Annotated in this window: 73 protein-coding genes (2 of these 73 running past the window's edge); 14 read left to right on the forward strand and 59 right to left on the reverse strand. The window is 54.3% G+C overall.

What is annotated here, in order from left to right; all coding sequences use genetic code 11:
- On the forward strand, positions 1-225 hold the 3' portion of the coding sequence (mscL, locus tag ACQG2Q_RS23295; protein WP_003863335.1) for a large-conductance mechanosensitive channel protein MscL. Its footprint begins 189 nt before the window's first position; only the last 225 of its 414 coding nucleotides appear in the window; the start codon falls outside the window, past its left edge; the stop codon is at positions 223-225.
- Here the strand turns inward: mscL and ACQG2Q_RS23300 are convergent, their stop codons facing one another.
- From ACQG2Q_RS23300 to rpsJ, 31 genes are all read right to left on the reverse strand, one after another.
- A complete protein-coding gene (locus ACQG2Q_RS23300; RefSeq protein WP_426759270.1) occupies positions 226-441 on the reverse strand; it encodes an alternative ribosome-rescue factor A in 216 nt (71 codons plus the stop codon).
- A 57-nt stretch (positions 442-498) separates the two neighbouring features.
- Positions 499-924, reverse strand: coding sequence for a Zn(2+)-responsive transcriptional regulator (zntR, locus tag ACQG2Q_RS23305; protein WP_003863328.1), 426 nt, complete (start codon positions 922-924; stop codon positions 499-501).
- A gap of 2 nt (positions 925-926) precedes the next feature.
- A complete protein-coding gene (locus tag ACQG2Q_RS23310) occupies positions 927-1,295 on the reverse strand; it encodes a DUF1992 domain-containing protein (protein WP_022649586.1) in 369 nt (122 codons plus the stop codon).
- Positions 1,296-1,402: 107 nt separating this feature from the next.
- Complete coding sequence (rplQ, locus tag ACQG2Q_RS23315; RefSeq protein ID WP_001216368.1) at positions 1,403-1,786, reverse strand: 50S ribosomal protein L17; 384 nt, start codon at positions 1,784-1,786, stop codon at positions 1,403-1,405.
- A gap of 40 nt (positions 1,787-1,826) precedes the next feature.
- Positions 1,827-2,816 (reverse strand): DNA-directed RNA polymerase subunit alpha, encoded by a 990-nt coding sequence (locus ACQG2Q_RS23320; RefSeq protein ID WP_002919219.1) that lies wholly within the window; start codon positions 2,814-2,816, stop codon positions 1,827-1,829.
- Positions 2,817-2,841: 25 nt separating this feature from the next.
- Positions 2,842-3,462: a 30S ribosomal protein S4 gene (rpsD, locus tag ACQG2Q_RS23325; RefSeq protein ID WP_003863314.1), complete on the reverse strand. Its 621-nt coding sequence runs from the start codon at positions 3,460-3,462 to the stop codon at positions 2,842-2,844.
- A 32-nt stretch (positions 3,463-3,494) separates the two neighbouring features.
- Positions 3,495-3,884: a 30S ribosomal protein S11 gene (gene rpsK, locus ACQG2Q_RS23330; protein WP_003863312.1), complete on the reverse strand. Its 390-nt coding sequence runs from the start codon at positions 3,882-3,884 to the stop codon at positions 3,495-3,497.
- A 16-nt stretch (positions 3,885-3,900) separates the two neighbouring features.
- Complete coding sequence (rpsM, locus tag ACQG2Q_RS23335) at positions 3,901-4,257, reverse strand: 30S ribosomal protein S13 (RefSeq protein WP_003863308.1); 357 nt, start codon at positions 4,255-4,257, stop codon at positions 3,901-3,903.
- Between the two features lie 146 nt (positions 4,258-4,403).
- Entirely contained in the window at positions 4,404-4,520 is a 117-nt protein-coding gene (gene rpmJ / locus ACQG2Q_RS23340; protein ID WP_000868187.1) for a 50S ribosomal protein L36, read from the reverse strand.
- Positions 4,521-4,551: 31 nt separating this feature from the next.
- Entirely contained in the window at positions 4,552-5,883 is a 1,332-nt protein-coding gene (gene secY, locus ACQG2Q_RS23345) for a preprotein translocase subunit SecY (RefSeq protein WP_003863305.1), read from the reverse strand.
- Between the two features lie 7 nt (positions 5,884-5,890).
- Positions 5,891-6,325 (reverse strand): 50S ribosomal protein L15, encoded by a 435-nt coding sequence (gene rplO, locus ACQG2Q_RS23350; protein ID WP_014885468.1) that lies wholly within the window; start codon positions 6,323-6,325, stop codon positions 5,891-5,893.
- 3 nt (positions 6,326-6,328) lie between these two features.
- Positions 6,329-6,508: a 50S ribosomal protein L30 gene (rpmD, locus tag ACQG2Q_RS23355; protein ID WP_003863301.1), complete on the reverse strand. Its 180-nt coding sequence runs from the start codon at positions 6,506-6,508 to the stop codon at positions 6,329-6,331.
- A 6-nt stretch (positions 6,509-6,514) separates the two neighbouring features.
- Positions 6,515-7,015, reverse strand: coding sequence for a 30S ribosomal protein S5 (gene rpsE / locus ACQG2Q_RS23360; RefSeq protein WP_003863299.1), 501 nt, complete (start codon positions 7,013-7,015; stop codon positions 6,515-6,517).
- Positions 7,016-7,029: 14 nt separating this feature from the next.
- Complete coding sequence (rplR, locus tag ACQG2Q_RS23365; protein ID WP_003863297.1) at positions 7,030-7,383, reverse strand: 50S ribosomal protein L18; 354 nt, start codon at positions 7,381-7,383, stop codon at positions 7,030-7,032.
- Positions 7,384-7,392: 9 nt separating this feature from the next.
- Entirely contained in the window at positions 7,393-7,926 is a 534-nt protein-coding gene (gene rplF / locus ACQG2Q_RS23370) for a 50S ribosomal protein L6 (RefSeq protein WP_003863296.1), read from the reverse strand.
- 12 nt (positions 7,927-7,938) lie between these two features.
- Positions 7,939-8,331, reverse strand: a complete 393-nt coding sequence (gene rpsH, locus ACQG2Q_RS23375) for a 30S ribosomal protein S8 (protein WP_006178918.1) — start codon at positions 8,329-8,331, stop codon at positions 7,939-7,941.
- Positions 8,332-8,361: 30 nt separating this feature from the next.
- A complete protein-coding gene (gene rpsN / locus ACQG2Q_RS23380; protein ID WP_003863291.1) occupies positions 8,362-8,667 on the reverse strand; it encodes a 30S ribosomal protein S14 in 306 nt (101 codons plus the stop codon).
- Positions 8,668-8,681: 14 nt separating this feature from the next.
- Entirely contained in the window at positions 8,682-9,221 is a 540-nt protein-coding gene (gene rplE, locus ACQG2Q_RS23385) for a 50S ribosomal protein L5 (protein WP_022649589.1), read from the reverse strand.
- 14 nt (positions 9,222-9,235) lie between these two features.
- A complete protein-coding gene (rplX, locus tag ACQG2Q_RS23390; protein ID WP_263701729.1) occupies positions 9,236-9,550 on the reverse strand; it encodes a 50S ribosomal protein L24 in 315 nt (104 codons plus the stop codon).
- 10 nt (positions 9,551-9,560) lie between these two features.
- On the reverse strand, positions 9,561-9,932 hold the full coding sequence (gene rplN / locus ACQG2Q_RS23395) for a 50S ribosomal protein L14 (protein ID WP_002919748.1): 372 nt from the start codon (positions 9,930-9,932) through the stop codon (positions 9,561-9,563).
- 166 nt (positions 9,933-10,098) lie between these two features.
- Positions 10,099-10,353, reverse strand: a complete 255-nt coding sequence (rpsQ, locus tag ACQG2Q_RS23400; protein ID WP_002438707.1) for a 30S ribosomal protein S17 — start codon at positions 10,351-10,353, stop codon at positions 10,099-10,101.
- Complete coding sequence (gene rpmC / locus ACQG2Q_RS23405) at positions 10,353-10,544, reverse strand: 50S ribosomal protein L29 (protein ID WP_003863282.1); 192 nt, start codon at positions 10,542-10,544, stop codon at positions 10,353-10,355. Before rpmC ends, rpsQ begins: the two co-directional genes overlap by 1 nt.
- Entirely contained in the window at positions 10,544-10,954 is a 411-nt protein-coding gene (rplP, locus tag ACQG2Q_RS23410) for a 50S ribosomal protein L16 (RefSeq protein ID WP_002919759.1), read from the reverse strand. The genes rpmC and rplP overlap by 1 nt, the downstream gene beginning before the upstream one ends.
- Before the next feature lie 12 nt (positions 10,955-10,966).
- Positions 10,967-11,668 carry a 30S ribosomal protein S3 gene (rpsC, locus tag ACQG2Q_RS23415; protein ID WP_000529945.1) on the reverse strand — a complete coding sequence of 234 codons (702 nt, stop codon included), beginning with the start codon at positions 11,666-11,668 and terminating at the stop codon, positions 10,967-10,969.
- Positions 11,669-11,685: 17 nt separating this feature from the next.
- On the reverse strand, positions 11,686-12,018 hold the full coding sequence (gene rplV, locus ACQG2Q_RS23420; RefSeq protein ID WP_002919773.1) for a 50S ribosomal protein L22: 333 nt from the start codon (positions 12,016-12,018) through the stop codon (positions 11,686-11,688).
- A gap of 14 nt (positions 12,019-12,032) precedes the next feature.
- Entirely contained in the window at positions 12,033-12,311 is a 279-nt protein-coding gene (gene rpsS / locus ACQG2Q_RS23425) for a 30S ribosomal protein S19 (protein ID WP_001138117.1), read from the reverse strand.
- A 16-nt stretch (positions 12,312-12,327) separates the two neighbouring features.
- A complete protein-coding gene (gene rplB, locus ACQG2Q_RS23430) occupies positions 12,328-13,149 on the reverse strand; it encodes a 50S ribosomal protein L2 (RefSeq protein WP_000301859.1) in 822 nt (273 codons plus the stop codon).
- A gap of 17 nt (positions 13,150-13,166) precedes the next feature.
- Entirely contained in the window at positions 13,167-13,469 is a 303-nt protein-coding gene (rplW, locus tag ACQG2Q_RS23435) for a 50S ribosomal protein L23 (RefSeq protein ID WP_000617546.1), read from the reverse strand.
- Entirely contained in the window at positions 13,466-14,071 is a 606-nt protein-coding gene (rplD, locus tag ACQG2Q_RS23440; RefSeq protein ID WP_000424395.1) for a 50S ribosomal protein L4, read from the reverse strand. Before rplD ends, rplW begins: the two co-directional genes overlap by 4 nt.
- Before the next feature lie 10 nt (positions 14,072-14,081).
- The gene (gene rplC / locus ACQG2Q_RS23445; protein WP_006178923.1) at positions 14,082-14,711 is read right to left on the reverse strand and encodes a 50S ribosomal protein L3; all 630 of its coding nucleotides are present in this window, start codon (positions 14,709-14,711) and stop codon (positions 14,082-14,084) included.
- A 32-nt stretch (positions 14,712-14,743) separates the two neighbouring features.
- A complete protein-coding gene (gene rpsJ / locus ACQG2Q_RS23450; protein WP_001181005.1) occupies positions 14,744-15,055 on the reverse strand; it encodes a 30S ribosomal protein S10 in 312 nt (103 codons plus the stop codon).
- 380 nt (positions 15,056-15,435) lie between these two features.
- Here rpsJ and ACQG2Q_RS23455 point away from each other — a divergent pair, with 380 nt between their 5' ends.
- Positions 15,436-15,909 (forward strand): prepilin peptidase, encoded by a 474-nt coding sequence (locus tag ACQG2Q_RS23455; protein WP_048966381.1) that lies wholly within the window; start codon positions 15,436-15,438, stop codon positions 15,907-15,909.
- Here ACQG2Q_RS23455 and bfr read toward each other — a convergent pair.
- The 11 genes from bfr to fkpA form a co-directional block, all read right to left on the reverse strand.
- Positions 15,893-16,369 (reverse strand): bacterioferritin, encoded by a 477-nt coding sequence (bfr, locus tag ACQG2Q_RS23460; RefSeq protein WP_003863270.1) that lies wholly within the window; start codon positions 16,367-16,369, stop codon positions 15,893-15,895. The genes ACQG2Q_RS23455 and bfr overlap by 17 nt on opposite strands.
- 72 nt (positions 16,370-16,441) lie before the next feature.
- Positions 16,442-16,636, reverse strand: coding sequence for a bacterioferritin-associated ferredoxin (gene bfd / locus ACQG2Q_RS23465; protein WP_003863268.1), 195 nt, complete (start codon positions 16,634-16,636; stop codon positions 16,442-16,444).
- A 177-nt stretch (positions 16,637-16,813) separates the two neighbouring features.
- A complete protein-coding gene (gene tuf / locus ACQG2Q_RS23470) occupies positions 16,814-17,998 on the reverse strand; it encodes an elongation factor Tu (RefSeq protein ID WP_017693880.1) in 1,185 nt (394 codons plus the stop codon).
- A 69-nt stretch (positions 17,999-18,067) separates the two neighbouring features.
- On the reverse strand, positions 18,068-20,182 hold the full coding sequence (gene fusA / locus ACQG2Q_RS23475; RefSeq protein ID WP_022649591.1) for an elongation factor G: 2,115 nt from the start codon (positions 20,180-20,182) through the stop codon (positions 18,068-18,070).
- Between the two features lie 96 nt (positions 20,183-20,278).
- On the reverse strand, positions 20,279-20,749 hold the full coding sequence (gene rpsG / locus ACQG2Q_RS23480) for a 30S ribosomal protein S7 (protein WP_003861706.1): 471 nt from the start codon (positions 20,747-20,749) through the stop codon (positions 20,279-20,281).
- Between the two features lie 96 nt (positions 20,750-20,845).
- A complete protein-coding gene (rpsL, locus tag ACQG2Q_RS23485) occupies positions 20,846-21,220 on the reverse strand; it encodes a 30S ribosomal protein S12 (protein ID WP_000246815.1) in 375 nt (124 codons plus the stop codon).
- Between the two features lie 124 nt (positions 21,221-21,344).
- Positions 21,345-21,632, reverse strand: coding sequence for a sulfurtransferase complex subunit TusB (tusB, locus tag ACQG2Q_RS23490; RefSeq protein ID WP_022649592.1), 288 nt, complete (start codon positions 21,630-21,632; stop codon positions 21,345-21,347).
- Between the two features lie 7 nt (positions 21,633-21,639).
- Positions 21,640-21,999 carry a sulfurtransferase complex subunit TusC gene (gene tusC, locus ACQG2Q_RS23495; protein WP_023298759.1) on the reverse strand — a complete coding sequence of 120 codons (360 nt, stop codon included), beginning with the start codon at positions 21,997-21,999 and terminating at the stop codon, positions 21,640-21,642.
- Positions 21,999-22,385 carry a sulfurtransferase complex subunit TusD gene (gene tusD, locus ACQG2Q_RS23500; RefSeq protein WP_003861699.1) on the reverse strand — a complete coding sequence of 129 codons (387 nt, stop codon included), beginning with the start codon at positions 22,383-22,385 and terminating at the stop codon, positions 21,999-22,001. The genes tusC and tusD overlap by 1 nt, the downstream gene beginning before the upstream one ends.
- Positions 22,385-23,107: a helix-turn-helix transcriptional regulator gene (locus ACQG2Q_RS23505; RefSeq protein WP_003861697.1), complete on the reverse strand. Its 723-nt coding sequence runs from the start codon at positions 23,105-23,107 to the stop codon at positions 22,385-22,387. The genes tusD and ACQG2Q_RS23505 overlap by 1 nt, the downstream gene beginning before the upstream one ends.
- Before the next feature lie 167 nt (positions 23,108-23,274).
- On the reverse strand, positions 23,275-24,093 hold the full coding sequence (gene fkpA / locus ACQG2Q_RS23510) for an FKBP-type peptidyl-prolyl cis-trans isomerase (protein WP_003861695.1): 819 nt from the start codon (positions 24,091-24,093) through the stop codon (positions 23,275-23,277).
- Between the two features lie 238 nt (positions 24,094-24,331).
- Here fkpA and ACQG2Q_RS23515 point away from each other — a divergent pair, with 238 nt between their 5' ends.
- The gene (locus ACQG2Q_RS23515; RefSeq protein WP_023298761.1) at positions 24,332-24,550 is read left to right on the forward strand and encodes a protein SlyX; all 219 of its coding nucleotides are present in this window, start codon (positions 24,332-24,334) and stop codon (positions 24,548-24,550) included.
- Positions 24,551-24,601: 51 nt separating this feature from the next.
- Here ACQG2Q_RS23515 and slyD read toward each other — a convergent pair whose 3' ends face one another.
- The 4 genes from slyD to kefG form a co-directional block, all read right to left on the reverse strand.
- Entirely contained in the window at positions 24,602-25,192 is a 591-nt protein-coding gene (slyD, locus tag ACQG2Q_RS23520; RefSeq protein ID WP_003861691.1) for a peptidylprolyl isomerase, read from the reverse strand.
- A gap of 94 nt (positions 25,193-25,286) precedes the next feature.
- Positions 25,287-25,487, reverse strand: coding sequence for a YheV family putative zinc ribbon protein (locus ACQG2Q_RS23525; RefSeq protein ID WP_022649597.1), 201 nt, complete (start codon positions 25,485-25,487; stop codon positions 25,287-25,289).
- 13 nt (positions 25,488-25,500) lie between these two features.
- Entirely contained in the window at positions 25,501-27,306 is a 1,806-nt protein-coding gene (kefB, locus tag ACQG2Q_RS23530) for a glutathione-regulated potassium-efflux system protein KefB (protein ID WP_003861688.1), read from the reverse strand.
- The gene (gene kefG, locus ACQG2Q_RS23535) at positions 27,306-27,857 is read right to left on the reverse strand and encodes a glutathione-regulated potassium-efflux system ancillary protein KefG (protein ID WP_058645869.1); all 552 of its coding nucleotides are present in this window, start codon (positions 27,855-27,857) and stop codon (positions 27,306-27,308) included. The genes kefB and kefG overlap by 1 nt, the downstream gene beginning before the upstream one ends.
- A 132-nt stretch (positions 27,858-27,989) precedes the next feature.
- On the opposite strand from kefG, the gene ACQG2Q_RS23540 reads away from it, so the two are divergent.
- Entirely contained in the window at positions 27,990-29,894 is a 1,905-nt protein-coding gene (locus ACQG2Q_RS23540; RefSeq protein ID WP_023298762.1) for an ABC transporter ATP-binding protein, read from the forward strand.
- A gap of 15 nt (positions 29,895-29,909) precedes the next feature.
- Positions 29,910-30,842, forward strand: coding sequence for a LysR substrate-binding domain-containing protein (locus ACQG2Q_RS23545; RefSeq protein ID WP_063850304.1), 933 nt, complete (start codon positions 29,910-29,912; stop codon positions 30,840-30,842).
- A gap of 86 nt (positions 30,843-30,928) precedes the next feature.
- Here the strand turns inward: ACQG2Q_RS23545 and mdcH are convergent, their stop codons facing one another.
- From mdcH to mdcA, 8 genes are all read right to left on the reverse strand, one after another.
- Complete coding sequence (gene mdcH, locus ACQG2Q_RS23550) at positions 30,929-31,825, reverse strand: malonate decarboxylase subunit epsilon (RefSeq protein ID WP_063850306.1); 897 nt, start codon at positions 31,823-31,825, stop codon at positions 30,929-30,931.
- The gene (locus tag ACQG2Q_RS23555) at positions 31,825-32,442 is read right to left on the reverse strand and encodes a malonate decarboxylase holo-ACP synthase (protein WP_045308974.1); all 618 of its coding nucleotides are present in this window, start codon (positions 32,440-32,442) and stop codon (positions 31,825-31,827) included. Before ACQG2Q_RS23555 ends, mdcH begins: the two co-directional genes overlap by 1 nt.
- A 2-nt stretch (positions 32,443-32,444) precedes the next feature.
- Positions 32,445-33,404 (reverse strand): AEC family transporter, encoded by a 960-nt coding sequence (locus ACQG2Q_RS23560; RefSeq protein WP_023307100.1) that lies wholly within the window; start codon positions 33,402-33,404, stop codon positions 32,445-32,447.
- Between the two features lie 123 nt (positions 33,405-33,527).
- Positions 33,528-34,328 (reverse strand): biotin-independent malonate decarboxylase subunit gamma, encoded by an 801-nt coding sequence (gene mdcE, locus ACQG2Q_RS23565; RefSeq protein WP_003861675.1) that lies wholly within the window; start codon positions 34,326-34,328, stop codon positions 33,528-33,530.
- Complete coding sequence (locus tag ACQG2Q_RS23570; RefSeq protein WP_003861672.1) at positions 34,328-35,161, reverse strand: biotin-independent malonate decarboxylase subunit beta; 834 nt, start codon at positions 35,159-35,161, stop codon at positions 34,328-34,330. The genes mdcE and ACQG2Q_RS23570 overlap by 1 nt, the downstream gene beginning before the upstream one ends.
- Positions 35,154-35,453 carry a malonate decarboxylase acyl carrier protein gene (gene mdcC / locus ACQG2Q_RS23575; protein ID WP_022649604.1) on the reverse strand — a complete coding sequence of 100 codons (300 nt, stop codon included), beginning with the start codon at positions 35,451-35,453 and terminating at the stop codon, positions 35,154-35,156. Before mdcC ends, ACQG2Q_RS23570 begins: the two co-directional genes overlap by 8 nt.
- A 9-nt stretch (positions 35,454-35,462) precedes the next feature.
- On the reverse strand, positions 35,463-36,320 hold the full coding sequence (locus ACQG2Q_RS23580) for a triphosphoribosyl-dephospho-CoA synthase (RefSeq protein ID WP_022649605.1): 858 nt from the start codon (positions 36,318-36,320) through the stop codon (positions 35,463-35,465).
- On the reverse strand, positions 36,320-37,975 hold the full coding sequence (gene mdcA, locus ACQG2Q_RS23585; protein WP_023298766.1) for a malonate decarboxylase subunit alpha: 1,656 nt from the start codon (positions 37,973-37,975) through the stop codon (positions 36,320-36,322). The genes ACQG2Q_RS23580 and mdcA overlap by 1 nt, the downstream gene beginning before the upstream one ends.
- A 228-nt stretch (positions 37,976-38,203) precedes the next feature.
- Between mdcA and ACQG2Q_RS23590 the strand changes: the two genes are divergently transcribed.
- The 3 genes from ACQG2Q_RS23590 to ACQG2Q_RS23600 are packed head-to-tail and all read left to right on the forward strand — an operon-like array spanning position 38,204 to position 40,340.
- Positions 38,204-39,226 carry a hydrolase gene (locus ACQG2Q_RS23590; RefSeq protein WP_048966613.1) on the forward strand — a complete coding sequence of 341 codons (1,023 nt, stop codon included), beginning with the start codon at positions 38,204-38,206 and terminating at the stop codon, positions 39,224-39,226.
- Complete coding sequence (locus ACQG2Q_RS23595; protein WP_003861664.1) at positions 39,223-39,441, forward strand: YheU family protein; 219 nt, start codon at positions 39,223-39,225, stop codon at positions 39,439-39,441. The genes ACQG2Q_RS23590 and ACQG2Q_RS23595 overlap by 4 nt, the downstream gene beginning before the upstream one ends.
- A gap of 29 nt (positions 39,442-39,470) precedes the next feature.
- Positions 39,471-40,340 (forward strand): phosphoribulokinase, encoded by an 870-nt coding sequence (locus ACQG2Q_RS23600; protein WP_003861663.1) that lies wholly within the window; start codon positions 39,471-39,473, stop codon positions 40,338-40,340.
- An 85-nt stretch (positions 40,341-40,425) separates the two neighbouring features.
- On the opposite strand, the gene ACQG2Q_RS23605 is transcribed toward ACQG2Q_RS23600, so the two are convergent.
- Entirely contained in the window at positions 40,426-40,830 is a 405-nt protein-coding gene (locus ACQG2Q_RS23605) for an OsmC family protein (protein ID WP_022649609.1), read from the reverse strand.
- Positions 40,831-41,140: 310 nt separating this feature from the next.
- Between ACQG2Q_RS23605 and crp the strand changes: the two genes are divergently transcribed.
- Positions 41,141-41,773 carry a cAMP-activated global transcriptional regulator CRP gene (gene crp / locus ACQG2Q_RS23610; RefSeq protein WP_000242758.1) on the forward strand — a complete coding sequence of 211 codons (633 nt, stop codon included), beginning with the start codon at positions 41,141-41,143 and terminating at the stop codon, positions 41,771-41,773.
- A gap of 57 nt (positions 41,774-41,830) precedes the next feature.
- Entirely contained in the window at positions 41,831-43,918 is a 2,088-nt protein-coding gene (locus tag ACQG2Q_RS23615; protein WP_046620320.1) for a YccS/YhfK family putative transporter, read from the forward strand.
- Here ACQG2Q_RS23615 and argD read toward each other — a convergent pair.
- The 4 genes from argD to ppiA all read right to left on the reverse strand — a co-directional run bounded on the left by argD (position 43,915) and on the right by ppiA (position 47,079).
- On the reverse strand, positions 43,915-45,135 hold the full coding sequence (gene argD, locus ACQG2Q_RS23620) for a bifunctional acetylornithine/succinyldiaminopimelate transaminase (RefSeq protein ID WP_176486846.1): 1,221 nt from the start codon (positions 45,133-45,135) through the stop codon (positions 43,915-43,917). The genes ACQG2Q_RS23615 and argD overlap by 4 nt on opposite strands.
- A gap of 87 nt (positions 45,136-45,222) precedes the next feature.
- Positions 45,223-45,786: an aminodeoxychorismate synthase component 2 gene (gene pabA / locus ACQG2Q_RS23625; RefSeq protein WP_063850311.1), complete on the reverse strand. Its 564-nt coding sequence runs from the start codon at positions 45,784-45,786 to the stop codon at positions 45,223-45,225.
- A gap of 30 nt (positions 45,787-45,816) precedes the next feature.
- Positions 45,817-46,401: a putative adenosine monophosphate-protein transferase Fic gene (locus ACQG2Q_RS23630; protein WP_063850314.1), complete on the reverse strand. Its 585-nt coding sequence runs from the start codon at positions 46,399-46,401 to the stop codon at positions 45,817-45,819.
- Positions 46,402-46,506: 105 nt separating this feature from the next.
- Positions 46,507-47,079 carry a peptidylprolyl isomerase A gene (gene ppiA, locus ACQG2Q_RS23635; RefSeq protein ID WP_022649614.1) on the reverse strand — a complete coding sequence of 191 codons (573 nt, stop codon included), beginning with the start codon at positions 47,077-47,079 and terminating at the stop codon, positions 46,507-46,509.
- 278 nt (positions 47,080-47,357) lie between these two features.
- Between ppiA and tsgA the strand changes: the two genes are divergently transcribed.
- The 4 genes from tsgA to cysG all read left to right on the forward strand — a co-directional run.
- A complete protein-coding gene (gene tsgA, locus ACQG2Q_RS23640; RefSeq protein WP_022649615.1) occupies positions 47,358-48,542 on the forward strand; it encodes an MFS transporter TsgA in 1,185 nt (394 codons plus the stop codon).
- Positions 48,543-48,802: 260 nt separating this feature from the next.
- Positions 48,803-51,346 (forward strand): nitrite reductase large subunit NirB, encoded by a 2,544-nt coding sequence (gene nirB, locus ACQG2Q_RS23645; protein ID WP_045308977.1) that lies wholly within the window; start codon positions 48,803-48,805, stop codon positions 51,344-51,346.
- Positions 51,343-51,669 (forward strand): nitrite reductase small subunit NirD, encoded by a 327-nt coding sequence (gene nirD / locus ACQG2Q_RS23650; RefSeq protein ID WP_022649617.1) that lies wholly within the window; start codon positions 51,343-51,345, stop codon positions 51,667-51,669. The genes nirB and nirD overlap by 4 nt, the downstream gene beginning before the upstream one ends.
- Positions 51,670-51,803: 134 nt before the next feature.
- A protein-coding gene (gene cysG, locus ACQG2Q_RS23655) for a siroheme synthase CysG (RefSeq protein ID WP_022649618.1) crosses the window boundary here: on the forward strand, positions 51,804-52,654 show its 5' portion. It continues 523 nt past the right edge of the window; 851 of the gene's 1,374 nt are visible here — the first part of the coding sequence; it begins with the start codon at positions 51,804-51,806; its stop codon lies beyond the right edge, outside the window.

Genomic DNA, 52,654 nt, shown 5'->3' on the forward strand with positions numbered 1-52,654 from the left:
GCTCAGGGCGATATCCCTGCGGTTGTAATGCACTACGGCGTATTCATTCAGAACGTATTTGATTTCGTGATCGTGGCATTTGCCATTTTCATGGCGATCAAACTTATCAACAGACTTAACCGTAAAAAAGAAGAACCGGCTGCTGCCCCGCCAGCACCAACTAAAGAAGAAGTCTTACTGACTGAAATTCGCGATCTGTTAAAAGAGCAGAATAACCGCGTTTAATCAGGCGAGAGAAACAGAAAGGCCAGTGGTAAAAAAGCGATTAGCTTGCTTGCCACTGGCATCCCAGTTACCACGTTGTGCATGTTTACCTTTACGCAAATAACTCCCTTTTCCCTTCTTGTTCTTCTCAACACGCTGTCTAAAAAGCGGGTCGTGAAGCAATGCCTCAATGGTGTTATCCTTAATTTGTCCCTTAGTATGCTGATAGCGGCTCATCATTTCTCCTGAGCATAGTTAATGTCGGCGGGAGTCTAGTCCGTGGCTGATAAAAAATCAACAACCCTGAGTTTCACTACTGGCGCCCTGTTCAAGGGCTTCCAGTATTGAGCAATAAACACTGCTGTGAGCAGTACCGCAGCACGCGTCATTCAGCCTTTGTAGAGATCGTTGCATGGCCTGCAGCTCCTGAATTCGTCCTTCAACTTCATCCAGCCGGGCCTGAACGATGCTTTTAGATTCCTGACACGTATGATGTTCAGGATCGATACGGATCGACAGCAGTTCACGGATCGACTCCAGCGTGAAGCCGAGTTGCCGGGCATAGCGGATAAAACGAAGGCGTTGCAGGTCGTTATCCGTATAAAGGCGAAATCCACCTTCTGTTCTGACCTCATGATCGATCATCTGCTGCTTTTCGTAGTAGCGGATAGTATCCGGCGTTACGTTAGCAAGCTTCGCAAGTTCACCTATGCGGTACATGGCTACTCCTCGTTTATTTTTTGCATTAACCTTTCACTGTACTCACCATGCAAAAAGTCAGTATTCATTCCCGTCTGGCGCAGTTTTATTTCGATGAGCGCTAATCGACGGCTGATTTCGGAGTACCGCGGGTCATTCTTATGAATGCCTTTAAGCAGATCGGCAAGCTCGACGGCTTCATTGCGTTGCTGAAGTTCAGGGGGTAAACAACCTGCGTTTTTCAGTAAGCGATAACCGGCTCGTAATTCAGGGGGAATGTGTGAATCATCGTCCAGCACCAGTGGCTCACCGCTACCGGGGAGATTTTCAAACTCGCCTTTGTTTTGGGCATCGCTAATATGGCGTTCAGCCCACTGATCGAGCAACCACATAATGAACTCCAGGGGATGAGCAGAAAAGATACAGACATTGTAGATAAGTGGAGATTCTGCGGATATAAAAAAACCCGCCGAGGCGGGTTTTTTTACGTTACTACAGATTACTCTGCAGCAGCTTCTGCTTTCTCTGAACGATCAACCAGCTCGATGTATGCCATCGGCGCGTTGTCGCCTGCACGGAAGCCACACTTCAGAATGCGAGTGTAACCACCGGCACGGCTCGCGAAACGCGGGCCCAGTTCGTTAAACAGTTTTGCCACGATCTCGTTATCACGAGTACGGGCGAATGCCAGACGACGATTAGCAACGCTGTCAGTCTTGGCAAGAGTAATCAGCGGCTCAACTACGCGACGCAGCTCTTTCGCTTTAGGCAGGGTCGTCTTGATGATTTCATGACGAACCAGTGAACCTGCCATGTTGCGGAACATAGCCTGGCGATGGCTGCTGTTGCGGTTCAGTTGACGACCACTCTTACGATGGCGCATGACCTTATCCTTCTCAGTAAAACCTTAACCTGTGATCCGGTTACTCGTCAGCAATGCTTGCCGGTGGCCAGTTTTCCAGGCGCATGCCCAGAGACAGACCACGTGAAGCCAGCACGTCTTTAATCTCGGTAAGAGATTTTTTACCCAGGTTCGGCGTTTTCAGCAACTCAACCTCGGTACGCTGTACCAGATCACCGATATAGTGGATAGCTTCTGCCTTGAGGCAGTTAGCAGAGCGGACAGTCAATTCCAGATCGTCAACAGGGCGCAGCAGGATCGGATCGAATTCTGGTTTCTCTTCTTTCACTTCCGGCTGACGTACATCACGTAAGTCAACGAAAGCTTCCAGTTGTTCTGCCAGGATGGTTGCCGCACGACGAATCGCCTCTTCAGGATCGATTGTGCCATTGGTTTCCATTTCGATGACCAGCTTGTCCAGGTCGGTACGCTGTTCTACACGCGCTGCTTCAACATTGTAGGCAATACGCTCTACAGGGCTGTAGCATGCGTCGACCAGCAGACGGCCGATTGGGCGCTCATCTTCTTCCGAATGAATTCGGGCAGAAGCCGGCACATAACCACGACCGCGCTGAACTTTGATACGCATGCTAATAGCTGCGTTCTCATCGGTCAGGTGGCAGATCACGTGCTGCGGCTTGACGATTTCAACATCACCGTCGTGGGTGATGTCGGCTGCAGTCACAGGGCCAATGCCAGATTTATTCAGAGTAAGAATAACTTCATCTTTACCCTGAACTCTCACCGCCAGCCCTTTCAGGTTGAGCAGGATTTCAAGGATATCTTCCTGAACGCCTTCTTTGGTGCTGTACTCATGAAGTACACCATCAATCTCAACCTCGGTCACCGCGCAACCCGGCATCGATGAGAGCAGAATACGGCGCAGTGCGTTACCCAGAGTATGGCCAAAGCCACGCTCTAAAGGCTCAAGGGTCACCTTGGCGTGCGTCGAACTCACTTGCTCGATATCTACCAGGCGCGGTTTTAGAAACTCTGTCACAGAACCCTGCATTGTGTCCTCTCTTTGGTACTAAGCTTTACTTGGAGTAAAGCTCGACGATCAGGTGTTCGTTAATGTCCGCAGACAGATCAGAACGCTCAGGCTGACGCTTGAACGTACCTTCCATCTTGCCAGCATCAACTTCCAGCCAGGTTGGCTTTTCACGCTGCTCAGCCAGCTCCAGAGCGGCTTTCACGCGAGATTGCTTTTTCGCTTTCTCACGAATGCTAACAACGTCATTCGCTTTAACCTGATAAGAAGCGATGTTAACAACACGACCGTTTACCATGATTGCTTTATGGCTAACCAACTGGCGTGATTCAGCACGAGTCGCGCCGAAGCCCATACGGTATACAACGTTGTCCAGACGACCTTCCAGCAGAGCCAGCAGGTTTTCACCTGTGTTGCCTTTCAGACGTGCTGCTTCTTTATAGTAGTTACGGAACTGACGCTCCAGCACACCGTAGATACGGCGAACTTTTTGCTTTTCACGCAACTGCACACCATAGTCAGACAGACGCGGTTTACGCGCACCGTGCTGGCCAGGAGCTTGTTCAATTTTACACTTGGTATCGATCGCGCGAACGCCAGACTTAAGGAATAAGTCGGTGCCCTCACGACGGCTCAGCTTGAGCTTAGGACCCAAATATCTTGCCATTTTCTATCTCCAACTAACCTAAAAAACGAGCGTTATACGCGACGTTTTTTCGGCGGACGACAACCGTTATGAGGGATCGGAGTCACATCAGTAATATTCGTGATGCGGAAACCAGCGGCGTTCAGAGCGCGAACAGTAGATTCACGACCCGGACCCGGACCTTTAACCATAACTTCCAGATTCTTGATGCCGTATTCTTTTACGGCTTCAGCGCAACGCTCTGCTGCAACCTGAGCTGCGAACGGAGTGGATTTGCGAGAACCACGGAAACCGGAACCACCGGCTGTTGCCCAACCCAATGCGTTACCCTGACGATCAGTAATAGTAACGATGGTGTTGTTGAAAGAAGCATGGATATGAGCCACGCCGTCAGAGACTTGTTTTCTTACACGTTTACGTGCACGAACTGGTGCCTTTGCCATTATTCAATCACCCCGATTATTTCTTGATCGGTTTGCGCGGACCCTTACGGGTACGTGCGTTGGTCTTAGTACGCTGACCGCGCACTGGCAGACCACGACGATGACGCAAACCGCGATAGCAACCAAGATCCATCAGGCGCTTGATGCTCATGCTGATTTCACGGCGCAGATCACCTTCAACGACAAATTTGGCAACTTCGTCACGCAGCGTGTCGATTTGTTCTTCAGACAGCTCACTGATCTTAACATCTTCAGCGATACCCGCTGCAGCCAGAATGGCTTTGGAACGGGTCTTGCCGACGCCGTAGATCGAAGTTAATGCGATCACAGCATGTTTCTGATCAGGAATGTTAATGCCTGCTATACGGGCCACTATGCACTCCTACTATTTAATATGTACGCACCATGCTGAAAAGCCCGTTTTCAGGATACTCAAATGGAAACGTACAGACATACAAAAGATTGGCTGGCTAATCTAGCCAGCTCAACCCAACTTTGCAAGAAAAATATGCGAAATAATCAGCCTTGGCGCTGTTTATGCTTCGGCTCGGCACTGCAAATCACACGGATGACACCATCACGCTTAACGATTTTGCAGTTACGGCATAATTTCTTGACGGAAGCACGAACTTTCATTTTTACTCTCCGTAACTTCTCAGACGACCATTTAGCGGCCGTAGCCTTTCAGGTTCGCCTTCTTCAATGCAGACTCATACTGACTGGACATCATCAGAGTTTGCACTTGAGCCATAAAGTCCATAATCACGACAACAACGATAAGCAGTGAGGTCCCACCGAAGTAGAACGGTACTTTCATTGCATCACGCATGAACTCCGGGATCAGGCAGATAAAAGTAATATAAAGCGCACCAACCAAAGTCAGGCGAGTCATTACTTTATCGATATACTTCGCCGTTTGCTCTCCCGGACGAATTCCTGGTACAAATGCACCGGACTTCTTCAGGTTATCTGCTGTTTCACGCGGGTTGAAGACCAACGCCGTGTAGAAGAAACAGAAGAAGATGATCGCAGACGCATAGAGTAACACATAAAGTGGTTGCCCAGGCTGCAAATACAGCGAAATTGTTGTCAGCCAGTTCCAACCAGTACCGCCCCCGAACCATGATGCGATGGTTGCCGGGAACAGAATAATACTGGAAGCGAAGATAGCCGGGATAACCCCCGCCATATTCACTTTCAGCGGTAAATGTGTGCTCTGTGCAGCATAGACACGACGACCCTGCTGACGTTTAGCGTAGTTCACCACAATGCGGCGTTGACCACGTTCAACGAAGACAACAAAGAACGTCACTGCAAATACTAATACTGCAACCAACAGCAACAGGAGGAAGTGCAGGTCGCCTTGACGCGCTTGCTCGATAGTATGGGCGATGGCCGGCGGGAGACCCGCAACGATACCGGCGAAGATAATGATTGAGATACCGTTACCGATACCTCGTTCAGTAATCTGTTCGCCGAGCCACATCAGGAACATGGTCCCTGTGACCAGACTTACAACAGCGGTGAAATAGAATGCAAAGCCTGGGTTTAATACCAGGCCCTGCATACCAGGCATATTCGGAAGACCGGTAGCAATACCGATCGACTGGAATATTGCCAGCACCAGAGTGCCGTAACGGGTGTACTGGCTAATCTTACGACGTCCAGACTCCCCTTCTTTCTTCAACTCTGCCAGGGCCGGATGAACGACCGTCAGCAGTTGGATAATAATCGATGCCGAAATGTACGGCATAATACCCAGTGCGAAAATAGAAGCACGGCTGAGAGCACCACCAGAGAACATGTTGAACATTTCAATGATGGTGCCTCGCTGTTGCTCAAGCAGTTTGGCAAGTACAGCGGCATCAATACCAGGGATCGGAATAAAAGAGCCAATACGGAACACAATCAGCGCGCCGATTACAAACAGCAGTCTGCGTTTCAGCTCGCCAAATCCACCTTTGGCACTTTGAAAATCTAATCCCGGTTGCTTAGCCATCTGCTACTTATTCCTCAATTTTACCGCCAGCAGCTTCGATAGCAGCACGAGCACCTTTAGTAACACGCAGGCCACGAACAGTTACCGGAGTAGAAACTTCACCAGACAGGATCACTTTCGCGAACTCGATCTGGATGCCGATAATGTTAGCCGCTTTCAGCGTATTCAGGTCTACAACGCCGCCTTCAACTTTCGCCAGGTCAGACAGACGGATTTCCGCTGTAATCGCTGCTTTGCGAGAGGTGAAGCCGAACTTCGGCAGACGACGGTACAGTGGCATCTGGCCACCCTCGAAACCGCGACGTACGCCACCGCCAGAACGAGAGTTCTGACCTTTGTGACCACGACCACCGGTTTTGCCGAGGCCAGAACCGATACCACGACCCAGGCGTTTACCCGCCTTTTTAGAGCCTTCGGCCGGAGACAGAGTATTTAAACGCATCTCTTACTCCTCAACTTTAACCATGAAGTAAACCGCGTTGACCATACCACGAACAGCAGGAGTATCCTCGCGCTCAACGGTATGACCAATACGACGCAGACCCAGGCCAAGCAGCGTTGCCTTGTGTTTCGGCAGACGACCGATTGCACTGCGGGTTTGAGTGATTTTAATAGTCTTTGCCATGGTCAATTACCCCAGAATTTCTTCAACGGATTTACCACGCTTGGCAGCGACCATTTCTGGAGAATTCATATTTTCCAGGCCATCAATAGTTGCACGAACCACGTTGATCGGGTTGGTGGAACCATATGCTTTAGCCAGAACGTTATGAACTCCAGCAACTTCCAGAACGGCGCGCATTGCACCACCGGCGATGATACCGGTACCTTCGGAAGCTGGCTGCATGAATACACGAGAACCCGTGTGAACACCTTTAACTGGGTGTTGCAGGGTACCGTTGTTCAGCGCGACGTTAATCATATTGCGACGGGCTTTTTCCATCGCTTTCTGGATCGCTGCTGGAACTTCACGCGCTTTACCGTAACCAAAACCAACGCGACCGTTACCATCACCCACTACAGTCAGAGCTGTGAAGGAGAAAATACGACCACCTTTAACGGTTTTAGATACGCGGTTTACCGCGATCAGCTTTTCCTGCAGTTCGCCAGCCTGTTTTTCGATGTGAGCCATCTTACACCTCTACCTTAGAACTGAAGGCCAGCTTCACGGGCAGCATCTGCCAGTGCCTGGACACGACCATGATATTGGAACCCGGAACGGTCAAAGGAAACATTGCTGATGCCTTTTTCCAGAGCGCGTTCTGCAACAGCTTTACCTACAGCTGCAGCGGCGTCTTTGTTACCGGTATACTTCAATTGTTCTGAGATAGCTTTTTCTACAGTAGAAGCAGCTACCAGAACTTCAGAACCGTTCGGTGCAATTACCTGTGCGTAAATATGACGCGGGGTACGATGTACCACCAGGCGAGTTGCACCCAGCTCTTTGAGCTTGCGGCGTGCGCGGGTCGCACGACGGATACGAGCAGATTTCTTATCCATAGTGTTACCTTACTTCTTCTTAGCCTCTTTGGTACGCACGACTTCGTCGGCGTAACGAACACCCTTGCCTTTATAAGGCTCAGGACGACGGTAGGCGCGCAGATCTGCTGCAACCTGACCGATCAGCTGTTTATCAGCGCCTTTCAGCACGATTTCAGTCTGAGTCGGGCATTCTGCAGTGATTCCGGCCGGCAGCGGATGCTCAACAGGGTGTGAGAAGCCCAGAGACAGGCCTACTGCATTCCCTTTGATAGCTGCACGATAACCTACACCAACCAGCTGAAGCTTTTTAGTGAAGCCTTCGGTAACACCAACAACCATTGAGTTCAGCAGGGCACGCGCGGTACCAGCCTGAGCCCATCCATCCACGAAACCATCACGTGGACCGAAGGTCAGAGCGTTATCTGCATGTTTAACTTCAACAGCTTTGTTGAGGGTACGAGTCAGCTCGCCGTTTTTACCTTTGATCGTAATAACCTGACCGTCGATTTTGACATCAACGCCGGCAGGAATAACGACCGGTGCTTTAGCAACACGAGACATTCTTTCCTCCGATTAGGCTACGTAGCAGATAATTTCGCCACCAAGACCAGCCTGGCGCGCTGCACGATCAGTCATAACACCTTTAGAGGTAGAAACAACTGCGATACCAAGACCAGCCATTACTTTTGGCAGCTCATCTTTTTTCTTATAGATGCGCAGGCCTGGGCGGCTGACACGCTGAATGCTTTCTACAACAGCTTTACCCTGGAAATACTTGAGAGTAAGTTCCAGTTCCGGCTTGGTGTCGCCTTCAACTTTAAAATCTTCGATAAAACCTTCTTCCTTCAGCACGTTGGCAATTGCCACTTTCAGCTTGGCGGAAGGCATGGTGACCGCAACTTTGTTCGCGGCCTGACCGTTACGGATACGGGTCAGCATATCCGCGATCGGATCTTGCATGCTCATCTGTCTTTACTCCCGTGATTCAATTGGTAATTACCAGCTAGCCTTTTTCAAGCCTGGTACTTCACCGCGCATGGCGGCTTCACGCAGTTTGATACGGCTCAACCCAAACTTGCCCACATAACCATGTGGACGACCTGTTTGACGACAGCGGTTACGCTGACGAGACGGGCTGGAATCACGCGGCAGAGACTGCAGCTTGAGAACCGCATTCCAACGATCTTCGTCGGAAGCGTTCACATCAGAAATGATCGCTTTCAGTTCAGCGCGTTTAGCGAAGAATTTATCAGCTAAAGCTACGCGCTTTACTTCGCGTGCTTTCATTGATTGCTTAGCCATTCAGTAACCCTACCTTACTTGCGGAACGGGAAGTCAAAGGCAGCCAGCAGAGCACGGCCTTCTTCATCAGATTTCGCAGTAGTGGTAATGGTAATATCCAAACCACGCACGCGGTCGACTTTATCGTAGTCGATTTCTGGGAAGATGATCTGCTCACGGACACCCATGCTGTAGTTACCACGACCGTCGAAAGACTTAGCGGACAAGCCACGGAAGTCACGGATACGTGGAACAGCAATAGTGATCAGGCGCTCAAGGAACTCCCACATGCGTTCGCCACGCAGAGTTACTTTACAGCCGATCGGATAGCCCTGACGGATTTTGAAGCCTGCAACAGATTTGCGTGCTTTGGTGATCAGCGGTTTTTGACCGGAGATTGCTGTCAGGTCAGCTGCTGCGTTATCCAGCAGTTTCTTGTCAGCGATCGCTTCACCAACACCCATGTTCAGGGTGATCTTCTCGACCCGAGGGACTTGCATGACAGAATTGTAGCTAAACTCAGTCATGAGTTTGTTAACTACTTCGTCTTTGTAGTAATCATGCAGTTTCGCCATCGTACTACTCCAAATTACTTGATAGTTTCGCTGTTAGACTTGAAGAAACGGACTTTTTTGCCGTCTTCGAATCTAAAGCCTACACGGTCAGCCTTACCGGTAGCCGCATTGAAGATTGCAACGTTAGAAACCTGAATAGCAGCTTCTTTTTCAACGATGCCGCTTGGTTGGTTCAGGGCCGGAACCGGCTTCTGATGTTTCTTAACCAGGTTGATACCTTCAACGACGAGTTTGCCGGAAGACAGAACATTTTTTACTTTACCGCGTTTACCTTTATCTTTACCGGTTAACACGATAACTTCGTCATCACGACGGATTTTCGCTGCCATGATTCGCTCCTTAGAGTACTTCTGGTGCCAGAGAGATAATTTTCATGAACTTCTCAGTACGAAGTTCACGAGTTACCGGCCCAAAGATACGCGTGCCGATAGGCTGCTCGCTGTTATTGTTTAAAATAACGCATGCATTACCATCGAAGCGAATGACAGAACCGTCAGGGCGACGAACACCCTTCTTGGTGCGCACCACTACCGCCTTCAGCACATCACCTTTTTTGACCTTACCACGTGGAATTGCTTCCTTGATGGTGATCTTGATGATGTCGCCTACGCCTGCGTAGCGACGGTGCGAGCCACCCAGAACCTTGATACACATTACGCGACGTGCACCGGAGTTGTCGGCGACGTTCAGCATAGTCTGTTCTTGGATCATTTTAGTGCTCCGCTAATGTCAACTACTACCTGAGACTCTAAAATCAGAGCCGTTAAAAAGCCCCATATCGAGGGCGCGGCATTATAACACCGCTTCTGCAATATGGGTAGAAAAAATAAACGGCTCATTGCTGAGCCGTTTATTCGTATTGAGAATGCGTACTCTATTACAGAACCGCTTTCTCTACAACGCGAACCAGCGTCCAGGACTTAGTCTTGGACAGTGGACGGCATTCACGGATTTCAACCTTGTCGCCGATACCACATTCGTTGTTCTCGTCATGTACGTGCAGTTTGGTCGTACGCTTGATGAATTTACCGTAGATCGGGTGTTTCACAAAACGTTCGATAGCTACAACAATGGATTTCTCCATTTTATCGCTAACAACACGACCTTGCAGAGTACGGATTTTATCGGTCATTACGCACCCGCCTTCTGAGTCAGTAAAGTCTTAACGCGCGCAACATTGCGACGCACTTGCTTCAGCAGGTGAGTCTGTTGCAGCTGGCCACTTGCAGCCTGCATACGCAGGTTGAACTGCTCACGCAGCAGGTTCAGCAGCTCAGCGTTCAGCTCTTCAACGCTTTTTTCACGCAGCTCTTTTGCTTTCATTACATCACCGTCTTAGTTACAAAGGTGGTTTTGATAGGCAGTTTCGCTGCTGCCAGGCCGAAGGCTTCACGGGCCAGCTCTTCCGGAACACCGTCCATTTCATAAAGGACTTTGCCCGGTTGGATCAAGGCAACCCAGTACTCCACGTTACCTTTACCTTTACCCATACGAACTTCCAGTGGCTTCTCGGTGATCGGTTTGTCCGGGAATACACGGATCCAGATCTTACCTTGACGCTTAACTGCACGGGTCATTGCACGACGTGCTGCTTCGATCTGACGTGCAGTCAGACGACCACGGCCAACAGCTTTCAGACCGAAAGTGCCGAAGCTAACATCCGTACCCTGCGCCAGACCACGGTTGCGGCCTTTGTGCACTTTACGGAATTTTGTACGCTTTGGTTGTAACATCAGCGACGCTCCTTATTTACGGCCTTTACGCTGCTGCTTTTTAGGTTGAGCAGCCGGTTTTTCCGGTTGTTCAACAGCAGCCATACCACCCAGGATCTCACCTTTGAAGATCCATACCTTAACGCCGATTACACCGTAAGTGGTGTGCGCTTCAGAGGTGTTGTAGTCGATGTCAGCACGCAGAGTGTGCAGCGGTACGCGACCTTCGCGGTACCATTCGGTACGTGCGATTTCCGCGCCGCCCAGACGGCCGCTAACTTCAACTTTGATACCCTTAGCGCCCAGACGCATTGCGTTCTGTACAGCACGCTTCATAGCACGACGGAACATAACACGACGTTCCAGCTGAGAAGTGATGCTGTCAGCAACCAATTTAGCGTCCAGTTCAGGCTTACGAACTTCAGCGATATTGATCTGTGCAGGAACGCCAGCGATATCCGCTACGACCTTGCGCAGTTTTTCTACGTCTTCGCCTTTCTTACCGATAACGATGCCAGGGCGAGCAGTGTGAATAGTCACACGGATGCTCTTAGCCGGACGCTCGATAACGATACGAGATACAGACGCTTTAGCCAGTTCCTTAGTCAGGTACTGACGTACTTTAAAATCGCTGTCCAGGTTGTCAGCGAATTCTTTGGTGTTCGCAAACCAGGTAGAGTTCCATGGTTTTACAATACCCAGGCGAATACCATTAGGATGTACTTTCTGACCCATTGCTAGTCTCCAGAGTCTCAGCGATCGGACACAACCACAGTAATGTGGCTGGTGCGCTTCAGGATGCGATCTGCACGACCTTTCGCACGCGGCATAATGCGCTTCATGCTTGGGCCTTCATCTACGAAAATTTTCGCGACTTTCAGATCGTCGATGTCAGCGCCATCGTTGTGTTCAGCGTTAGCAATGGCAGATTCCAGTACTTTCTTGACCAATACCGCAGCTTTCTTGTTGGTATAGGTCAGGATGTCCAGGGCCTGCGACACTTTCTTACCGCGAATCAGGTCAGCAACAAGGCGAACCTTCTGTGCAGAAGAACGAGCATGGCGATGTTGAGCTAAAGTTTCCATCTCTTCCTCCTACCTTATTTCTTCTTCGCTTTTTTATCAGCAGCGTGGCCGCGATAAGTACGAGTCGGTGCGAATTCACCCAGTTTGTGACCAACCATTTCGTCGGTAACAAAGACTGGAACGTGCTGACGACCATTATGGACAGCGATGGTCAAACCGATCATGTTAGGAAAGATCGTTGAACGACGGGACCAAGTGCGCAGGGGCTTCTTGTCTCCGCTTTCCACCGCTTTCTCTACCTTCTTCAGCAAGTGCAGGTCAATAAAAGGACCTTTCTTGAGAGAACGTGGCATGGCTTATCCTCTAAAATTATTTGCTACGGCGACGTACGATAAATTTATCAGTACGCTTGTTGCTGCGGGTCTTCTTACCTTTGGTCTGAACGCCCCACGGAGTTACCGGGTGCTTACCAAAGTTACGACCTTCACCACCACCATGTGGGTGATCGACTGGGTTCATCGCAGTACCGCGAACGGTAGGACGAACACCACGCCAGCGTGCAGCACCAGCTTTACCCAGAACGCGCAGCATATGCTCAGCATTGCCAACTTCGCCCAGAGTAGCGCGGCAGTCTGCTTCGACTTTACGCATTTCACCAGAACGCAGACGCAGGGTGACATAAGCACCGTCACGCGCAACGATCTGAACGTAAGTACCCGCGGAACGCGCCAGCTGACCGCCTTTACCTGGTTTCATTTCTACGTTATGAACGGTAGAACCAACCGGGATATTGCGCATCGGCAGGGTGTTGCCTGCTTTGATTGCAGCATCAACGCCAGACTGAATCTGGTCGCCAGCTTTCAGGCCTTTAGGGGCCAGGATGTAACGGCGTTCGCCATCTTTGTACAGAACCAGCGCGATGTTCGCGGAACGGTTCGGATCGTACTCAAGACGCTCAACAACTGCTGGGATACCGTCTTTGTTGCGTTTGAAGTCAACAATACGATAAGCCTGCTTGTGGCCACCACCGATGTGACGAGTGGTGATACGGCCATTGTTGTTACGACCACCGGATTTGCTGTTTTTTTCCAGCAACGGAGCAAAAGGTTTGCCCTTGTGCAGCTCAGGGTTAACCACTTTAACTACGTGGCGACGACCCGGAGATGTCGGTTTACATTTAACAACTGCCATTGTATTACTCCTCCGACTTACTCAGCGCCGCCAACGAAGTCCAGGTTCTGGCCTTCTTTCAGGGTGACGTAAGCTTTTTTCCAGTCGCTACGACGACCGATACGCTGTCCGTGACGTTTAACTTTCCCTTTAACTACCAGGGTGTTAACGACTTCGACTTCGACTTCAAACAGTTTCTGCACAGCAGCTTTGATCTCTGCTTTGGTCGCGTCTTTAGCAACTTTGAGAACGATGGTGTTTGTTTTTTCCATCGCAGTAGACGCTTTTTCAGAAACGTGCGGTGCGCGCAGCACCTTCAGCAGACGTTCTTCACGAATCATGCCAGCATCTCCTCAACTTGCTTAACAGCATCAGCAGTCATTACGACTTTGTCGAAGGCGATCAGGCTAACCGGGTCGATACCAGTCGCGTCGCGTACGTCAACCTTGTGCAGGTTACGCGCGGCCAGGAACAGGTTCTCGTCCAGCTCACCGGTGATGATCAGCACATCTTCCAGAGCCATGTCTTTCAGTTTCTGTGCCAGCAGCTTAGTTTTAGGCGCTTCAACAGAGAACTTCTCGACAACGATCAGACGATCCTGACGTACCAGTTCGGACAGGATGCTTTTCAGCGCGCCGCGGTACATCTTTTTGTTAACTTTTTGACTGTGGTCCTGTGGACGCGCAGCGAAGGTCACGCCACCTGAACGCCAGATCGGGCTCTTGATAGAACCTGAACGCGCACGGCCGGTACCTTTCTGGCGCCATGGCTTTTTGCCTGAACCAGTTACTTCAGCACGAGTCTTCTGAGCACGAGTACCCTGACGAGCACCAGCTGCATAAGCAACAACAACCTGGTGAACCAGCGCTTCGTTGAAATCACGACCGAAGGTAGTTTCGGAAACAGTCAGCGCGCTCTGCGCGTCTTTCAATACTAATTCCATTGCTATCCCCTTACGCCTTCACAGCTGGTTTAACGATCAGGTCGCTACCGGTTGCACCCGGGACCGCACCTTTAACCAGCAGCAGGTTGCGCTCAGCGTCAACACGTACTACGTCCAGGCTCTGAACGGTTACACGTTCGTTGCCCAGCTGACCTGCCATTTTCTTGCCTTTGAACACTTTGCCCGGAGTCTGGTTCTGACCGATAGAACCCGGAACGCGGTGAGACAAGGAGTTACCGTGAGTAGCGTCCTGGGTACGGAAGTTCCAGCGCTTAACGGTACCAGCAAAACCTTTACCTTTAGAGGTACCGGTTACGTCAACTTTTTTAACGTCAGCAAACAGCTCAACGCTAATGTCCTGACCTACGGTGAACTCTTCGCCTTCAGCAAGACGGAATTCCCACAGACCACGGCCAGCTTCTACGCCAGCTTTAGCGAAGTGACCCGCTTCTGGTTTGGTTACACGGTTAGCTTTTTTAGCACCAGTGGTCACCTGAACAGCGCGGTAGCCATCGTTAGCCAGATCTTTAACCTGGGTAACGCGGTTTGCTTCAACTTCGATTACGGTTACTGGGATTGAAACGCCATCTTCAGTGAAGATGCGGGTCATGCCCACTTTTTTACCGACTAAACCAATCATTGTATCAACCTCTCAATCGCTCGATGACCTGATTAACCCAGGCTGATCTGCACGTCTACACCGGCAGCCAGATCCAGACGCATCAGAGCATCAACGGTTTTCTCAGTTGGCTCAACGATGTCAACCAGACGCTTGTGAGTGCGGATCTCGTACTGATCACGCGCATCTTTGTTAACGTGCGGAGAGATCAGAACGGTAAAGCGCTCTTTGCGGGTCGGCAGCGGGATCGGACCACGGACTTGCGCACCAGTGCGCTTAGCAGTCTCGACGATTTCCGCGGTTGATTGATCGATCAGACGATGATCAAACGCTTTAAGGCGGATACGGATTCTTTGGTTCTGCATGAGACCAGAGCTCCAATTATTTTATAAACGAAAATGATTACTCCTCAAACCCATTACGATTGATGGGAGAGTGTAACCGTTCTTACGTAGCTCCCCAATTGGGAGCATTGTTGAGTAACAAAGTGAGCTACTCTGGTTCAGATTGAACCCGCCGTCAATTACGACAAGCCCGCGCATTATACGTAAATCAGCGAAAGACGCAAGTGCCGTTTAGAAATTAAGCGCCAAAGTCGTACTCTGCGTAAGGCCTCGCAATTTTTTATGCAAAGTATCCCTTCTCAACTCTTTGTCTGAAGCCGCTATGCAATTGTTGTTTTTACACATTGCCGGGCATGCAGATTGTTACGAGTATGCGCTCAAACCATTTTGAGGCTCTCGCTATGCTAATGTCCCTCCCCTTTCTGCTGATCTATTTTGCGTTATCGGCCTTGCTTGTACGCACCGATATTCGCACGGGGCTGCTTCCCGATAAATTCCTTTGCCCGCTGCTATGGACGGGCCTGCTCTACCAGCTTTGTCTTCATCCTGATTTTTTGCCGAGCGCGGTAGTGGGTGCGACGGCAGGATACGCCGGATTCGCCGTTATCTATTGGGGATATCGACTCATCTGCCGACGTGAAGGGATGGGGTATGGCGACATAAAATATCTTGCGGCGCTGGGAGCATGGCATGGCTGGTGTGTACTGCCAGTACTGGCATTAGTGGCCGCGTTAATGGCTCTGCTGTATCTGGTTGGTTTCTCGTTGTTCAACCCTGATAAGCAGGCATTAAAAAACCCACTGCCTTTTGGGCCATTTCTGGCGGCAGCGGGTTTATGCGTTGGCTGGGAAAGCCTGATTAACTTTCCACTTTGATCTGAGACTGAAGGTAGTTCTGTAGGCCAATTTTGCTAATGAGATCCAGTTCGGTCTCAAGCCAGTCGATGTGCCCTTCTTCATCGGCCAGGATCTGGATCATCATATCCCGGCTGACGTAGTCATGTACGCTGTCCGCATAGGCAATGGCTTCACGCAGGTCTTTTGCACCCTCCAGCTCTAGCCGGAGATCAGAACGCAGCATCTCTTCAACATCTTCTCCGATGCCCAGTTTTCCGAGATCCTGTAGGTTAGGAATGCCTTCGAGGAATAAAATACGCTCAATATATTTATCGGCGTGTTTCATTTCATCAATGGACTCATGGTATTCAACATCGTTGAGGCGAGTCAGTCCCCAGTTTTTGAACATTCTTGCATGGAGAAAATACTGATTGATTGCGACAAGCTCATTTCCCAATAATTTATTGAGATAACTTATGATTTTAACATCACCTTTCATTATATAGTCCCTCCGCTTCCACTCATTGAAGCGTAGATCGGGCTACGGGGATGTCAAAAAAAAGATGGAGGCTTACGCGATCTCTTTGAATTCCGGGATCTGCATCAGTTCGTCCTGCATGATCTCACGCGCTGCGCGAACGCATTTACCGCATTGATTTCCCACCGGAACAAACTTACGAAGCTGCTGGAAAGATTGTGGTTGAAACTGGCGAACGGCCTGACGAATTTTTTTGTCGCTTACACCATTACATAAACAAACGTACATAAAGACTCCCGTTCAAAATATGCGCAAAGTGTAAGTGAGAATGGTTATGATTACAATAGCACGGGCGTCGGAATACGTGGCGGGAGAAAGCAAAAAATGCGAATTTTTATGACAATGCCCAACGGCAGAAAACAAAAAAGGACGCCGAAGCGTCCTTTTTATTTCAGGGATAATTAATTAGCCCAGAACTTTAGCAACAACGCCCGCGCCAACGGTACGGCCGCCTTCACGGATTGCGAAACGCAGACCGTCGTCCATCGCGATTGGGTGGATCAGAGTCACAACCATCTTGATGTTGTCGCCTGGCATTACCATCTCTACGCCTTCTGGCAGTTCGATGGTACCGGTCACGTCAGTTGTACGGAAGTAGAACTGTGGACGGTAGCCTTTGAAGAACGGAGTATGACGGCCGCCTTCGTCTTTGGACAGAATGTACACTTCAGATTCGAACTTGGTGTGTGGCTTGATTGAGCCTGGCTTCGCCAGAACCTGACCACGTTCGATTTCTTCACGTTTGATACCACGCAGCAGAACACCAACGTTCTCACCAGCACGGCCTTCGTCCAGCAGTTTGCGGAACATTTCAACGCCAGTACAGGTAGACTTCGCAGTCTCTTTGATACCAACGATTTCAACTTCTTCACCAACTTTGATGATACCGCGCTCTACACGACCGGTAACAACGGTACCACGACCGGAGATGGAGAATACGTCTTCGATTGGCAGCAGGAATGGCTTGTCAATCGCACGCTCTGGTTCTGGGATGTAAGAATCCAGGTAGCCAGCCAGTTCGATGATTTTCTCTTCCCACTCTGCTTCGCCTTCCAGCGCTTTCAGCGCGGAACCACGAACGATTGGGGTATCGTCGCCTGGGAAATCGTACTGAGACAGCAGTTCACGAACTTCCATCTCTACCAGTTCCAGCAGCTCTTCGTCATCAACCATGTCGCATTTGTTCAGGAACACGATGATGAAAGGAACGCCTACCTGACGACCCAGCAGGATGTGCTCACGAGTCTGAGGCATAGGGCCGTCAGTCGCAGCAACAACCAGGATCGCGCCGTCCATCTGCGCAGCACCGGTGATCATGTTTTTAACATAGTCGGCGTGGCCTGGGCAGTCTACGTGTGCGTAGTGGCGAGTCGGGGTGTCATACTCAACGTGAGAAGTGTTGATGGTGATACCACGAGCTTTTTCTTCTGGTGCGTTATCGATCTGGTCGAAAGCACGAGCAGCACCGCCGTAGGTTTTAGCCAGTACGGTAGTGATTGCAGCAGTCAGGGTAGTTTTACCATGGTCAACGTGGCCGATAGTACCAACGTTGACGTGCGGTTTTGTACGTTCAAATTTTTCTTTAGACACGGCTATATTCCTTACTATAGTGCTCTCCCCTTCGGAGAGAGCACGGGACTTAGGTTTTAATCCTGTGGATTACTTACCACGGGCTTCGATAACGGCCTGAGCAACGTTGTTCGGCGCATCATCATACTTCAGGAATTCCATAGTGTATGATGCACGACCTTTGGTCAGAGAACGCAGCTGAGTTGCATATCCGAACATTTCAGACAGCGGAACTTCAGCGTGGATCTTAACGCCAGTTACTTCGGATTCCTGACCACGCAGCATACCGCGACGACGGCTCAAGTCACCGATAACGTCACCGGTGTTCTCTTCCGGAGTTTCTACTTCAACCTTCATGATTGGCTCAAGCAGAACTGGTTTTGCTTTCTTAAAGCCTTCTTTAAAGGCAATAGACGCAGCCAGTTTAAACGCCAGTTCAGAGGAGTCAACGTCGTGGTAAGAACCGAAGTGCAGACGAACACCCATGTCTACAACCGGGTAACCAGCCAGAGGACCAGCTTTCAGCTGCTCCTGGATACCTTTATCAACGGCAGGGATGTATTCGCCAGGAATTACACCACCTTTGATGTCGTTGATGAACTCGTAACCTTTAGGGTTAGAGCCCGGCTCCAGTGGGTACATGTCGATCACAACGTGACCGTACTGACCGCGACCACCAGACTGCTTAGCGTGTTTACCTTCAACATCGGTAACTTTCGCGCGAATCGCTTCGCGGTAAGCAACCTGAGGTTTACCCACGTTCGCTTCAACGTTGAATTCACGCTTCATACGGTCAACGATGATGTCCAGGTGCAGTTCACCCATACCAGCGATGATGGTCTGGTTAGATTCTTCATCAGTCCATACGCGGAATGATGGGTCTTCTTTCGCCAGACGGCCCAGAGCCAGACCCATTTTTTCCTGGTCAGCTTTGGTTTTTGGTTCAACCGCGATGGAGATTACCGGCTCAGGGAATTCCATACGCTCCAGAATGATCGGGTGATCCGGGTCACACAGGGTGTCACCAGTAGTCACGTCTTTCAGACCGATAGCAGCAGCGATGTCGCCCGCACGAACTTCTTTGATCTCTTCACGTTTGTTAGCGTGCATCTGTACGATACGGCCAAAACGTTCACGCGCCGATTTCACGGAGTTCAGGATGGTGTCACCGGAGTTAACCACACCAGAGTAAACGCGGAAGAAGGTCAGGTTACCCACGAATGGGTCGGTAGCAATTTTGAACGCCAGCGCAGAGAACGGCTCGTCATCACTTGCGTGACGCTCAGCCGGAGTATCTTTACCGTCGTCCAGGATGCCGTTGATCGCAGGAACGTCAACCGGGGATGGCAGGTAGTCAACTACCGCATCCAGCATTGCCTGAACACCTTTGTTCTTGAACGCAGAACCACAGGTTACCAGGATGATTTCGTTGTTCAGAACACGCTGACGCAGAGCAGATTTGATCTCTTGCTCAGTCAGTTCTTCACCACCCAGGTATTTCTCCATCAGCTCTTCAGAAGCTTCTGCTGCGGATTCGATCAGGTTCTGGTGCCATTCGTCAGCCAGGTCCTGCATCTCTGCCGGGATATCTTCGTATTCGAAGGTAACGCCCGCATCTGCTTCGTTCCAGTTGATGGCTTTCATTTTCACCAGGTCGATAACACCGGTGAAGCCTTCTTCAGCACCAATTGCCAGCTGAAGCGGAACAGGGTTCGCGCCCAGACGGGTTTTGATCTGGCCAACAACTTTCAGGAAGTTAGCACCCATACGGTCCATTTTGTTAACGAACGCGATGCGTGGAACTTTATATTTGTTAGCCTGACGCCATACGGTTTCAGACTGTGGCTGAACACCACCAACTGCGCAATAAACCATTACCGCGCCGTCAAGAACACGCATGGAACGTTCTACTTCGATGGTGAAGTCAACGTGCCCTGGGGTGTCGATGATGTTTACGCGATGCGGTTCGTACTGCTTAGCCATACCTGACCAGAAAGCAGTAGTCGCTGCGGAGGTGATAGTAATACCACGCTCCTGCTCCTGTTCCATCCAGTCCATGGTGGCTGCGCCGTCATGAACTTCACCGATTTTATGGTTTACACCGGTGTAGAACAGAATACGTTCGGTAGTAGTGGTTTTACCGGCGTCGATGTGCGCACTGATACCGATGTTACGGTAGCGTGCGATGGGTGTTGTACGAGCCATTTGATTCCTCGTTTATATCTTTAGGCGTTCAGTTAAGTTACCCAGAGCGGGCGGCTTCTCTGAAGCGCCCGCCTGGTGACTACGACTCCGAAGGGATTACCAACGGTAGTGTGCGAACGCCTTGTTGGCTTCTGCCATACGGTGAACGTCTTCACGTTTCTTAACTGCAGTACCTTTGTTTTCTGCAGCATCAGAAAGTTCGTTCGCCAGACGCAGAGCCATGGATTTATCACCGCGTTTACGAGCAGCTTCAACGATCCAACGCATTGCCAGAGCATTACGACGAACCGGACGAACTTCAACTGGAACCTGATAAGTAGAACCACCAACGCGGCGAGACTTAACTTCTACAGTCGGGCGCACGTTGTCGAGAGCGACTTCGAAAGCTTCCAGTTCATTTTTACCAGAACGCTGAGCCAGGGTCTCCAGCGCGCTGTATACGATTGCTTCTGCAGTAGATTTTTTACCATCTACCATCAGGATATTTACAAATTTTGCCAGCAGTTCTGATCCGAATTTCGGATCTGGAAGAATTTTACGCTGACCAATGACGCGACGACGTGGCATGGGATTACTCCGTTGTTAATTCAGGATTGTCCAAAACTCTACGAGTTTAGTTTGACATTAAGATAAATCAGTTTGGCCTTACTTAACGGAGAACCATTAAGCCTTAGGACGCTTCACGCCGTACTTGGAGCGAGCCTGCTTACGGTCTTTAACACCTGAGCAGTCCAGCGCACCACGAACGGTGTGGTAACGAACACCCGGAAGGTCTTTAACACGACCGCCACGGATCAGGATCACGGAGTGCTCCTGAAGGTTGTGACCTTCACCACCGATGTAGGAAGTCACTTCGAAACCGTTAGTCAAACGCACACGGCATACTTTACGCAGTGCGGAGTTTGGTTTTTTAGGAGTGGTGGTATATACACGAGTACATACGCCACGTTTCTGCGGGCAGGCTTCCAGCGCAGGCACGTTGCTTTTTGCAACTTTGCGTGCACGTGGTTTGCGTACCAGCTGGTTAACTGTTGCCATTAAATAGCTCCTGGTTTTAGCTTTTGCTTCGTAAACACGTAATAAAACGACCTCATACAATATGAGGACGCGAAATTTTAGGGCTACGTCGAAAAGGTGTCAAGAAATATACAGCGATCTCAAATCACCAGTTCATTTGACTGGCGTGCGTCACAGTAAGATTGACGAAATCAGTATAGCCAACCACGTCAATTTTGGCTGAAATTTGACCAGAAAGACCCCGCGCATCCAGATCCTCTTTAAGCGCAGAGACTGTTATGGGGGCATTAGCGAGGATTTCAACAAAACGGCTGCCATCAAGCGCCGCGAGCACACCATCCTGAATCAGCAGCAGATCATCGCCTTCGCGCAGCATGCTCAGTAACGTGTCGATATCGCATTGCCACGGTGAACGGCTCAGGGTATGGAGCATGATAGCCTCAGAAAGTCAGAACGGTATCGTAGTGAGAAAGTTGTTCGCGCAGCGCAGAAGATGTCAGGATCGTCACGTCCAGCACGAACGGTATTTTCTCATTTAACCCACGAGCGGCCAGCGAGTCGGCGCACACATAGAAGGTTTCAATGTCATAGAGCGGCAGAACTTTAAAGGTCGCAATGTAGTCGCGCGCAAGAATAGCCTGCGGTTGTTGGCCTGCCAGAAGCTGGAATACGCCATCGCCTAAAAAGAAGACGCCAATATCTTCGGTTAAAGCCGAGGTCGCGAGCAATGCATCCAGCCCTTCCCGGCCTGAAGCGCTGCCATGCGGGGCAGAAGTAAAAACAAACGCTACGCGCTTCATCAAAATTGCACCACTCTGTCGCAGGTCAACGCCGCCTGTGCTAATGCGCCTAATCCGCTGAGCGAAAAGCCCGGTTGCAGGTTAGCCCCTGCCAGACCAAGGCGTTCGGCTTCAGTCGCATCCGTCACGCCGCGACGCAGTGCCGCCGCGACGCAGATATGCAGGTCGACGCCCTGCGTTTCGTTTAATTTTTGCCAGGCGCGCACAAGGTCAAACTCATCGCTCGCCGGGGACGTAAACTGGTTCGCGTTATAGACCCCTTCACGATAGAAGAAGACGCTTGCCAGTTCATGACCGGCATCAAGCAGCGCATGGGCAAACTGTAGCGCGCTGCTGGCCTGCTGGGTACCGTACGCCGGGCCCGTCACCATTAACGCAAAACGCATTACTTGTCTTGCCCCAGGAAGTCGCCGCTTTTGAACTGGCGAATATAGAGGTAAACCGTGTGTTTGGAGATATTCAGGCGATCGGCCACCTGGTTGATGGCATCTTTGATATCAAAAATCCCTTTCTCATAGAGGTTCAGGACGATCTGACGATTCTTGGCGTTGTTGGATACGTTGCGATCGGCATTCACCTCTTCAATGGTGAACTCCAGCGTCTGTGTCACGAGATCCTCAACAGAAGAGGCAAAGTTCACCGATGAGCCCACGTCCGGCGTTTCTGGCGGAATGAAAGTGCTCATGATTTGCGAGAATGGCACATCAAGGTTCATGTTGATGCACAGCAGACCGATCACCCGGTGTTCGCGGTTTCGAATCGCGATAGTTTCTGATTTCATCAGCACGCCGCTTTTGGCGCGGGTGAAATAGCATTTTGAGACGCTGCTGTCCGCGCCGGTCATGTCATGCAACATACGCAATGCAAGGTCGGTGATTGGCGAACCAATTTTACGGCCAGTGTGCTCACCATTCGCAATGCGGATAGCGGAACACTTAAGATCTTGCAGGGAATGCAATACGATTTCGCAGTGGGAACCAATGAGCATCGCTAACCCGTCCACTACCGCTTCGTAGGATTTCAGAATATCGAAGTCGGTCTGGTCAAATGGACGTTGATCCAGCAAATCAAGTTCACTGGTTTCGTTGGTTAAAAGCGACCTGGACATGAAAAAAACACTCCTTTTCAGGAGCCTGTCGTTAGGTTTTCAGGGCAGGCTCATTATCTACACGGACAACTAAATTAATACAGCGTGTATAACGCTTTCCAGTGTTAATTATATCTGCCCCACAATAAAAAAACCGCCGCCTGTAAAGGCGGCGGTTTTTTTCAGCATTACTTCTTAGCTGCTGCGGCTTTGTCGTCAGCCGGTGCGTCTGTTTTCGCATCCGCTTTCGGCGCCGGTTTGATGTCCAGCAGTTCTACATCAAATACCAGCGTAGAGTTAGCCGGGATACCCGGAACGCCGGTTTTGCCGTAAGCCAGATCCGGTGGGATGACCAGCTTGATTTTACCGCCTTTCTTGATGTTCTTCAGGCCTTCGGTCCAGCCCGGGATCACACCGTCCAGACGGAAGGAGAGAGGCTCACCGCGAGTATAAGAGTTATCGAATTCTTTACCGTCGATCAGCGTACCTTTGTAGTTAACTACAACGGTGTCGCTGTCTTTAGGCGCGTCGCCGGTACCTTCTTTCTCAACTTTATAGATCAGGCCAGTAGAAGACGTTTTAACGCCTTTCTCTTTAGCGAACTTATCGCGGTAGGCTTTGCCTTTCGCTTCGTTATCTTTAGCGTCTGCTTCCATCTTGGTCTGAGCGGCGCCTTTCACGCGCGCTTCAAACGCTTGCAGAGTCTGCTCGATTTCCTGGTCAGACAGTTTGCTCTTGTCTGCGAACGCATCCTGAACCCCTGCGATCAGCTGGTTTTTGTCCAGTTTGATGCCCAGTTTCTCTTGTTCTTTCAGAGAGTTTTCCATGTAACGGCCCAGAGACGCGCCAAGTGCGTAGGCGGATTTCTGGTCGTCATTCTTGAATGCCGCTTTGCTGTCTGTAGTCGCAGCAGGCTTCGCAGCAGTATCAGCAGCGAAAGACAGCGGCGCATTGAGCGCTACAGCCATAGTGGTCGCCAGCAGCGTAACTTTAAACAGTGATTTCATCCATATCTCCAGGACCTGAGGTCTCTCACCCCAGTGTTAAACGTAAATGAGTGACGTACTATAAAACGTTGTGGAAGAAATCTACAGACAGACTCCCCCGAATGTCGCTTCTTTTCAGACTATTTTTGTTTAAATAAGTTTCTTGTCAGGGAGATGGATACTGTACTTAAGGAAAAAGTCAGATAAACTTCGCCGCCGCTGGTCCATTATGGCGCATGAGAGATAAACGAGGTGAATGATGAAGGATACAACGATCGAAGCGAGACTGGCTGAGCTGGAAAGCCGCCTGGCTTTTCAGGACATCACCATCGAAGAACTGAACCAGACCGTGACGGCTCATGAGCTTGAAATGGCAAAAATGCGCGATTTGATGCGACTTCTCACTGAAAAAGTGAAGGCAACGCAGTCGTCGCACATCGCCTCTCAGGCTGAAGAGACGCCACCACCTCATTATTGAGGCGTAAAAAAAGCGGGATTATCCCGCTTTTTTATTTTCCGCAGTACGGAATCAGTGGCAGCCGCAGCCGCCGTTACCGCAACCACCTTTACCGTGGCCGTGGTCATGACCATGATCGTGGCCGTGACCACCGCAGCAGCCGTCGTGGCCGTGATCGTGGTCATGGTCGTGACCGTGCGCACCATGAACGTGGCCATGAGCCAGCTCTTCTTCGGTCGCTTCACGGATAGCAACAACTTCTACGTTGAACTTCAGGTTCTGACCAGCCAGCATGTGGTTGCCGTCAACCACAACGTGGTCGTCTTCAACTTCTGTGATTTCAACCGGAACCGGACCCTGGTCAGTTTCAGCCAGGAAGCGCATGCCAACCTGCAACTCGTCAACGCCCATGAACACGTCTTTAGGAACGCGCTGAACCAGGTTGTCATCATACTGACCGTAAGCGTCGTTCGCGCCGACAGCAACGTCGAATTTGTCGCCAACTTCATGACCTTCCAGCGCCGTTTCCAGGCCGGAAATCAGGGAACCGTGACCATGCAGGTAGTCCAGCGGCGCACTCACCGGAGACTCATCAACCAACACACCGTCTTCTGTACGTACCTGATAGGCCAGGCTGACCACCAGGTCTTTTGCTACTTTCATGATATCTCCTGAGCGTGGGAAAATTGCTGGCGCAGATTGTAGCGGAATTCTGCACCCGTGTACCCTTAAGCTTAAAAAAACTCAGAGCATATCGCTAGTCTGGATGAAAAATGCCGATCACTTGCTCTTCTTTGCGAACGTGATCGCGGGCTTCTTTGTCGGCCTCACGCATCTGGTGACCGCACTTAACACACTCAACAATATCGATATTATTCTCCCGCCACATGGCCAGCGTATCTTGCGCCTGGCAGGACGGGCATTTTGCGCCCGCGATAAAGCGTTTACGTAAAGCCATCTTTCGTTACCCTTTATTCAAATTCATCCCAGCCGTCGAGCTGGCGTCGTTCCTGTTGCATCTCACGCTGGAAGATCTCCTCCAGTTCGCGACGCGCTTCCCGCACGCGGGAGATCTGCGCCGTGTCGCTGTGCACAGGCATCAGTTCACGCAGCATTCGCATATCCAGCCGGCGGAAATGCATCTGGGCGCGTTGCGCCTGGTGAGGATGCATACCCAGCGAAACCAGCGCCTTGCGCCCCAGCTCCAGCGCGCTGGAGAAGGTTTCGCGGGAGAAGTGTTTCACACCCGCCTGCAAAAGTTCGTGAGCCTCAACACGTCCGCGCGCACGCGCCAGAATATGCAGATGCGGGAAATGCTGCTGGCACAGCTCCACCAGCTTCATTGTGTCTTCCGGATCGTTACAGGTGATGACGATGGACTCCGCAGCCTCTGCGCCCGCCGAGCGCAACAGCTCAAGCTGCGTCGCATCCCCGTAGTACACCTTATAACCATATTTGCGCATCAGGTTGACGGCGCTGATATCGCGCTCCAGCACCGTAATGCGCATTTTATTTGCCATCAACAGGCGACCAATCACCTGTCCGAAGCGGCCAAAGCCCACGACGATCACCTGCGGTTTATCATCTTCCACCCACGGCGCTTCGTCTTCATCGTCTGCGGGATTCAGGCGGCGCGACAGCAGTTTGTCCACCAGCTTCATCAGCAGCGGCGTGGTCATCATCGACAGCGTGACCGTCACCAGCAGCAGCGCCATCTGGTCATCTTTGAACAGCTTCTGAGACGACGCAGTGGAAAACAGCACAAACGCAAACTCTCCGCCCTGACTTAACACGCTGGAAAACTGCATCCTTTCCGAGCTGCGCAGCCCGTAAATCCGCGCGAGGAGATACAGCACCAGCGTTTTGACCGCCACCAGCACGGCGACACTCGCAATAACCCACAGCAGATGGGTATAGAGCACGCCAAGATTAAGCGCCATACCCACCGAGATAAAGAACAGCCCTAACAGCAGTCCCTTAAACGGATCGATGGCGGTCTCCAGCTCGTGGCGGTACTCGCTTTCCGCAAGCAGCACCCCGGCGATAAACGTCCCGAGCGCCATCGACAGCCCCAGCGCATCCATAAACAGCGCTGAACCAAGCACCAGCAGCAGCGTTGCGGCGGTGAAGACCTCGCGTACGCCGGATGCCGCAATAAACCGGAACACTGGACGCAGTAAAAACCGTCCGCCGATCAGCATCCCCGCGAAGGCCAGCACCTTCATGGAGATCTTCATCCAGTCGAAATGATCGTCTCCGGAGCCTGCCAGCAGCGGCACCAGCGCCAGCGCCGGGATCACCGCTAAATCCTGGAACAGCAGCACCGAAAAGCCCAGTTGCCCCGCCTCGTTGCGGTTCATCCCTTTGTCGCGCATCAGCTGAAGCGCCATCGCCGTCGACGACATCGCAAGACCGATCCCGCCAATCACCGCGGCCTGCCAGGAAAACTGCGTCAGCATCAGCAGGCCCGCCAGAATGGCGGCGCTGAGCAACACCTGCGCCGCCCCGACGCCAAAAATAGATTGCCGCAGTTGCCACAGCTTGGACGGATTAAGCTCAAGCCCGATGATAAACATCAGGAATACCACGCCCAGCTCGGAGAAGTGGAGAATTTCATCCACATCGCTGATAAACCCAAGCCCCCAGGGACCAATGGCTATCCCCGCCAGCAAATAGCCCAGCACCGCGCCAATGCCGAGACGCGCGGCAAGGGGGACCGCGACGACGGCGGCAAACAAAAACAGCACCCCGGCGAGGAGTAAATTCGAACCGTCCATTAGCGTCCTCCCGCCGGAATCGGTGACGCCAGCCATTCGCCATAGGCCCTGGCATGGCTCGCCAGCGCTTTCGGATCCTGCCGCCGTGCCCAGTAGATAATAATCGGGCTCATCCAGTGCATACGGCACATCGCCGCCGTCAGCTCAAACGGCCGCAGAATGTCGCTCATGGGGTAACGGTTCAGCCCGTCGTGACGGTAAGCGCTTTCCGGCTCACCGGTGGTAATGACACTCCGCCAGTACTTTCCCGCCAGCTGGTTGCCCCCCACCCCGCTGGAAAAGCCCCGGCTCAGGACGCGGTCCAGCCACTCTTTCAGCAGCGCCGGACAGCTATAGGTATAAAGTGGATGCTGCAACACAATCACGTCGTGCTGACGCAGCAGTTCCTGCTCGTAAGGAATATCAATAAAGAAATCGGGATAATGCGCGTAGAGATCGTGCACCGTTACGTTACTGAGCTGTGTGGCCGGCTTAAGCAGCACCCGGTTTGCCACCGAGTCCTGTGATTCCGGATGGGCATACAGCAGCAGCACTTTCGCTGTCTGAGACATCACTCCCCTCCCGGTTCTGTTTTTGTGTATTGTTGTCGTTTTGGGCTACCATGGCGGCCCGGTGGGGAAATTGGCCCACACCTTACATTATCATAATGACAAATTAACATAGTCGGAACATACGGCGCTTCTATGATTGTTTTCTCCTCGTTACAAATTCGTCGCGGCGTGCGCGTCCTGCTGGATAACGCGACTGCTACCATCAACCCGGGCCAGAAAGTGGGGCTGGTCGGCAAAAACGGCTGCGGTAAATCCACCCTGCTGGCACTGCTGAAAAACGAGATAAGCGCGGATGGCGGGAACTTTACCTTCCCGGGCAACTGGCAGCTCGCCTGGGTAAACCAGGAGACCCCCGCGCTGAGCGAACCGGCGCTCGACTATGTTATCGACGGCGACCGTGAATACCGCAAGCTCGAAGCGGAGCTCAACGCCGCCAACGAACGCAACGACGGCCACGCCATCGCCACCGTCCACGGCAAGCTGGACGCCATCGACGCCTGGACCATTCGCTCCCGCGCCTCCAGCCTGCTGCACGGCCTGGGCTTCAGCAACGAACAGCTTGAACGCCCGGTGAGCGATTTCTCGGGTGGCTGGCGTATGCGCCTTAACCTGGCGCAGGCGCTGATCTGCCGCTCTGACCTCCTGCTGCTCGATGAACCGACCAACCACCTCGATCTCGATGCGGTTATTTGGCTGGAGAAGTGGCTCAAGAGCTATCAGGGCACTCTGATTCTGATCTCCCACGACCGCGACTTCCTCGACCCGGTGGTGGATAAAATCATTCATATCGAACAGCAAAGCCTGTTCGAGTACACCGGCAACTACAGCTCTTTCGAGCGCCAGCGCGCGACGCGCCTCGCCCAGCAGCAGGCGATGTATGAAAGCCAGCAGCAGCGCGTGGCGCACCTGCAAAGCTTTGTGGATCGCTTCAAGGCCAAGGCGTCAAAAGCCAAGCAGGCGCAGAGCCGCGTCAAAATGCTGGAACGCATGGAGATGATTGCCCCCGCGCACGTGGATAACCCGTTCCACTTCAGCTTCCGCGAGCCGGAGAGCCTGCCGAACCCGCTGCTGAAGATGGAAAAAGTGAGCGCGGGCTATGGCGATCGCATTATTCTCGACTCTATCAAGCTCAACCTGGTGCCGGGTTCACGCATCGGTCTGCTGGGGCGTAACGGCGCCGGTAAATCGACGCTGATCAAGCTGCTGGCGGGCGAGCTTAACCCGGTCAGCGGCGAAATCGGGCTGGCAAAGGGCATCAAGCTTGGCTACTTCGCCCAGCATCAGCTGGAATTTTTACGCGCCGATGAATCGCCGATCCAGCACCTGGCGCGCCTGGCGCCGCAGGAGATGGAGCAGAAGCTGCGTGACTACCTCGGCGGCTTTGGCTTCCAGGGCGATAAGGTGACTGAAAATACAGCGCGTTTCTCCGGCGGCGAAAAAGCGCGTCTGGTGCTGGCGCTGATCGTCTGGCAGCGTCCAAACCTGCTGCTGCTCGATGAACCGACCAACCACCTCGATCTCGACATGCGTCAGGCGCTGACCGAAGCGCTGATCGAGTTCGAAGGGGCGCTGGTTGTCGTTTCGCACGATCGCCACCTGATCCGCTCCACCACCGACGATCTCTATCTGGTTCACGGCGGCAAAGTGGAGCCGTTCGACGGCGATCTGGAAGATTACCAGCAGTGGTTGACGGACGTGCAGAAGCAGGAAAACCAGCCGGAAGAGTCAGCGAAAGACAACGCCAACAGCGCCCAGGCGCGTAAAGACCAGAAGCGCCGTGAAGCGGAACTGCGCACCCAGACTCAGCCGCTGCGTAAAGAGATTACCCGTCTCGAAAAAGAGATGGAAAAGCTTAACGCCACGCTTGCCGCCGTCGAAGAGAAGCTGGGCGACAGCGAACTGTACGATCAGAGCCGCAAAGCGGAGCTGACGGACTGTCTGCAAACGCAGGCGAAAACCAAATCCAGTCTCGAAGAGTGCGAAATGGCATGGCTGGACGCGCAGGAACAGCTGGAAGCGATGCTGCAAGCCGACTAACACGCCGGGAGGGTTATGGGCTTCGATACCACGAGCGAGATTACATTCCGTAAGCTCAGCATCTTCATGACGTTCATGGACAAGGGCAATATCGCACGTACCGCCGAAACGCTCGGCCTGAGCGGTGTCAGCGTGCACCGCGCGCTGCATACCCTAGAAGAGAACGTCCGCTGCCCGCTCTTTGCTCACAAAGGGCGTAACCTGATTGCCCTCCCCTCCGCATGGACGCTGCTGGAGTATTGTCAGGAGGTGATGCAGGTGATGGAGCGCGGGCTGGAAGAGTCGCGCAAGATTGCCGGTATCGGCCAGGGACGGTTGCGCGTCGGTACGCTTTACTCGCTGACGCTGGAAACCGTGCCGCGCCTGATAATGGGCATGAAGCTGCGCCGTCCGGATCTGGAGATGGATCTGACGATGGGCTCGAACGAAACCCTGCTCCATATGCTGGATGAGGGGTCGCTGGATGCGATTTTAATCTCTATCTCCGAAAGCGATATCGACCGTAACAGCCTCGAAGTGCTTCCTCTGTTCCATGACGATATTTTCCTTGCCGCACCAGCCTCTGCCACGCTGAATACCAGCGGCCCCGCCGATCTGCGTGACTATAAAGATCAGAAGTTTGTCGCCCTCGCGGAAGGGTTCGCCACTTACGCCGGGTTTCAGGAAGCGTTTCATATTGCCGGTTTCGAGCCGGAGATTGTGACGCGGGTAAACGATATTTTCTCGATGCTCAGCCTGGTGCAGGCGGGCGTCGGCTTTACGCTGATGCCGGGAAGGATGAAGAAGGTCTACGAGAATTCCGTGCAACTGTTGAAGCTGGCGGAGCCGTACCAGATGCAGCAGCTGATCGCGATTGTCTTTGCCCGCAACCGCGAGCAGGATCCGAGCCTGCGCGCGCTGGCCGCCGAAGGGCGGATGTATGCCAGAAGTTTGCAGGATAGTGCCTGATGTTATTGCCCGGTGGCGCTACGCTTACCGGGCCTACAATCCGGGAGTAGGCCCGGTAAGGCGCAGCCGCCACCGGGCAAAAAAACTCACGCACGAAGCCGCCCCGCCAGATGCACCGCCACGTCCACCCCGCTGCGCTCCAGCGAAATGGATTCGCCTTCCCACGCCGCCTGCCGCGTCAGGCAGGTTAATATGCCTCCCGGCGGCATCTCAATCGCCAGCCGCGCTTCACGCTCGTTAGCGGAAATCACCGCCTCCTGCCAGCGCACGGTTCGCGCCATGTTCATTGCCAGATCGTCGGCAATTTTCTCCGGCTGCCAGAGCACGCGTCCGGTACTGCCGCTCAGGTACGCGCAGCGGGGACGGGAAAGCGTGACCGATTCAAACGCCGCTGCCAGCTTCTTCGCCGGTTCCGCCAGCAGCGCGCAGTGCGATGGCACGCTCACCGCCAGCCGTTTGGCCTTGCTTGCACCCTTCGCCAGCGCGCGCTCCGCCACCTGCGCCATACCGTCATCGGTTCCGGCAATCACGATCTGCGTTTCGGCGTTCAGGTTAGCGATATAGGTTCCAGACCCCTGAATCAGGTTTTCCACCTGCGGCAGGGTCAACCCCATAATCGCCGTCAGGCCGTAGCCGTGCGGATACGCCTGCTCCATCAAATCACCGCGCAGCGCCACCAGCTTCAGCGCATCCGTAAAGTCCAGCGAGCCTGCGATAACCGCCGCAGGATAAGCGCCAATGGACAGACCGCTGACAATATCCGGCGACACGCCGCGACGTTCCAGCTCGCGCGCCCAGGCCACGCCGGCAATCAGCAGTGAAAGCTGAACCGCACGGGTGTGGGTTAACGAGGATGCGCTGTCCAGGGTATCGACTTCCGCCCCCAGCACAGCACGGGCCTGCTCCAGCCCCGTTCCCGGCAGGTTTTGCAGCATACCTTCGTGCTGTGTGCCCTGCCCCGGAAAGGTAAACAGTATTTTCATTACTCCTCCCTGTGCCATGGATCCGCTACCAGGCGCGGTCCACATTGCGTTTTTAGCAGCGTTTTGCCGTCGCGTAACCATTCTGCCAGCGCGAATCCGCCCTCGGGCGTGTCCACCTGCGTATCCACCCGGCACAACGCACGGCTGAGCTGAGCCTGCCAGTCAGTAAACGCCTCAGGGGAAACGGTACGCGGGGCGCGGATCAGCAGATCGAGATCGCTATCGGCGTGGATCACCGGAATGCCGGTCGCCAGCGCGTAACCCGTACTGCCGGTTATCCCCCACGTCCACGGCCACGACTGCTGCGCAAGCTGAAGCGCCACCTGAACCGGCGGCTGAGTGACAAACGGCGAACGCAGCAGGTCGGCGGCAACGCTCAACTCTTCGGGCGACACCACGCGCAACACATTCTCAGGCTTCACCCATCCGGCCGCCCGCTGGTTGCGGCGCAATCCGCGCACGCCAACGGGAATACGGCCTTCATTATCAACATCACGCCGCACCACTACCGGTAGCCCGGTATGCCAGGCCGCGTCTACCCAGGATTCGGTAATCCCTTCCAGGGCGTCGCGCGCGGTAAGCCAGATGAGGTCGTGTGGGCGTAATGTTGTGGTCATGATTACATTCCTGAAGTCAGCGAGATAAACAGCGGCAGCGACAGGATACACAGTATGGAGCTCAACAGCAGCACGGCTTCAGCATCCGGCGACTGCACGCCAAAGCGGTTACCGAACACCACGCCAAAGAAGCCCGCAGACAGCGCAATCATCAGGATGGCGGTGATCGCCACGGAGCCGTGCAGACCGAAGATTAAAACGATACCCCAGGCAATCGCTGGCTGGATCAGCAGCTTGGCGATAGTGGAAGTGATCACCATGGTGTTGATCTGAAGCTTACGCGCGGAGAGGATCACCCCGGTCAGGAACAGCGCCGCAGCGGTCGCGGACAGTCCCAGCGGTTTAATCGCCGCCAGTACCAGCTCTGGCATTTTGATGCCGATAGCGGACAGGATCACACCCAGCAGCGGGCCCATCACGATCGGTTTTTTAATGGAGCGCCACATCAGCACCGGCAACATGGAAAGCGTTGAACCGGAGTTATTGCCCTCGGCGCGCGCTTTTTCACGCTCCAGAATAAGCAGGCAGAACGGGGTCATCAGCACCGAACCACAGGCGATGGAGACCGCCACGGAGAGTGAAGTAGAAGAACTTTCACCCAGCACGCTGCCCAGAATCGGCAGGCCGAGCGCCGCATAGTTTGGCAGAGCGACGGTCAGCGTCAGTACGGCCGCATCCTGCGGAGATTTTTTAAAGACTTTGGTGGCGAGGAAGTAGATGGCCGCATAGGTGATCCACATCGCCAGGGTGAGCACCAGGATCAGCGGCGACTGCGCCACAATGCCGGTCCACGGGGTTTGCACGGTGGCGCTGAACAGCGCGGCAGGGAGTGCAAAATCCATAACGAAGATATTCAGCAGGGAAACATTTTTGTTATCGACCATCTTTGCTTTACCGGCCCAGAATCCCAGCAGCATGATGACGAAAATCGGTGCAAGAGCATGAACAATTACGTAAGTCATAAATCACCTGTAGTAAAAAAGTTTAAGCACTGGCGCGATGTTTATTATTTTCAGGATGCAGGTTCCCGCGTGGACGCAACGGGCGCGCCCACGGGGTAATGCATCTGGCAGGTCTCTTTTTACTTACCAGCTGGCTCGCATACGTTCACGTACGAGCGCCGAGCTGCGGCGGTTGTCAGCACCCAGACGGTTTTTCAACGTGGTGTCCTGACGAGCGTCGCTGATGGCCTGTTGCAGGGTAGTTTTCACCCGCGTCAGATCGCTTTCGGAAGGGGCATCCGGGTTGCTGATATCCAGCAGGTCGGAGAGCAGCCCCAGCGTGGCGTAGTTGCTGATGTCGTACGCCATTGGCGGAATGGTTGCCGCCAGTTTTTCCAGCGCCTCCACGGTACGCAGCGTAATGCGCGCCGCAGACTCTTTGCCCATGGCATGGATCAGCACGCCTTTATCGTTGAAGGCAATCAGGCGGTTGGCCTGGTAGCCGTGCGCCAGAAACGCGCCGGACATGGCCTTACCGACGATAAGACCAATCACCGGATGCCCCGCCAGCCGCGCATTGGCATAGGCGGCAGCGGCGCCGGCCAGCGCCTGGTGGATACCAAACGCCTCTTCACGACGGCCATAGGCCTGGCTTGGGACATCGATCACCGCCACAATCGGGCGCTTCACGGCTTTATCGGCGTCAGCGGCGACGGTTTCGCTGACCACTTTTGCCAGCGTCCATCCTTCCAGCAGGCCGACTTCACCCTGCGCCGCGCGCGGGAAGTGGTTGTTGGCGTCCGGCACCACGGCGACAAAGCGCACCGTTTCACCGTTCAGCTCGCCGTCTGCCGCCTGCACGGACGGGCATAACCCCTCCAGACGTTTCGCGTTCGGGGCCAGAGTTTCCAGCCAGAGTTCGCCACGGCTAATTGAGTTAGTCATCATTTCACCTCCCGGGCAAAAAGCGCTTTAATCTGTTCGGCATCGGCCTGTTTGCGGGTGTCGAAATTCGTCAGACGGTTCAGGTAATCGTCATAGTTATCGGTGCGATGTTTCGCCGGTACGCCTTTGGCGATGGCCTCGTTCATCGCGGCTTTCACCGCGTTCACGCCGTCGCCCACCAGCGCGTCCACCAGTCCGCTTTCATAGCGCACTTCGCCGCCGGTCATGCTCCAGATAAACGGACGGTCGCGGGAGTCATATTCTTCAATGCCCGCTTCCTGCTCAATAACCTGCGGGCCGTTGAGGCCAAGACGCGCTTCGCGGGTTACAATCAGGTAGCTGCACAGCGCCGCGGCGATAGACATCCCGCCGAAGCAGCCCACGGTCCCGGCGACAATCCCGACAACCGGGGTATAGCGACGCAGGTCAACGATCGCGGCGTGGATATCGGCAATCGCCGCCAGGCCAAGGTTGGCTTCCTGCAAACGTACGCCGCCGGTTTCGAGGCACAGTACCGCCTGAGTCGGAATGCCGTTGCGGTTATCTTCCGCAGCCAGCTCCAGCGCCGCCGCCATTTTGGCACCGGACACTTCGCCCATGCTGCCGCCCTGGAAGGTGCCTTCAATCGCCACCACCACTGCAGGCTGGCCGTTGATGGTCCCTTTAGCGACTACCATGCCGTCATCGGCCTGAGGAACAATCCCCTGTGGCCCAAGCCACGGAGAGATAATGCCTTCAAACGGATCCAGCAGTTCGCGGTAGCTGCCGTCGTCGAGCAGCGCCTGCGCACGCTGGCGCGCTTTTAATTCGATAAAGCTGCTGTCATCACGCATGGTTCACCCCTTCAAAAACCTGTTCGATACGAATGCGTGCCACGCCCGGCGTCGCGCCGAAGTCGTGGATGGTCAGCTTACCTGCGGGCAGGCTGCTGACGGTTTGCAGGCGATTGAACAACGCCTCCCAGCGCCCACGGCTGTTGTCGACGGAGGTGGTGATATCAATGATTAAGGTCTGGCCCGGTTCGGCGGTGAAAAGCACCTCCATATCCCCGGAACCGACTACCCCTGCCAGCGCCCTGCCGCTTACTTCGCGGCTGGCGGGCACGGTCAATGTGATTTTTTCCATAACATCCTCTTAATGCTTTGAATAGGGCGTTTCGACGCGGTCAAGAAACAGCGTGGCGGCAAGCAGGTCTGCGGCTCCGCCCGGCGAGGCGTTAAGCGTCAGCATCTGACGGTCTAACCGCGCCAGCGCCTGCTGCCCCGCAAGTGTTGCGCATCCTCCCGCGTTCAGCACCGCACGGGCGCCGTTCTGCATGGCATCCAGCCCCTCCATGCCGGCGCGCGACAGCACGCAGGTGTCGGTGAGCGAGGTCATGATCGCCATCAGCGCGTCGAGTCTGGCCTGCGTTTCGCTGCTGCCGTTGAGACGGCTGAGGTGAAGCTGCGGCAGCGCGCGCTGCATGATGTGCGGAAACGCCTGCTGAGCCTCTTCACGCGCGCCCGGTACACGGTAGCGGTGCGTGACGCGTAACCCCTTGCTGAATACTTTCGGCGCCGCGTCATCCGGCAGTTTCGCCAGCTGAGCGGCGGTGTTCGCGACGGTTTGCGCCCGGGCATCGCCGCCCAGCATCGCCACCGCGCTCACCAGCAATCCCAGCGCCCAGATCGCGCCACGGTGTGTGTTCACGCCGTCGGTAGCGGCCATCATCTGCCGTTCGCCTTCACGACCCAGGCGGCCAACGGTTTGCCTGAGGGCAATATCCGCCGGACGCTGCCAGCTCTGTTGCGCCAGCGCCTGAAACGTGGGGGTCAGGCTGTGAGCGGAGCGCTCCATCAGCGCAAGCGATAAATCGTGATGCGCGCCGTTCCCCCGGCTGTCCACCAGACCGGGCTTCGGGCTTAAACGTGCTTCGTCAATCAGACACTGCGTGGCGGTTCGCGCCAGCCATTCGGCACCGCCTTCAACCTGGATCTGGGGCAGAAGTTTCATTACCAGCTCCGGAATTTCGCAGGTGGGTTATACAGGCCGCCGGACCACTCAACGAGGTCAGCCACGCTGCCCGCAGCCAGCAGAGAGCGGGTGGCATCGGTACGACGAATGCCCATATCTTCCGGATACACAACCTTGCCGCTCTGGCGCAGTTCCGCCACGCGTTTGGCGTCAACGCCCAGACCGATATCGGTGATACCCGCCACGGCGGCGACCATGGCGCGACGCTCTTCCAGATCTTTCGCCCGGTAGAGGTAAGCAATCCCCTCTTCCGTCAGCACGTGGGTGACGTCATCGCCGTAAATCATGACCGGCGCCAGCGGCATGCCGGAGGCTTTCGCCACGTCTACGGCGTCGAGTTTCTCCACGAATGTTGGCTTCACGCCCGCCTGGAAGGTTTCCACCATCTGCACAACCAGCTTTTTACCGCGCTGCATCGGGTCAGGCTCGGTGATCATGTTCAGCCAGGCCGGAGTGGCGTGGCGACGACCGTGCGGATCGTGGCCCATGTTTGGTGCGCCGCCGAAGCCGGAGAGACGGCCGCGGGTCACGGTTGAGGAGTTAGCGTAACCATCAACCTGTAGCGTGGAACCGATAAACATGTCGACCGCGTACTGACCAGCCAGCTGACAGAAGGCGCGGTTAGAGCGCATGGAGCCGTCAGCACCGGTAAAGAACACGTCCGGACGGGCGCGGATGTACTCTTCCATCCCCAGCTCGCCGCCGAAGCAGTGGACGCTCTCCACCCAGCCGCTTTCGATGGCCGGGATCAGCGTTGGATGCGGGTTCAAAGTCCAGTGTTTACAGATTTTGCCTTTGAGTCCGAGCTGTTCGCCGTAGGTTGGCAGCAGCAGTTCGATCGCTGCGGTATTAAAGCCAATCCCGTGGTTCAGGGACTGCACCTGGTGTTCAGCGTAGATGCCTTTAATCGCCATCATCGCCATCAGGATGTGTTCCTGTTTAATCAGGCGCGGGTCGCGGGTGAAGAGCGGCTCAATAAAGAACGGCTTGTCCGCCACCACCACGTAATCGATCCACGAGCCCGGAATATCGACGCGCGGCAGGTCGCACTCGTCGTCCACCAGCTCGTTCACCTGTGCGATGACGATGCCGTCGTGGAACGCGGCGGCTTCCACCAGCGCCGGGGTATCTTCGGTACTCGCCCCGGTGTAGAGGTTACCTTTACGGTCCGCTTTAAAACCGGCAATCAGCGCCACATTTGGCGAAAGGTCGACGTATAAACGTGAGTAGAGTTCGATGTAGGTGTGAATCGCCCCGATTTCGAGCTGACCATCTTCCAGAAGCTGCGAAATGCGCAGGCTTTGCGTACCGGAGAAGGAGAAGTCGAGCTTGCGGGCGATGCCTTTCTCAAAGATGTCCAGATGTTCGCTGCGGCCCACGCTCGGCATGATCATATGCAGATCGTGCACGATTTGCGGGTTCACTTCGGCCAGTGAACGGGAAAGGAAATCCGCCTGCTTCTGGTTGTTGCCTTCCAGAACGACTTTGTCGCCTGGTGCGATCAGTTTTTCCAGCATGGCGACAAGATCGCCGGTTGGCAGTACCTTGCCCTGCACCGGTACGGACGCCAGACGACGCGCTTTCTCGCTGCGTCGGGTGTTCCATTGCCGGGTGGGTGTTTGCCCAGATAACATTATTAACCTCCTGATTCAGCACATCATTCTGATTTGCTTAACGTTGAGTAAAGTGTGCGCTCTGGTGAGAAAGGCATCAATTAAGCGTAGGACGTAATCATTAGCCTGAGAGTAATAATCAAGGTAAAGAAATGTGATCGGGATCAGTTCATGTTTCGGAAAAACGGGCTAAACGGGGTACAATTCGGAAGGTATAGTTAATTTCTGACAAGAATCAGCATCGCCCTTATGACCCAAATCATTCCCTCAGACTTCGACATTGCAGCCGAAGAGAGCGCAGAGTTCGTGCCCATGCGCGGTGTGGCTAACCCTCACCTGCAAACCATGCTGCCGCGCCTGATCCGCCGCAAGGTGCAGTTCAACCCCCACTGGCAGCGCATTGACCTGCCGGACGGTGACTTTTTGGATCTCGCCTGGAGCGAAGATCCGGATCGGGCCAGACATAAGCCCCGTCTGGTGGTGTTTCACGGCCTGGAAGGCAGCCTGCACAGCCCTTACGCACACGGTCTCATTGAGGCGGCGAAAGCCCGCGGCTGGCTTGGGGTGGTGATGCATTTTCGCGGATGCAGCGGCGAGCCTAACCGTCAGAAACGCATTTATCACTCGGGTGAAACCGAGGACGGCTCCTGGTTCCTGCGCTGGCTAAGAGACAATTTCGGCGAAGCACCAACGGCAGCGGTGGGGTATTCGCTGGGCGGGAATATGCTGGCCTGCCTGCTGGCGAAGGAGAGCGACGCCGTACCGCTGGATGCGGCGGTGATTGTCTCTGCGCCCTTTATGCTGGAGCAGTGCAGTTATCATATGGAAAAGGGGTTTTCGCGGGTCTATCAGCGTTATCTGCTCAACCTGCTGAAAGCCAACGCCGCACGTAAACTTAAGGCCTATCCGGATACGCTGCCTGTGACGCTGCAACAGCTCAAACGCGTGAAGCGCCTGCGCGAGTTTGATGATTTGATCACCTCTAAAATTCACGGCTTTGCCGATGCGATTGACTATTACCGTCAGTGCAGCGCCATGCCTTTACTGAATCAAATCACGAAACCCACGCTGATTATCCACGCCAAAGACGATCCGTTTATGGATCATCACTCGATCCCCGCCCCTGACTATCTGCCGGATAACGTGGAGTATCAGCTCACCGAGTTCGGCGGGCACGTGGGCTTTGTTGGCGGCACGCTGCGTCGGCCAAAAATGTGGCTTGAGACGCGTATACCCGACTGGTTAACGGCCTATCTGGACGGTAAAAAATGATTATTCCCTGGCAGGATCTCTCTCCCGAAACGCTCGATAATCTGATTGAAAGCTTTGTCTTGCGCGAAGGCACCGATTATGGTGAACATGAACGTTCGCTTGAACAAAAGGTCAACGATGTGAAGCGCCAGCTTAAAAGCGGCGACGTGGTGCTGGTATGGTCCGAACTGCATGAGACGGTGAATATCATGCCCCGCAACGCGTTTCATGGCTGATCTTACACTTTTCCAGTCAGGGAGTTGCTATGTCTGCCAGACATCCGGTTATTGCCGTTACGGGTTCGAGTGGGGCGGGAACCACTACCACCAGCCTCGCCTTCCGCAAGATTTTCGCCCAGCTTAACTTACGGGCGGCAGAGGTAGAGGGCGACAGCTTTCACCGCTACACGCGCCCGGAGATGGATATGGCCATCCGCAAGGCGCGCGATCTGGGTAAACACATCAGCTATTTTGGCCCGGAGGCCAATGACTTCGGCCTGCTGGAGCAAACCTTCCGTGAATACGGGCAGAGCGGCACCGGGCAGTCCCGCAAGTATCTCCATACCTACGATGAAGCCGTGCCCTGGAACCAGGTCCCCGGCACGTTCACGCCCTGGCAGCCGCTGCCGGAACCGACTGACGTGCTGTTTTACGAAGGATTGCACGGCGGCGTGGTGACGCCTCAGCACGACGTGGCGCGCCATGTGGATTTGCTGGTGGGGGTGGTGCCGATTGTTAACCTTGAGTGGATCCAGAAGCTGACGCGTGACATGAGCGAGCGCGGCCATTCGCGTGAGGCGGTAATGGATTCGGTGGTGCGCTCCATGGAAGATTACATCAACTTCCTGACGCCGCAGTTCTCCCGAACCCACATTAACTTCCAGCGCGTCCCCACCGTGGACACCTCCAACCCGTTCGCCGCAAAAAGCATCCCTTCCCTGGACGAGAGCTTTGTGGTGATCCACTTCCGCAACCTGGAAGGCATCGATTACCCCTGGCTGCTGGCGATGCTACAAGGTTCGTTTATTTCGCACATGAATACGTTAGTGGTACCGGGCGGAAAAATGGGGCTGGCGATGGAGCTGATCATGACGCCGCTGGTGCAGCGGCTGATGGAAGGAAAGCAAATCGCGTGAGTTGTTTTGCCCGGTGGCGCTGCGCTTACCGGGCCTACGGGCGTGCTTTTGTAGGGCGGGTAAGCGAAGCGCCACCCGCCAAAAATTAAGCCTCGATCACTTCATACGAATGGGTGATGTTTACCGCTTTCTCCAGCATTAGCGCCACAGAGCAGTATTTCTCCGCAGACAGGTCAACCGCACGCGAGACCGCCGCATCCTTCAGTTCTTTGCCGGTGACGATAAAGTGCAGATTAATATGCGTGAACAGACGTGGCGCCTCTTCGCGACGTTCTGACGTCAGCTTCACTTCACAATCGGTCACGTCATGACGGCCTTTTTGCAGGATCGACACCACGTCGATCGCACTGCATCCACCTGCCGCCATCAGCACCATTTCCATCGGGCTGGGGGCTTTATCGCCGGAGTTGCCATCCATCAAAACCTGGTGCCCGGAAGCAGACTCGCCCAGGAACGTTAACCCTTCAACCCATTTCACACGCGCTTGCATATTCACTCACTCCAACGTTGCATTTTTTATGACAGATTACGTGTACGTTACATTTCTCGCAACGGAAGGCGACCTGCGTCATGCTGAAGCGAGACACCAGGAGACACGCGGCGAAAGCTATGCTAAAACACTCTGGATGCTACAGTAATACATTGACGTTACACATGTATGCAGAGGACATCAAACTTTACTGGCTGCGAAACGTTACGACAGCCGACTTCCCAGGTATGGGTAAGAATTCGATTGCAACCCCAGAGTCCGGATGCATCTTATGACTCTGGTGACAGCTTATAACAGAGGATAACAGCGCATGGTGCTTGGCAAACCGCAAACAGACCCGACTCTCGAATGGTTCTTGTCTCATTGCCACATTCATAAGTACCCATCAAAGAGCACGCTGATTCACCAGGGTGAAAAAGCGGAAACGTTGTATTACATCGTTAAAGGCTCGGTGGCCGTGCTGATCAAAGATGAAGAAGGGAAAGAGATGATCCTTTCTTATCTGAACCAGGGCGATTTTATCGGTGAACTGGGCCTGTTTGAAGAAGGCCAGGAACGTAGCGCCTGGGTTCGTGCAAAAACAGCATGTGAAGTGGCTGAAATTTCTTACAAGAAATTCCGTCAGCTGATTCAGGTCAACCCTGACATCCTGATGCGTCTTTCTTCCCAGATGGCACGCCGTCTGCAAGTGACCTCTGAGAAGGTGGGTAACCTCGCCTTCCTGGACGTGACCGGTCGTATCGCGCAGACTCTGTTGAACCTGGCGAAACAGCCAGACGCCATGACCCACCCTGACGGTATGCAAATTAAAATTACCCGCCAGGAAATCGGTCAGATCGTCGGCTGCTCCCGTGAAACAGTAGGCCGTATCCTGAAGATGCTGGAAGATCAAAACCTGATCTCCGCCCACGGTAAAACCATCGTGGTTTACGGGACCCGTTAATTCCGGTCAGACGGCGTGCCGCCGCAGGGTGGCACGCCGTTTTTGTCTCTACTCCTTATGTGGCGCAGGCTGATCTATCACCCGGAAGTTAACTACGCACTGCGACAAACGCTGGTGTTGTGTCTTCCCGTGGCCGTGGGCCTGATCCTCGGACATCTTCAGCAAGGCCTGCTGTTTTCCCTCGTGCCCGCCTGCTGCAACATTGCCGGTCTGGACACCCCGCATAAACGCTTTTTCAAACGCCTGATTATTGGCGGCTGCCTGTTTGCCGGCTGTAGCCTTGCCGTGCAACTCTTACTGGCCCGCGACATTCCTCTGCCGCTGATCCTGACCGTGCTGGCGATGACGCTTGGCGTAACCGCTGAAATCAGCTCGCTGCACGCCCGCCTGCTTCCTGCGTCGCTGATTGCCGCCATCTTCACCTTAAGCCTTGCGGGCAATATGCCGGTGTGGGAGCCATTGCTGATCTACGCCCTCGGCACGCTGTGGTACGGGCTGTTTAACTGGTTCTGGTTCTGGTTGTGGCGGGAACAGCCGCTGCGCGAATCCCTGAGCCTGCTCTACGTGCAGCTTGCTGAATACTGTGAAGCAAAATACACCCTGCTCACGCAACATACCGACCCGGAAAAATCCCTGCCGCCGCTGCTGGCACGCCAGCAAAAAGTGGTGGATCTGATCAGCCAGTGCTATCAGCAGTTGCACATGCTTGCCGCCAACAAAAATCATGAATATAAGCGGCTGCTGCGTACCTTCCAGGTCGGGCTGGATTTGCAGGAGCATATTTCCGTCAGCCTTCATAATCCGGAAGAGGTGCAAAAGCTGGTGGAGCGCAGCCATGCGGAAGCGGTGATCCGCTGGAACGCGCAGACCGTCGCGGCGCGCCTGCGGGTGCTGGCTGACGATATCCTCTATCACCGCTATCCGACGCGCTTTAACATGGACAAACAGCTCGGCGCGCTGGAAAAGATTGCGCGTCAGCACGCGGATAACCCGGTCGGGCAGTTTGCCGCCTGGCATTTCAGCCGCATCGCCCGGGTGTTGCGCACCCAGCGCCCGCTTTATGCCCGGGACCTGATGGCCGATAAGCAAAAACGACTGCCGTTGCTGCCTGCGCTCAAAAGCTACCTGTCGCTGAAGTCTTCCGCCCTGCGCAACGCCGCAAGAATTAGCGTCATGCTCAGCATCGCCAGCCTGATGGGAATGGCCCTGCACCTGCCGAAACCCTACTGGATCTTAATGACCGTGCTGTTTGTCACCCAGAACGGCTATGGTGCCACGCGGGTGCGCATTCTGCATCGGGCGGGCGGCACGATGGCGGGGCTGATTATCGCGGGCGTAACGTTGCACTTCCACGTGCCGGAAGGGTATACGCTGGTCGGCATGCTGGCGATTACGATGGTGAGTTATCTGATCATCCGTAAAAACTACGGCTGGGCGACGGTGGGCTTTACGGTAACGGCGGTGTACACCCTGCAGTTGCTTACGCTCAACGCCGATCAGTTAATTATTGCCCGCCTGGTCGATACCCTGATTGGCTGCCTGATCGCCTTTGGCGGCATGGTCTGGCTGTGGCCGCAGTGGCAAAGTGGATTACTGAGGCAAAACGCCCACGACGCGCTGGAGGCGGATCAGCAGGCCATTCGCCTGATCCTGAGCGACGACCCGCAGCCGTCTCCGCTGGCCTACGAGCGCATGAAGGTCAACCAGGCGCATAATGCCCTGTTCAACTCCCTTAACCAGGCCATGCAGGAGCCGGGCTTCAACTCGCACTATCTGGCAGACATGAAGCTGTGGGTCACGCACAGCCAGTTTATCGTCGAACACATCAATGCCATGACCACGCTGGCGCGCGAGCACACCATGCTGACGCCGGATCTGGCGCAGCGCTATTTGCAGTCGTGTGAAATTGCCCTCCAGCGCTGTCAGCAGCGTCTGGAGTACGACGCGCCGGGCGAGTCAGGGGATTCGAACATTCTGGAAGCGCCGGAGACGCTGACCCACGGGCCGATGAGCACCCTTGAGCAGCATTTACAGCGCGTTCTCGGGCATCTCAACACCATGCACACCATTTCGTCGGTGGCATGGCGTCAGCGTCCGCATCACGGGATTTGGTTAACGCGCCGGTTAAAACGAACCGCGTATTAGCCTCTGACGATCTTCGCCACCGCCGCGGAAAAACGGGTTAACCCGTCTTCGATGTCTTTGTCTTCCACCACCAGCGACGGCGCGAAGCGCATCACGTCCGGCCCGGCGTTGAGCACCATGACGCCTTCGTGCGCGGCGGCGTGCAGGAAATCGCGCGCGCGGCCTTTGTACTGAGGCTTCAGCTCGGCACCGATCAGCAGCCCCATTCCGCGGATTTCACTGAAGACATCAAACTGTTCGTCAATCTGCTGAAGATGTTTCACAAAAAGGGCGCGTTTCGCATTCACGCCATTCAGGACGTCCGGCGTATTAATGATGTCGAACGCCGCTCCCGCCACGGCGCACGCCAGCGGATTACCGCCGTAAGTGGAGCCGTGTGAGCCCACATGAAATGCGGAAGCGATATCCTGGGTGGTGAGCACCGCGCTGACCGGGAAACCGCCGCCGAGCGCTTTCGCGCTGGTCAGAATATCCGGCGTTACGCCGTAGTGCATATAAGCGAACAGGTCTCCGGTACGCCCCATCCCACACTGCACTTCATCAAACACCAGCAGCGCCTGGTGCTCGTCGCACAGCTCACGCAGACCTTGCAGAAATTCCGGGGTGGCCGCCGTGACGCCGCCTTCCCCCTGAATGGGTTCGACCACCACGGCACAGGTGTGATCGTCTATCACCGCTTTAACGGCGTGCAGATCGTTAAACGGCACGTGGATGATATCCGCAGGTTTCGGACCAAAGCCGTCGGAATACTTCGGCTGGCCGCCAACGGAAACGGTAAAGAACGAGCGACCGTGGAAGGCGTTATGGAAGGCGATGATTTTGGTTTTGTACGGACTATGACGCGTGGTTGCGTAGTAGCGCGCAAGCTTAAAGGCGGTTTCGTTGGCTTCGGTGCCAGAGTTCATAAACAGCACGCGTTCGGCGAAGGTGGCATCGATGATCTTACGCCCCAGACGCAGCGCCGGTTCGTTAGTGAACACGTTGCTGGTGTGCCACAGCGTTTCGCCCTGCGTTTTCAGCGCGTCCACCAGCGCAGGATGGCAATGGCCCAGCGCCGTCACCGCAATACCGCCTGCGAAATCAACATACTCGTTGCCCTGCTGATCCCAGACGCGGCTGCCTCTCCCTTTCACCGGGATAAACTCAGCCGGTGCATAAATCGGCAGAATCACTTCATCGAATGTCGCGCGGGTAATTGCTGGTTGTTCAGTTGCCATGTCATGACCATCCATTTTTATGTCACAGTGATTATGAAAATATAATCACAAAATATGCATAAAAAATCACAACAAGGCAACAGATATTCAACGATTAAGGAAATTGGTCAGCAGCGCGTGCCCCTGTTCGCTGAGAATGCTTTCCGGGTGGAACTGCACCCCTTCCAGATCGTACTCGCGGTGGCGAATGCCCATGATTTCCTGCGTCTCGCTCCAGGCGGTCACTTCAAAGTCTGTGGGCAGGGTCGGCGGATCAATCACCAGAGAATGGTAGCGCGTCACGGTTAACGGATTGTTTAGCCCCAGGAATACGCCGGTACCGGTGTGCGTGATCGGTGAGGTTTTGCCGTGCATGACTTTCGCGGCACGAACAATGGTGGCGCCAAAGACCTGCGCAATGGCCTGGTGACCCAGGCAGACGCCCAGAATCGGCAGCTTGCCCGCATAGTGGCGGATTACCTCCAGCGAGATGCCGGACTCCGACGGCGTACACGGCCCGGGCGAAATCACGATTTTCTGGGGCGCCAGCGCGTCAATGTCAGCCAGCGCGATCTCATCGTTACGGCGGACAACCACCTCTGCCCCCAGCTCACAAAAATACTGGTAAAGGTTCCAGGTAAAGGAATCGTAGTTATCAATCAGCAGAATCATGGCGGCTCCTGAAAAAATGGCCGCCCTATTTTACTCAGATCCCCGCGCTTCGCTCACAACTTTGGCAAAGATAGCATTCAGGGCGGTCAGATCACCCATCGCCCCGCTCTGGTTGGCGGATGCCCAGTCGCCCGGGTCGATCCCCTGCCAGTTCAGCACGTAGCCCGCATGGATCGCTAGCTGTTCAAAGAAGATCCGCTGAGCCACGCCATTACCGCTCATAAACGGATGTAGCATGTTGATTTCACAGTAGTAATGACTGATTCTGTCTGTAAACTCTTCTTTCTGAAGGCCCACCAGATATTTATCGCTTTCCAGCGAAGCCATCAACTCATTACCCACCTTCTCGATGTACTCGAAATGGCAAAATGGAATGTCGCCCTTGGAAATATCGGCGGTGCGCAGCTCGCCAGCGCCTTTCATTTCGTTGCGGAATAAATGGCGGTGAATAAGGCACAGATGGGGTAAACCCGGTGCAGAAGGCCCCAGTGCCAGCATCTCGATATCGGGTTCAGCGGGACCCTTGCCTTTTTCAAGGAGGCAACTGGCCTGAAGATTGACGCTACGCTGTTGCTCCCAGAGTCGGGATTTTTGCTTGTCGGTGAGTTTTTTCACTACGCCTCCCTGAATAGTCCGTTTGCCACAAGTATAAGCAGCAAAACGCGCTTTCGCAGGGAGGGCGGAAAGACACGGGCAGGATGTGCCCGTGTGAGGGAACGATTACGGCAGCACTTTCGCGGAGAGAATCACCACTGGCTTAGACGGCACATTCTGGTATGGACCGACATCGTGAGTCTGAACCTGAGAGATCTTGTCCGCCACGTCCATGCCTTTCACCACTTTACCGAACACCGCGTAGCCAAAGTCGCGCTGGCCGTGGTCCAGGAAGGCGTTATCCGCCACGTTGAGGAAGAACTGGCTGGTGGCGCTGTCTTTATCCGCCGTACGCGCCATAGAAATGGTGCCGCGCTTGTTCAGCAGGCCGTTATCCGCTTCATTTTTGATTGGCGGGTTAGGCTTTTTCTGCTGCATCTGCTCGTTGAAACCGCCGCCTTGAATCATAAAGCCCGGGATCACGCGGTGGAACGTGGTGTTGTTATAAAAACCACTGTTCACGTAGTCGAGGAAGTTTTTCACAGAAACAGGGGCTTTTTGGCTATCCAGCTCCAGCTCAATATTCCCCGCAGAGGTAGTCAGCAGGACGTGAGGGTCTCCTTTGGCTGCCAGCGCAGCAGGGGAAACGGCAGAAAGAGCAAACACAGCTGCGACAGCCGCCAGTGTTGATTTGAGCATGAGAATTCCTTAACAAAGCGCAGTATAAAAAGCGAATGGCTTGATTCTAAAGAGCAGTATGACCCCAGACCAGTCTTTTACCTAATTTTACGAAATTGAAACAATTATTACCGCGCAAACGATTGTTCACCCCGCGATATAATGTGATCCCCATCACGTTAAAGCCTGCAATTGTGCTCAATATTTTCTGAAAAGATTTAATTAGATCACTTTCGCGACTAAAATCTGCCCGCTCAAACGCAGTCATTGCGTTTTTCTTTACTTTTAACAGGCCAGACATGACTAACAGCAATCGCATCAAGCTCACATGGATCAGCTTCTTCTCCTACGCCCTGACCGGCGCGTTGGTGATCGTCACCGGGATGGTGATGGGAAATATCGCAGACTACTTCCAGTTGCCCGTTTCCAGCATGAGCAATACCTTCACTTTCCTGAACGCGGGGATCCTGATCTCTATTTTCCTTAATGCCTGGCTGATGGAAATCGTGCCGCTGAAAACCCAGCTGCGCTTCGGCTTCGTGCTGATGGTTGCCGCCGTGGCGGGCCTGGTGCTGAGCCACAGCATCGCCCTCTTCTCTGCCGCCATGTTCGTGCTGGGCCTGGTGAGCGGGATCACCATGTCGATTGGTACGTTCCTGATCACCCATATGTATGAAGGCCGCCAGCGCGGCGCGCGTCTGCTGTTCACCGACTCCTTCTTCAGCATGGCCGGGATGATTTTCCCGATGGTCGCCGCGTATCTTCTGGCGCGCAGCATTGAGTGGTACTGGGTGTACGCCTGCATTGGTCTGGTCTATGTCGCGATCTTTATTCTCACCTTCGGCTGCGAGTTCCCGGTGCTGGGCAAAAAAGCGCAGACCACGTCTGAGCCAGTTGCGAAAGAAAAATGGGGTATCGGCGTGCTGTTCCTTTCCATCGCCGCGCTGTGTTACATCCTGGGCCAGCTGGGCTTTATCTCCTGGGTTCCTGAGTATGCGAAAGGTCTGGGCATGAGTCTGAACGACGCGGGTAAACTGGTGAGCGATTTCTGGATGTCTTACATGTTCGGCATGTGGGCGTTTAGCTTTATCCTGCGCTTCTTCGACCTGCAACGGATCCTGACCGTTCTGGCGGGTCTGGCAACCGTGCTGATGTATCTGTTCATCAACGGTTCCCCGGAGCATATGCCGTGGTTCATCCTGACCCTGGGCTTCTTCTCCAGCGCGATTTATACCTCGATCATCACCCTTGGCTCTCTTCAGACCAAAGTGGCCTCGCCAAAGCTGGTGAATTTCGTGCTGACCTGCGGCACCATCGGCACCATGCTGACCTTCGTGGTCACGGGCCCAATTGTGGCGCACAGCGGCCCGCTGGCGGCGCTGCATACCGCTAACGGTCTGTACGCCGTGGTGTTCATCATGTGCTTCGTGCTGGGCTTTGTGACCCGTCACCGTCAACACAACCCGGCAACAGCTACCCACTAATCGCCGTAACCCCTTTGCGTACTGCAAAGGGGTTTTCCCCTGCTCACCCGCCCTGCCCGCCGATGGGTAAAAAACCCCACCAAAATTGTGCGAAAAACAAGCAAGCACAAAAATCAAACAATATCCGTAACTTATAAAAATCCTGACAAATCATAGATATACCCCCTAAGGGGTAGGTGAAGGCGTATTTGATTTGCATCAATAAGTGCCCCTGCTGAATCGTTAAGGTAGGCAGTAATAGAAAAGAAATCGAGGCAAAAATGAGCAAAGTCAGACTCGCTATCATCGGTAACGGCATGGTCGGCCACCGCTTTATTGAGGATCTTCTCGATAAAGCCGATGCTAACCAGTTCGATATTACCGTGTTCTGTGAAGAACCCCGCAAGGCGTACGACCGTGTGCACTTGTCTTCCTACTTCTCTCACCATACCGCCGAAGAACTCTCTCTGGTGCGTGAAGGTTTCTACGAGAAGCATGGCGTAAAAGTGCTGGTGGGCGAACGCGCTATCACCATCAACCGTCAGGAGAAAGTGATCCACTCCAGCGCCGGACGCACGGTTTTTTACGATAAGCTGATCATGGCGACAGGCTCGTATCCGTGGATCCCGCCGATTAAAGGTTCGGAAACCCAGGATTGCTTCGTTTACCGTACCATTGAAGACCTCAACGCCATTGAATCCTGCGCACGTCGAAGCAAACGTGGCGCGGTTGTCGGCGGTGGTCTGCTGGGTCTGGAAGCGGCAGGCGCACTGAAAAACCTCGGCGTTGAAACCCACGTCATCGAATTTGCCCCGATGCTGATGGCGGAACAGCTGGACCATATGGGTGGCGACCAGTTACGCCGTAAAATCGAAAGCATGGGCGTGAAGGTTCACACCAGCAAGAACACCAAAGAGATCGTGCAGGAAGGCACTGAAGCGCGTAAAACCATGCGCTTTGCCGACGGCAGCGAGCTGGAAGTGGATTTCATCGTCTTCTCCACCGGCATTCGCCCGCGCGACAAGCTGGCCACCCAGTGCGGTCTGGCCGTTGCGCAGCGCGGCGGGATCATGATCAACGACACCTGCCAGACCTCCGATCCGGACATCTACGCCATCGGCGAATGCGCCAGCTGGAATAACCGCGTATACGGTCTGGTTGCACCTGGGTACAAAATGGCGCAGGTCGCCGTTGACCATATCCTCGGCAGCGAAAACGCCTTCACCGGCGCAGACATGAGCGCCAAGCTGAAGCTGCTGGGCGTGGACGTGGGCGGTATTGGCGATGCGCATGGTCGCACCCCGAACTCCCGCAGCTATGTTTATCTGGACGAAAGCAAAGAAGTCTACAAACGTCTTATCGTCAGCCAGGATAACAAAACCCTGCTCGGGGCGGTGCTGGTGGGCGACACCAGCGACTTCGGCAACCTGCTCCAGCTGGTGCTGAACGCCATTGAGCTGCCGGAAAACCCGGACTCGCTGATCCTCCCGGCGCACGCCTCCAGCGGTAAGCCGTCCATTGGCGTGGATAAACTGCCGGACAGCGCGCAAATCTGCTCCTGCTTCGACGTCACCAAAGGCATGCTGATCTCCGCCATTAACAAAGGCTGCCACACCGTTGCGGCGCTGAAGGCGGAAACCAAAGCCGGGACCGGCTGCGGCGGCTGTATCCCGCTGGTCACCCAGGTGCTGAACGCCGAGCTGGCAAAACAGGGCATTGAAGTGAACAACAACCTGTGCGAGCACTTCGCTTACTCTCGCCAGGAGCTGTATCACCTGATCCGCGTGGAGGGCATTAAGTCCTTCGACGAACTGCTGGAGAAACACGGCCAGGGCTATGGCTGTGAAGTATGTAAGCCTACCGTCGGTTCCCTGCTGGCGTCCTGCTGGAACGAATATGTGCTCAAACCAGAACACACTCCGCTTCAGGACACCAACGATAACTTCCTGGCCAATATTCAGAAAGACGGGACTTACTCGGTGATCCCGCGTTCTGCCGGGGGGGAAATTACCCCTGAAGGGCTGGTCGCCGTGGGCCGTATCGCCCGTGAGTTTAACCTGTACACTAAAATCACCGGTTCCCAGCGTATCGGCCTGTTCGGTGCGCAGAAAGATGACCTGCCGGAAATCTGGCGTCAGCTGATTGAGGCGGGCTTCGAAACCGGTCACGCGTACGCCAAGGCGTTGCGCATGGCGAAAACCTGCGTGGGCAGCACCTGGTGCCGCTACGGCGTGGGCGACAGCGTGGGCTTCGGCGTCGAGCTGGAAAACCGCTACAAAGGCATCCGTACGCCGCACAAAATGAAGTTCGGCGTCTCAGGGTGTACCCGTGAATGTGCGGAAGCACAGGGTAAAGACGTGGGTATTATCGCCACCGAGAAAGGCTGGAACCTGTACGTGTGCGGTAACGGCGGGATGAAACCTCGCCACGCCGATCTGCTGGCTGCCGATCTCGATCGCGATACGCTGATCAAATACCTCGACCGCTTCATGATGTTCTACATTCGTACCGCCGATAAGCTGACCCGTACCGCGTCCTGGCTGGATAATCTCGAAGGCGGCATCGACTACCTGAAGTCAGTCATTATCGACGACAAGCTGGGCCTGAATGAACAGCTGGAATCCGAGATGACTCGCCTGCGCGAGGCGGTGATCTGCGAGTGGACCGAAACCGTGAACACGCCAGCGGCGCAGACGCGCTTCAAACACTTTATCAACAGCACCCAGCGCGACCCGAACGTGCAGGTGGTGCCGGAGCGTGAACAGCATCGTCCAGCGACCCCGTATGAACGTATTCCGGTGATGCTGGTGGAGGAAAACGCATGAGCCAGTGGGTAAACATCTGCAACATTAACGACATTCTGCCAGCAACCGGCGTCTGTGCCCTGCTGGGCAACGAGCAGGTAGCGATTTTCCGCCCTCGCCACGATGAACAGGTTTTTGCCATCAGCAATATCGACCCGTTCTTCGAGGCCAGCGTGCTCTCCCGCGGTCTGATTGCGGAGCACCAGGGCGAACTGTGGGTTGCCAGCCCGCTGAAAAAGCAGCGCTTCCGCTTAACCGACGGGCGCTGCATGGAAGATGAAAGCTTCTCGGTCAAACACTACGACGTCCGCGTGAAGGACGGCGAGGTGCAGCTGAAAGCGTAACCCCTCGCCTTTTCAATAGGAAAGGCTTATGACCCCTTATGGGTAACGGCAGGAAAAACCGTATGTTCTGTACGATTCCTGCTGTTATCCTGACGTCAATTCTTCCCCCGCCATGAATGCTGTGAGGTAACGTCGTGGATCACCTGCCGATTTTTTGTCAATTACGCAACCGCGACTGCCTGCTCGTGGGCGGCGGCGATGTGGCTGAACGCAAGGCGCGCCTGCTGTTAGAGGCGGGCGCCAGACTGACCGTTAACGCCCTCACCTTCGCCCCACAGTTTGACGTCTGGGCGCAGGAAGGGATGCTCACGCAGGTGCAGGGCGAATTTGATGAATCCCTGCTGGATACTTGCTGGCTGACCATCGCCGCAACGGATAACGATGACGTTAACCAGCGCGTCAGCGACGCCTGCGAAGCGCGCCGCATCTTCTGTAACGTGGTGGATGCGCCGAAAGAGGCGAGCTTTATCATGCCATCCATTATCGACCGCTCGCCGCTGATGATTGCGGTGTCGTCCGGTGGCCGCTCGCCCGTTCTTGCCCGTCTGCTGCGGGAAAAACTGGAAGCCGTGCTGCCTCAACACCTTGGTCAGATTGCGCATTATGCCGGGCAGCTGCGTTCCCGCGTGAAGCAAACCTTCGCAACCGTGGGCGAACGCCGTCGCTTCTGGGAGAAGTTCTTTGTCAACGACAGGCTGGCGCAGTCGCTGGCCAATCAGGACGCCAAAGCGGTTGAAGAGACGACCGAGCAACTCCTCTCTGAACCGCTGGATCATCGCGGTGAAGTGGTACTGGTGGGCGCAGGTCCCGGCGATGCGGGCTTGCTGACGCTGAAGGGTCTCCAGCAGATCCAGCAGGCGGACATCGTGGTATATGACCGTCTGGTCTCTGATGACATCATGAATCTGGTGCGCCGCGATGCTGACCGCGTATTCGTCGGCAAACGGGCAGGTTATCACTGCGTACCGCAGGAGGAGATCAACCA

It is taken from the genome of Enterobacter cloacae complex sp. 370H10 (assembly GCF_050031535.1).
Classification (GTDB): domain Bacteria; phylum Pseudomonadota; class Gammaproteobacteria; order Enterobacterales; family Enterobacteriaceae; genus Enterobacter; species Enterobacter intestinihominis.

Bases quoted from the DNA above. Each gene is read 5' to 3' on its own strand.
- ACQG2Q_RS23300 (WP_426759270.1), bottom strand. From the start codon at position 441: ATGAGCCGCTATCAGCATACTAAGGGACAAATTAAGGATAACACCATT.
- zntR (WP_003863328.1), bottom strand. From the start codon at position 924: ATGTACCGCATAGGTGAACTTGCGAAGCTTGCTAACGTAACGCCGGAT.
- ACQG2Q_RS23310 (WP_022649586.1), bottom strand. From the start codon at position 1,295: ATGTGGTTGCTCGATCAGTGGGCTGAACGCCATATTAGCGATGCCCAA.
- rplQ (WP_001216368.1), bottom strand. From the start codon at position 1,786: ATGCGCCATCGTAAGAGTGGTCGTCAACTGAACCGCAACAGCAGCCAT.
- ACQG2Q_RS23320 (WP_002919219.1), bottom strand. From the start codon at position 2,816: ATGCAGGGTTCTGTGACAGAGTTTCTAAAACCGCGCCTGGTAGATATC.
- rpsD (WP_003863314.1), bottom strand. From the start codon at position 3,462: ATGGCAAGATATTTGGGTCCTAAGCTCAAGCTGAGCCGTCGTGAGGGC.
- rpsK (WP_003863312.1), bottom strand. From the start codon at position 3,884: ATGGCAAAGGCACCAGTTCGTGCACGTAAACGTGTAAGAAAACAAGTC.
- rpmJ (WP_000868187.1), bottom strand. From the start codon at position 4,520: ATGAAAGTTCGTGCTTCCGTCAAGAAATTATGCCGTAACTGCAAAATC.
- secY (WP_003863305.1), bottom strand. From the start codon at position 5,883: ATGGCTAAGCAACCGGGATTAGATTTTCAAAGTGCCAAAGGTGGATTT.
- rplO (WP_014885468.1), bottom strand. From the start codon at position 6,325: ATGCGTTTAAATACTCTGTCTCCGGCCGAAGGCTCTAAAAAGGCGGGT.
- rpmD (WP_003863301.1), bottom strand. From the start codon at position 6,508: ATGGCAAAGACTATTAAAATCACTCAAACCCGCAGTGCAATCGGTCGT.
- rpsE (WP_003863299.1), bottom strand. From the start codon at position 7,015: ATGGCTCACATCGAAAAACAGGCTGGCGAACTGCAGGAAAAGCTGATC.
- rplR (WP_003863297.1), bottom strand. From the start codon at position 7,383: ATGGATAAGAAATCTGCTCGTATCCGTCGTGCGACCCGCGCACGCCGC.
- rplF (WP_003863296.1), bottom strand. From the start codon at position 7,926: ATGTCTCGTGTTGCTAAAGCACCGGTCGTTATTCCTGCCGGCGTTGAT.
- rpsH (WP_006178918.1), bottom strand. From the start codon at position 8,331: ATGAGCATGCAAGATCCGATCGCGGATATGCTGACCCGTATCCGTAAC.
- rpsN (WP_003863291.1), bottom strand. From the start codon at position 8,667: ATGGCTAAGCAATCAATGAAAGCACGCGAAGTAAAGCGCGTAGCTTTA.
- rplE (WP_022649589.1), bottom strand. From the start codon at position 9,221: ATGGCGAAACTGCATGATTACTACAAAGACGAAGTAGTTAACAAACTC.
- rplX (WP_263701729.1), bottom strand. From the start codon at position 9,550: ATGGCAGCGAAAATCCGTCGTGATGACGAAGTTATCGTGTTAACCGGT.
- rplN (WP_002919748.1), bottom strand. From the start codon at position 9,932: ATGATCCAAGAACAGACTATGCTGAACGTCGCCGACAACTCCGGTGCA.
- rpsQ (WP_002438707.1), bottom strand. From the start codon at position 10,353: ATGACCGATAAAATCCGTACTCTGCAAGGTCGTGTTGTTAGCGATAAA.
- rpmC (WP_003863282.1), bottom strand. From the start codon at position 10,544: ATGAAAGCAAAAGAGCTGCGTGAAAAAAGCGTTGAAGAGCTGAACGCT.
- rplP (WP_002919759.1), bottom strand. From the start codon at position 10,954: ATGTTACAACCAAAGCGTACAAAATTCCGTAAAGTGCACAAAGGCCGC.
- rpsC (WP_000529945.1), bottom strand. From the start codon at position 11,668: ATGGGTCAGAAAGTACATCCTAATGGTATTCGCCTGGGTATTGTAAAA.
- rplV (WP_002919773.1), bottom strand. From the start codon at position 12,018: ATGGAAACTTTAGCTCAACATCGCCATGCTCGTTCTTCTGCACAGAAG.
- rpsS (WP_001138117.1), bottom strand. From the start codon at position 12,311: ATGCCACGTTCTCTCAAGAAAGGTCCTTTTATTGACCTGCACTTGCTG.
- rplB (WP_000301859.1), bottom strand. From the start codon at position 13,149: ATGGCAGTTGTTAAATGTAAACCGACATCTCCGGGTCGTCGCCACGTA.
- rplW (WP_000617546.1), bottom strand. From the start codon at position 13,469: ATGATTCGTGAAGAACGTCTGCTGAAGGTGCTGCGCGCACCGCACGTT.
- rplD (WP_000424395.1), bottom strand. From the start codon at position 14,071: ATGGAATTAGTATTGAAAGACGCGCAGAGCGCGCTGACTGTTTCCGAA.
- rplC (WP_006178923.1), bottom strand. From the start codon at position 14,711: ATGATTGGTTTAGTCGGTAAAAAAGTGGGCATGACCCGCATCTTCACT.
- rpsJ (WP_001181005.1), bottom strand. From the start codon at position 15,055: ATGCAGAACCAAAGAATCCGTATCCGCCTTAAAGCGTTTGATCATCGT.
- ACQG2Q_RS23455 (WP_048966381.1), top strand. From the start codon at position 15,436: ATGCTAATGTCCCTCCCCTTTCTGCTGATCTATTTTGCGTTATCGGCC.
- bfr (WP_003863270.1), bottom strand. From the start codon at position 16,369: ATGAAAGGTGATGTTAAAATCATAAGTTATCTCAATAAATTATTGGGA.
- bfd (WP_003863268.1), bottom strand. From the start codon at position 16,636: ATGTACGTTTGTTTATGTAATGGTGTAAGCGACAAAAAAATTCGTCAG.
- fusA (WP_022649591.1), bottom strand. From the start codon at position 20,182: ATGGCTCGTACAACACCCATCGCACGCTACCGTAACATCGGTATCAGT.
- rpsG (WP_003861706.1), bottom strand. From the start codon at position 20,749: ATGCCACGTCGTCGCGTCATTGGTCAGCGTAAAATTCTTCCAGATCCG.
- rpsL (WP_000246815.1), bottom strand. From the start codon at position 21,220: ATGGCAACAGTTAACCAGCTGGTACGCAAACCACGTGCACGCAAAGTT.
- tusB (WP_022649592.1), bottom strand. From the start codon at position 21,632: ATGCTCCATACCCTGAGCCGTTCACCGTGGCAATGCGATATCGACACG.
- tusC (WP_023298759.1), bottom strand. From the start codon at position 21,999: ATGAAGCGCGTAGCGTTTGTTTTTACTTCTGCCCCGCATGGCAGCGCT.
- tusD (WP_003861699.1), bottom strand. From the start codon at position 22,385: ATGCGTTTTGCGTTAATGGTGACGGGCCCGGCGTACGGTACCCAGCAG.
- ACQG2Q_RS23505 (WP_003861697.1), bottom strand. From the start codon at position 23,107: ATGTCCAGGTCGCTTTTAACCAACGAAACCAGTGAACTTGATTTGCTG.
- fkpA (WP_003861695.1), bottom strand. From the start codon at position 24,093: ATGAAATCACTGTTTAAAGTTACGCTGCTGGCGACCACTATGGCTGTA.
- ACQG2Q_RS23515 (WP_023298761.1), top strand. From the start codon at position 24,332: ATGAAGGATACAACGATCGAAGCGAGACTGGCTGAGCTGGAAAGCCGC.
- slyD (WP_003861691.1), bottom strand. From the start codon at position 25,192: ATGAAAGTAGCAAAAGACCTGGTGGTCAGCCTGGCCTATCAGGTACGT.
- ACQG2Q_RS23525 (WP_022649597.1), bottom strand. From the start codon at position 25,487: ATGGCTTTACGTAAACGCTTTATCGCGGGCGCAAAATGCCCGTCCTGC.
- kefB (WP_003861688.1), bottom strand. From the start codon at position 27,306: ATGGACGGTTCGAATTTACTCCTCGCCGGGGTGCTGTTTTTGTTTGCC.
- kefG (WP_058645869.1), bottom strand. From the start codon at position 27,857: ATGTCTCAGACAGCGAAAGTGCTGCTGCTGTATGCCCATCCGGAATCA.
- ACQG2Q_RS23540 (WP_023298762.1), top strand. From the start codon at position 27,990: ATGATTGTTTTCTCCTCGTTACAAATTCGTCGCGGCGTGCGCGTCCTG.
- ACQG2Q_RS23545 (WP_063850304.1), top strand. From the start codon at position 29,910: ATGGGCTTCGATACCACGAGCGAGATTACATTCCGTAAGCTCAGCATC.
- mdcH (WP_063850306.1), bottom strand. From the start codon at position 31,825: ATGAAAATACTGTTTACCTTTCCGGGGCAGGGCACACAGCACGAAGGT.
- ACQG2Q_RS23555 (WP_045308974.1), bottom strand. From the start codon at position 32,442: ATGACCACAACATTACGCCCACACGACCTCATCTGGCTTACCGCGCGC.
- ACQG2Q_RS23560 (WP_023307100.1), bottom strand. From the start codon at position 33,404: ATGACTTACGTAATTGTTCATGCTCTTGCACCGATTTTCGTCATCATG.
- mdcE (WP_003861675.1), bottom strand. From the start codon at position 34,328: ATGACTAACTCAATTAGCCGTGGCGAACTCTGGCTGGAAACTCTGGCC.
- ACQG2Q_RS23570 (WP_003861672.1), bottom strand. From the start codon at position 35,161: ATGCGTGATGACAGCAGCTTTATCGAATTAAAAGCGCGCCAGCGTGCG.
- mdcC (WP_022649604.1), bottom strand. From the start codon at position 35,453: ATGGAAAAAATCACATTGACCGTGCCCGCCAGCCGCGAAGTAAGCGGC.
- ACQG2Q_RS23580 (WP_022649605.1), bottom strand. From the start codon at position 36,320: ATGAAACTTCTGCCCCAGATCCAGGTTGAAGGCGGTGCCGAATGGCTG.
- mdcA (WP_023298766.1), bottom strand. From the start codon at position 37,975: ATGTTATCTGGGCAAACACCCACCCGGCAATGGAACACCCGACGCAGC.
- ACQG2Q_RS23590 (WP_048966613.1), top strand. From the start codon at position 38,204: ATGACCCAAATCATTCCCTCAGACTTCGACATTGCAGCCGAAGAGAGC.
- ACQG2Q_RS23595 (WP_003861664.1), top strand. From the start codon at position 39,223: ATGATTATTCCCTGGCAGGATCTCTCTCCCGAAACGCTCGATAATCTG.
- ACQG2Q_RS23600 (WP_003861663.1), top strand. From the start codon at position 39,471: ATGTCTGCCAGACATCCGGTTATTGCCGTTACGGGTTCGAGTGGGGCG.
- ACQG2Q_RS23605 (WP_022649609.1), bottom strand. From the start codon at position 40,830: ATGCAAGCGCGTGTGAAATGGGTTGAAGGGTTAACGTTCCTGGGCGAG.
- crp (WP_000242758.1), top strand. From the start codon at position 41,141: ATGGTGCTTGGCAAACCGCAAACAGACCCGACTCTCGAATGGTTCTTG.
- ACQG2Q_RS23615 (WP_046620320.1), top strand. From the start codon at position 41,831: ATGTGGCGCAGGCTGATCTATCACCCGGAAGTTAACTACGCACTGCGA.
- argD (WP_176486846.1), bottom strand. From the start codon at position 45,135: ATGGCAACTGAACAACCAGCAATTACCCGCGCGACATTCGATGAAGTG.
- pabA (WP_063850311.1), bottom strand. From the start codon at position 45,786: ATGATTCTGCTGATTGATAACTACGATTCCTTTACCTGGAACCTTTAC.
- ppiA (WP_022649614.1), bottom strand. From the start codon at position 47,079: ATGCTCAAATCAACACTGGCGGCTGTCGCAGCTGTGTTTGCTCTTTCT.
- tsgA (WP_022649615.1), top strand. From the start codon at position 47,358: ATGACTAACAGCAATCGCATCAAGCTCACATGGATCAGCTTCTTCTCC.
- nirB (WP_045308977.1), top strand. From the start codon at position 48,803: ATGAGCAAAGTCAGACTCGCTATCATCGGTAACGGCATGGTCGGCCAC.
- nirD (WP_022649617.1), top strand. From the start codon at position 51,343: ATGAGCCAGTGGGTAAACATCTGCAACATTAACGACATTCTGCCAGCA.